This is a genomic window from Spirillospora sp. NPDC052269, assembly GCF_040679435.1.
In the GTDB taxonomy this organism is placed as follows: Bacteria; Actinomycetota; Actinomycetes; order Streptosporangiales; family Streptosporangiaceae; genus Spirillospora.
Window position 1 is genome coordinate 146,371 of the sequence record NZ_JBFAUU010000013.1, and the last position, 55,660, is coordinate 202,030.

The following is a 55,660-nucleotide window of genomic DNA, read 5'->3' on the forward strand; positions in this document are numbered from 1 at the left end:
GGTACCCGCGCTGTGTCCGTGTGGGCTGTGTCCGTCCGCGCCGTCCGCGCCTGCGCTGTGCATTGCGCGCCAGTGCCGTCGGTACCCGCGCTGTGTCCGTGTGGGCTGTGTCCGTCCGCGCCGTCCGCGCCTGCGCTGTGCATTGCGCGCCAGTGCCGTCGGTACCCGCGCTGTGTTCGTGCGGGCTGTGTCCGTCCGCGCCGTGCCTGGCCGTGCCGTCCGTACCTGCGCTGTGCTCGTGCGTGCCCGCGTCGTCCGCGCGCGGGCTGTGTCTGTGCGGGCTGTGCCTGCTTGCGCTGTGTCCGTCCGCGCTGTGCTCGTGCGGGCCATGTTGGTTGGCTGAGGGTTCGGGTCGTGTGGTCGGTCGTGCCTGGGGACAGGCTTCGAAGGGTGGTGAGGGAGGCCGGTGCCACCTGGGCGGGATGTGGAAGGCTTCGCTTGTGTATCGGCATTTCGACTACGTCGGCCCGGCCGAGATTCGTGATCAGGTGCGGCCTGGTGCGCGGGGTGAGGCGATCGAGTCACGTGGCGCTCTGGGGGCCTGGCTTGGCGAGCGGCCGGATGATGAGCGCGAGGAGCCCTTCACGTTCGTCGTCGAACGGGGAGGAACCCTGCTGCTGGCAGCACAGCGCAGTGAGCATGTCGCCTGTGCCGGCGGCGAGCCTGTGCTCAGCGCGGGTGAGATCGCTTTCGCTTGGGACGGGGGCCGCCCGGTGGTCAGCGAGGTGAGCAACCAGTCGACCGGCTATTGCCCTGACGTCACCTCTTGGCCGGCCGTAGAGGCGGCGCTCGTGCGTGCGGGCTTGGACCATCCGGGCGCCTTCACCCATCCGATGGTGTTCCGGCGCTGCACTGAGTGCCACCAGCACAACATCGTCAAAGACGACTACTTCGTCTGCGCGATGTGTGAGGCGCCGCTGCCGAGTGCGTGGAACGTGGACCAGCCGGACGAGCGCACGTGATGTCGGGACCTCCCTTCGAGTGGACGGTCGATGAGGACATCCGCTGGGGAGACAACGCCGGTGCGACAACGATCGCCGAACCCGGTTTCCGGCGGGATGGCGACAAGATCGTCCTGCGTGGCCGACTTCACCTCACCGAGGACGGGGCCGCGCTGCTGGAGATGGGCGACACGCAGATCTTGTTCGATCTCGACGTGCCGCCGCCGAGGAGCATCGATCAGACCTGGGCGGAGATCAGCGTCGCAGCGGACAGCGTCAGCATCTGGCCGTACCAGGTCTGACATCACAAGAGCAGCGACAGAGCCGGACGTCATGGGAGCGGCCTTGGAACTGGTCATACCGGCGGATCCCTGGGTGTGGCGGCCTGTCGTTCCGAGGCATTCGTGAGGGCCGTGCGGACTCCGCCGGGTGGGCTGGTCGATCCCGTGATGGCACCGGCCCGACACGGGCGGGGCGTGATCGGGCAGCACCGCACCGGCACCGGTAGCAGCCGAGGTCGCGCCCCACACCACCGACGCCGTCGTTGATCGCGTCGGCAATCAATGGTCGGCGGTCGGATGTTCGGTTCGCTGCTGAGCACGGTCGGCGGGGTGCAGGGCCCGGGGTGCTGGCTGCTTGTCGTCCGGGGCGAGCGGTGCTTCGGGAACTGAGCGGGGTTCGGGGTGGTGCGGGTCCAGGGCGGCGGTCACGAAGGAGGCGACCAGGGGGCGGTGGTCTTGGTCGTTCCAGGCGAGGACGAGACGGCTGGGCGGAGTGTCGGTCACGGGGACGCAGACCAGCCCGGGCGGGACCGGTTCGACGAGTGACCGGGGCAGTACGCCGATCATCCGGCCGACCGTGACCATGTGGAGCAACTGGATCACGTCGGCGACCTCCGGGCTGGCGCCGTCGCCGCCGGGATCCCCTTCCAGCGCGGCAGCGTCTCGCCCGTCCAGATCCGACATCCGCACCGAGGCGCGCGCGGACAGCCGGTGCCCGGACGGGACGATGACCGCGCGGCCCTCGGTGTGCAGCGTCGCGTGGGGATTGCCAGGGGACGTACACACACCTGCTCCGGCTTTCCAGCGACCTGGGGGAGTGGGAGTTCCCCGAGGGGGGGAGGGCTGCACTTCCTGATTCCCACGTCGGCACTTCGTGAGGGTGATTTCAGTCAGGCCGTGACCGAGCAAGACACCGTGTAGCCGTTGCCGAGCAGCTGGACGTGCCGCGGAGCCGGTGCGTCCTGGCGCGTCATCTTCGGCACGGACCATGCCTGTTCGTGGGGCGGGGGTGGCCTTGAGACGGGGCTGGGTACAGCCGGGTTGGCGGTGGTCACGCGCGAAACGGGTGTTGGACGGTCGGGAGCGGGAGGGCATGGGATGGCTGAAGGGGACAGTGAGTGGGGCGGGAGGATCTGGGCGGCTGCCGATCTGCTCACTCCGATGGCCATTCGTGTGGCGGCGACTCTGCGGCTGGCCGATCACATCGCCGGTGGGCGGCGGACGGCCGAAGCCCTGGCCGAGGCGGTGGACGCCGATCCGGACGCCCTCATGCGGGTGATGGAGCACCTGGTCGCCGCGGGCGTGCTGTCCCGGTCGGAGGACGGCGCCTACGCGCTGACCGACCTGGGAGAGGAGCTGCGGGACGACCATCCGAGAGGAGTCCGGGCCTGGCTGGACATGGACGGCGCCATCGGACACGCCTCGCGGTGCTTCGTCGACCTGCTGCACACCGTCCGCACCGGCGAGCCCGCGTTCCAGCACTTCTTCGGACGGTCGTTCTGGGAGGACCTGTCGGACCATCCCGCACGGGGAGCCTCGTTCGACGCGTTGATGGGCTTCCGGCTGGTCGCGGACGCCCCGGTCGTGGCGACCGCCTACCCCTGGGGGACGCTCGGCCACGTGGTCGACGTGGGGGGCGGTGACGCGAGCATGCTGATCGCGCTCCTGCGCCGCCACGAGGACCTGCGGGGGACGGTGATCGATCTGGCGGGGCCGGTGGCCCGTGCCCGGCAGGCCCTTGAGGCGGCGGGGCTGAGTGATCGCGGGGACGCGCGGGTCGGCAGTTTCTTCGACGAGCTCCCTGCGGGGGCGGGTGGGTACGTGCTGTCGGGCGTCCTCCACGACTGGGACGATCCGGACGCCCTCCGCATCCTGCAGCGCTGCTCCGATGCCGCTTCCGCCGCAGGCAAGGTGCTCGTCGTGGACCACTTCGGCGATGACGTCGCCGGGGTCTCCGACACCGAGGGCGACCTCAACATGCTCTGCTACGTCGGCGGCCGGGAGCGGAGCTTCGAGCGGCTGGGCGAGCTGGCCGCGAAGGCCGGTCTCCGGGTCGGTTCCGTCGTCCAGGCGGGCACGCGCTCGGTCACCGAACTGCTCCCCTCCGGCTGAGCCGCCCCCAGACGGAGACTCCGGTCATCGCCGGAGGAACCGGACGTGGGAGCTTAGTCGGATGCGACAGGTCACTGTGCTCGGCAGTTGCGGGGCGTTTCCAGAGCCGGGGCGGGCGTGCAGCGGGTTCGCCGTGGACTGGGAGGGGTTTCGGGTCGTCCTGGATCTCGGGTACGGCACGCTGCCCCGCCTGCTCGAGCTCTGGCCGGACGGTGTGGTGGATGCGGTCGTCATCACGCACGAGCATCCGGATCACTGTGTCGACCTGCACGGACTGTTCCGGACGTGGTTGTACGGCCCCACAAGGCGTCCCAAGGTCCCGCTGTTCTGCCCGCCGGGCGTGCTCGAACGGCTCCGAGGGCTCGAGCCGGACGTCGAGCTGGAGTCCGTCTTCGACGTCCACTCCCTGCCGGGTGTGCACCGGGTCGGGCCGTTCACTCTGACCGGCCTTGAGCTGCCGCACTACGTCCCCAATGCCGGGGTGCGACTGCAGGACGAGGTGGCGACGCTCGCGTACACAGGCGACACCGGGCCGGACCCGGTTCTCGCCGATCTGGGCCGTGACGCCGACCTGTTCATCGTCGAGGCGACCGACCGAGACGGCGAGACGGAACGCCCGTGCCGCAACCTGATGACTTCCACCGAAGCCGGATATTGGGCGCGGCGGGCGGGCGCTCGCAGGCTGATGCTGACCCACTTCTGGCCCGGCAACGACCGAGCGGCATCCGTGGCGGCGGCGCGTGAGGAGTTCGAGAACGACGTGCTGGCCGCCGAAGAGGGCCTGGTCGTCACGCTGGACGCGCCCCGCCCCGGCCTCGTCGGGTGACCAAGCCGCACGTCGCCACCGCTCGAGCGCGGCCGATGCCGGCGAGGTCGCGGTGCGGGCGTGGTCAGGGGGTGTGGGAGCGGCGGCGGGCGCGGAAGGCGGCGACGTTGGTGCGGTTGGCGCAGGTCTCGGAGCAGAAGCGGCGGCGGCCCGCGCGGGACGTGTCGGCGTAGACGCGGCGGCAGTCGGGCGCGGCGCAGACTCCGGTCCGTCCGACGCCGTAGGAGCAGACGAGTTCGGAGAGGTGCATCAGCGTCGTCGAGCGGAAGCGGAGCGGGAGCTGCGCGGACGGCGGGGCGTGGTGCATGTGCAGGCCGAGGCCGTCGTGGTCGGACAGGTGCGGGTGCGTCGGGGTCCGCTCGAGCAGGGCGTTGAGGACGGTCACCGCCGACGGCAGGTCGGGAGCCTCGAAGAACGGGCGCAGTTCGCGTCCCCAGGCGCGGTACTCGTCGGCGGTCGCCGGGTCGAAGTCCTGCCAGACGAACCCGTTGACGCGCAGGATGCGGCGCAGCGCGTCCGGGCCATCGTCGTCCTCCGGGACGGTGACGGCGTTCACCAGCGCGACCGCGGCGGCGACGCCGTGGCTGCGGTATCCGGTGATCTTCATGGAACGGGAGACCTGCCTGTCGCGGATGTCGGCTGTGGGCTGGCACCGAGATTATCCCGTCGCCCCGGACGTCCCGTCCCATCCCGGATACCCGCGCCCATTCCGGCGCCGGAAACGATCAACTTCGGCCGGGCAGGCGGCCGGTGTCCGGTCCGGTCCGGTCCGTTCTACACGGAGGGTCTCACTGGTCGGCGAGCGAGAAGAAGGTCGGGAGATGTCGCGCTCAGTGGCGCCATCGGGTGGATGCGGTGATCTGCTCCGGCGACGCCTGCGCGAACAGCGCGATCTCGCCGCGCCGGACGGCCGCGACCGTGTCGATCACCTCGGGCCCGAGCGCCTCGGCGAGCACCTCGTCCCGCTCGAACGCCGCGACCGCCTCCTCGAGCGACTCCGGCAGCTGCTCGATGCCGAGCCGGATGCGCTCGGTGTCCGACAGCGAGGCCGGGTCGACCGCGACCGGCTCGGGCAGCGACGCCTTCGCGGCGAGCCCGGCACGGCCCGCGGCGAGCAGCGAGGCGAACAGCAGGTATGGGTTCGCGGCCTCGTCGAAGCACTTGATCTCGAGGTTGGCGGCCCGTCCGCGGTCGCCGATCGCGCCGGTGACCAGGCGCAGCGCGGCCTCCCGGTTCTCCAGGCCCCAGCAGCCGTACACGCCCGCCCAATGGGACGGGATCAGGCGCAGGTAGCTCGAGACGGTCGGCGCGCCGATCGCGAGCAGCGCGGACAGGCGGCCCAGGATCCCCGCGGCGAACGCCTCGCCCTCGGCCGTCAGCCCGAACGGCCCGTGCCCGCCGGTCATCATGTTGACCGAGTCGTTCGCCGATCCGTCCGCCGAGCCGTTCCGCCACAGGCTGAGGTGGACGTGCCCGCCGTTGCCGACCGAGTCCGCGAGCACCTTGGGCGAGAACGAGGCGACCATGCCGTGGTCGAGTGACACGGCGCGGATCGTCTCCCGGATGAGGAGGGCGGTGTCGGCGGCGCCCAGCGGGTCCTCGGCGGCGAAGGACAGTTCGTACTGGCCGGGCGCGTACTCGGGATGCAGCTGGTCGATCCTGATGCCGGTCTCGGCGAGCGCGTCGAGCAGGTCGCGCAGGTACTGGGACCGCTCGGTGAGGCGCGTCATGCTGTAGGCGGGACCTTTGCAGGCCGGGATGAAGTCGTCGCTCCCGTCGTCGTCCGACAGCGACCACTCGATCTCGAACGCGCCGCGCACCGACCAGCCGAGCTCAGCGAGCCGCTCGACCTCGCGGGCGAGCAGCGCGCGGGAGTCCATCGGGTGGACGGTCCCCTCCTGCGTGTACCGGGTCACGGGCGCCCAGGCCCAGCCGGGCACCGCCGCCAGCCGGACGAGCCGGTCGAGATCGGGGTGAAGCCGCAGGTCACCGACCGGGCCGCCGATGTACTCCCCGGCCACGATCGAGTCGTCCAGCAGGAACACGTCGAAACACGGCGCCATGCCCACGCCCCACGCGGCCGCGTGCTCGAGCCGCGGCACCGGGACGGTCTTGACGCGGGTGATGCCACTGGTGTCCACCCAGCCCAGCACGACCCCGGCGAGATCCTCCAGCTCGGGCGCGAGCCGCGCCGCGTGGGCCGCCATCCGGTCCCGCTCGTCCGCGTCGAGGGGCTGGAACGCCCGCCGCGCCGCCCCGCTGTCGTTCCGTCCCACGCCCTGCTCCCATCGCTCGTCCACGCCTGGCCGGCCCGTCCCGCCGTGCCGCGCGCCGCCGGTGGGCGCGCCGTTCGTGTGGTGCGGGGACGGGGCGTTCGTGCGGTGACCCGCGTGGTGCGGATGCCGGGGCGCACGGCCGCAATTACGCATCGTATGGTCGTCCTGACGCTATGACGAGGGAGGCGCGGTGCTTGACGACGACATTCCTCCGCTGGTCGACCACCATTGCCATGGAGTGGTGCGCCGCGACCTGGACCGGGCGGGGTTCGAGGCCCTGATGACCGAGGCGGACGCGCCCGGGCCGCTCGGGGGGACTCTGTTCGACTCACGTGTCGGCCTGGCCGTCCGGCGCTGGTGCGCGCCCGTTCTCGACCTCGCGCCGCACGCTTCGCCGGACGACTACCTGGCGCGCCGCGCCGAACTCGGATACGCCGAGGTCAACCGGCGTTTCCTGGCGTCCGCGGGATTGGACGCGCTGTGCGTCGACACCGGTTTCAATCCGGACGGGCTGCTCACCCCGGACGAACTGGGCGACCTCGCGGGTGCGAAGGCGCACGAGATCGTCCGTTTGGAGACGCTCGCCGAAACCGTCGCCGCGCGGGACGACAACGCGCACGACTTCGCTGACGCGTTCCGGGCGGCCCTCGCCGAGCGGACGCGGAACGCGGTCGGGGTCAAGTCGATCGCCGCCTATCGAGCCGGGCTCGACCTCGCGGGTGAACGCCCGACCGACCACGAGGTGGTCAAGGCCACCGAACGGCTCTTGCGCGCCCCTTCCGAAGGAAGGCCTCTGCGCGTGGCCGATCCCGTGTTGCACCGGTTCCTGATCTGGTGTGCGTCCGACCTGCGGCTGCCCGTCCAGTTCCATGTCGGGTACGGGGACGCCGAGGCCGACCTCAGCCGCGGGGACCCGCTGCTGCTCACGGGCCTGCTGCGCGAGCTGGCGGACGCGGGAACGACCGTCCTCCTCCTGCACAACTACCCGTTCCAGCGCAGCGCCGGATATCTCACGCAGGTCTTCCCGAACGTGTTCGCGGACGTCGGGCTGGCGCTGCACGGCGTCGGCGACCGGGCGTCGGTCCTGCTGGGGGAGCTGCTCGAGCTGGCCCCGTTCGGCAAGGTGCTCTACTCGTCCGACGCCTACGGCCTGGCCGAGTACTACCACCTCGCGGCCCTGCTGTTCCGGCGGGCTCTCGGCATGGTCCTGGACGGCGGCGTCGCCCAGGGATCATGGACGGGCGCCGACGCGTCCCGGCTCGCCGGGATGATCGCGGCCGGCAACGCGCGCCGCGTCTACGGCCTCGACGGGTAGCCGGGCGTCAGCCGAACTGCACCGATCGCTTCGCCATGCCGAGCCAGTACCCGTCGATGGGCTGGCTGGTGTCGTCCCCGTCCTGCGCGGACGACGCGCCCAGCGTGACGAAGAGCGGGGCGAAGTGCTCGGTGCGCGGGTGGGCGAGGCCGGGGGCCGGGGCCTTGTGCTCGAAGTCGAGCAGCGCGTCCACGTCGTGCGCGTCGAGGGCGCGGCGGCCCCACTCGTCGAACTCGGCGGTCGCGGTGGCGACGCCGCCGGACGGGTCGAGCATGCGCAGGTTGTGGGTGAAGAAGCCGCTGCCGACGATCAGCACGCCCTCGTCGCGGAGCGGCGCGAGGCGGCGGCCCAGGTCGTACAGCTCGGACGGGTCGAGCGACGGCATCGACATCTGCAGCACCGGGACGTCCGCGTCCGGGTACATCTCCTTCAGCGGGACGTACGCGCCGTGGTCGAGGCCGCGGTCGGGAGCCTCGTGCACCGACGGCCCGAGCAGCCCGCGCACCTTCGCGGCCAGCTCCGGAGCGCCGGGCGCGGGGTAGGTGACCTGGTAGTACTTCTCCGGGAATCCCCAGAAGTCGTACACGAGCGGGACGGGCGAGGTCGCGCCGACCGTGACCGGCGCGTCCTCCCAGTGCGCCGACACCATGAGGACGGCCTCGGGGCGCGGCAGGTCGGCGGACCAGGCCGCCAGCTCTCCAGGCCAGACCGGGTCGTCGGCGAGCGGCGGCGCGCCATGGCTGAGGTAGATCGCGGGCATCCTGACCATGACCCCATACTAGTTCAAATTTAAACAAGATGGATAATCGCCCTGTGGACGACGTGGGCGTGGCGGAGTTCGAGCGTCAGCGCGGGCGGCTGTTCGGCCTCGCCTTCCGGCTGCTAGGCGTGGCTCACCAAGGTCCTGACGAACCTGTGCCTGAACCGGCTCACGCTCGCCCGCGCGACGCGGCGGCGCTGGAGACGGGTGCGACACGGCCGTCCTGACCGGACGCGCCGCCGCGGCCGTGAAGGAGTCGATCGTGCGCTGGACGGTCCACGCGCTGTCTCACCCGGGCGGCACCGAACTGGCCAACTCGGAAGGATTTCGTCGCTGATGCGTCACACCGCGAGCAGCCATGCGGCGAGTTCGTTGACGACGTCCGGGTCGACGTGGTGTGGAAGCAGGTAGTCGGCAGGGCCGGACGGCCCGGATCCGGGGAAGAACATGTGGTCGTCGGCCTCGTAGACCCGGAACGTGACGTCCGGCCGGTCGTCGAACGCGGCGCGCCAGCGGGAGAGGTCGGTCGTGACCGTGACCTGGTAGTCGCGGCCGCCCTGCGCGATGAACATCGGTAGGTCGACTGCCCTGGCCGCCGCGACCGGGTCGTATTCGAGCAGGTCGGCCCAGTAGGACGCGGGCAGTCCGAACGGGAGGTCGGCGGACGGCGTGTCCGGGGTCAGCCCGTCCAGCGCCGCCACCTGCCGCTCGATCAGCGACGCGAACTCCGCGTACGCGGGGTCGAGCGACGCCAGGTGCCGCGACACCCGCAACGCCGCGTGGTGCATCGGCTCGGCGTCCGCGGCGAGCAGTGCCAGGCCGTCCACGGGGGCGGCCTCCGCGACGCGTGGCGCGACCTTGCCGCCCATGCTGTGCCCGACGACGAACACGCGTTCCACCAGGTCACGAAGCTGCCGGACGGCCTCTGCCGCGAACGGCACGTACTCATCCGCCATCGTCGCGGCCTGCCCGGACGGCTTGTCGAACCGCACCGAGGCGATGCCCCGCCCGGCGAGGCCCCACGCGAGGTCCTTCAGCGGCTTGTTCGGCCCGGCCGTCCCGTCCCGGTCGAACGGCCCGCCGCCGCTCAGCAGCACGACCCCGCCGCGAGCCTCCGCTCGCGGCGACGTCATCGTCCCGCCCACCGCGCCGACCGCGACGTCTTGCTCGCGGAAGGTGCCGGGGTCGGCGTCGGCCGGGGGAGTCCACTCATCTATTCTCATATTTGCGAACGGTAGCATGTGTGAGAACATTTGTACCGTGCGCACTCTGGACCTCTTCGCCCACCCCGTCCGGCTGCGGATCGTGCACGCGCTGCGCGGCGGCCGCGTCCTGCCGACCTCGCGCCTCGCCGAGCTGATCCCCGACGTCTCCAAGGCCACCGTCTACCGCCACGTGGACGCGCTCGCCGCCGGGGGAGTCCTGGAGGTCGCGGACGAACGGCGCGTCCGCGGCGCGGTCGAACGCCGCTACCGGCTCAGCCACGAACGCGCCTCCGTCGACCCGGCCGATGCCGCCGCGCTCTCCCCGGACGAGCACCGCGCCGCGTTCACCGCCGCGATCGCGGCCCTGGCCGCCGAGTTCGACGCCTATCTCGACCGCGAAGGCTCCGACCCGTCGTCCGACCCGGTCGGCTACCGGCAGCACGCCCTCTGGCTGAACCCGGACGAACTGGCCGCACTTCTCGCCGACCTGCGCGCCGCGATCGTCCCCCACCTGGCCAACGCGTCCGAACCCGGCCGCTCCCGGTACCTGCTCAGCCCGATCCTGTTCCCCAGCGAGTCTGGCCCGGACGACGGCATCGCCCCAGAATGATCCGGTGCCCCCTGACGATCTGACCGACGCCGAACAACTCCTCTGGGACGCGTTCCCGACCGGTTCGTGGGCCGACCTCAGGGATGCCGCCGACAAGACCGTCCGCGCCGAGGTCATCCGCCGCCTGCTGCTCGGCGGGCAGGACGTCGAACCGGGCCGGCTCGCCGCCCTCCGGCTCCGCGGGGCCACCGTCACCGGGAAGCTCGACCTGATGGGCGCGACCATCGACGTCGCGCTGGTCTGCGAGAACTGCGTCTTCGACGCGACGCTCCGCCTGGCCGAGGCCGTCACCCGCACCGTCCGGCTCCTCGGCAGCCGCCTGAACCGGCTCGACGCGCCCCGCGTCCGGATCGAGGGCGTGCTCGACCTGCGCGACACCGAGACCGAGCGCGGGATCCGCGTCGACCAGGGCGAGATCACCGGCGGACTCCGCCTGCACGGCGCGACCGTCGGCCGCTCGGAGCGCGACGTCGCGCTCGACGGCGAGGGCGTCTCGGTCCGCGGCGACCTGGCCTGTCCCGACCTGGTCGCGAACGGCCCCGTCGTGCTGCGCGGCGCGACGATCACCGGCTTCTTCGACCTCCCTCGCGCGCGCCTCGGCAGCCCCGGGGCCGTGGCGCTCGACATCGACAACGCGAGCATCGGCGAGGGACTCGACGGCACCGGCATGACGGTGGAGGGCGAGATCCGGATGCGCAGCTCCGCGATCAGCGGTCCGCTGCTCCTGGCCAACGCACACCTGAGCAACCCCGGCGGCTTCGCGGTGAGCGCCGCGCGCGCCCACCTGACCGGCGCGTTCTGGTGCGAGGGCGGCCTGACCGTCGAAGGCGAACTCCGGCTGACCGGCGTCCGCTTCGACGCGGGCCTGCATCTCGCCGACGCCCGCCTCGACGGAACCGGACACGCTGCCCTCAACCTCGACCGCGCGTCCATCGGGCACATCGACGCGCCGCGCCTCACCGTCACCGACGGCGACATCACGTTGGTCGCCACCGCCGTCGCCGGTCAGATCCAGCTCTCCGAGGCGTCGCTCGGCCCCGGCCGGGCCGGTTGCTGCCTCCAGGCGAAGAACGCCAGTGTGGGCGGCATCCTGCATGGTCAGCGACTCAATGCGGACGGCGAGATCAGTATCAGGAACAGCAGTGTCGACGCGATCGTGCTCATGGACGCCCGCCTGACCAGCTCGAGCGGAGTGACCCTGCGCCTCAAACGCAACAGTGTCGGCCGGGACCTGAACTGTGCGCGCATGACCTCGGACGGGAGCGTCCTGCTGACCGCCGGCCGGATCAGCGGAACCGTGGACTTCGGGGGAGCGCGACTCCGCCGTCCCGGCGGAGTCGCGCTCGAGGCGACCGCACTCCACGCGCACACCCTGATCCTGTGTCCGGACGAGCCGATCGAGGGCTCGGTGGCGCTCGACCACGCGAGCCTGAGCCTCCTCCACGACGACCCGGAACGCTGGCCGGACGACCTGAGCATGGACGGCCTGACCTACGAGAACCTCCGGCCCGACCTTCCCGCTCGTGACCGCCTGCCCTGGACGGACCGGGCCCCGGCCAACCAGCGTCCCCAGGCCTGTGAGCAGCTCGCCGCGAACTACCAGCGCCAGGGCCGCGGAGTGGAGGCCCAGCGCGTCCTGTACGAGCGGGAGCGGGGACTGCGCCGGTCCAAGCCGCCGATCGCCCGTGCCTGGAGTCTCCTCCAGGACGTCACGGTCGGGTACGGCTACCGCCCCTGGCTCGCGGCGGCCTGGCTGGTGTTCTTCCTGGTGATCGGGACGGCCGTGTTCGCCGCCGATCACCCGCATCCCCTCAAGAAGGGCGAGGCGCCGCACTTCAACCCGCTCGTCTACACCCTCGACCTCATGCTGCCGCTGGTCACGCTCGGGCAGAAGAGCGCCTACGACCCGTCCGGCGCGTCCCAGTGGTTCTCGTACGTGCTGGTCGCGGTCGGCTGGATCCTCGTGTCGACGATCGCCGCGGGAGTCGCCCGCACTCTCACCCGCCGCTGACGGCGGCCGTCAGGGGCTCAGGACGCGCGAGAGCCAGGCGACGGCGGGTGGCTGCCGGTACTCGACCGCCATGTGACCGCCGTCGAACAGGTCGAAGTAGACGCGGTCGTCCGGCACGCCCGCGTCCGCGACGGCCCTTCGGAAGGCCGTCGCGCCGAGGTCGAGGAACCATTCGTCGTGCGTTCCGGCGTCGATCCAGATGCCGCGCATCGAACGCAGCGCGTCCGCATGCGATGGAGCCATCCGCACCGGATCCCAGTCGAGCCAGCGCTGCCACTCGTCCGGACGTAGCGCGCCCGTCGCCGGGTCGAAGGGGAGCAGGGGAGTGCCGTCCGCGGCGGGCGAGAAACAGGCCGAAACACCGAGGATCTCCAGCAGCCGCAGGTCCTCCTGCTTGGTGAACGCGACGCGCGACCGGAAGTCCTCCCACCAGGCGAAGATGTCGGTGTCGTAGGCGCGCAGGTCACGGACGGCCTTGTAGAAGTGCGGCGTGTACTGGGCCTCCGACAGCGAGTCGCCCGAGTGCGTCGCGAACGCTCCGAACAGGTCGGGGCGCGTCATCGACGTGATGGACGCGCCGAGACCGCCGCTCGACTTGCCCGCGATCCCGCGGTGGTCGCGGAAGGCGAGGGTCCGGTAGTGCGCGTCCACCCACGGGACGACCTCGTCGCACAGGTAGGAGTGGTAGCGGCCGGTGCCGCGCGAGTCGACGTACTGGCTGCCGCCGTACGTCGTGAACGCGTCCACGAACACCAGGATCGCGGGCGGCGCCTCGCCGCTGGCGAACAGCCGGTCGGTGGCGACCGGCACAGGCTCGCGATAGGAGGAGGTCGCCCGGCTCCACGCGTCCAGCTTCCCGGTGTAGCCGAGCAGCATGTAGACGGTCGGGTAGCGGCGGTCGGGGTCGTCGTCGTAGCCGGGCGGCGTGTACACCCAGAGCGGGCGTTCGTGCGGGTCGCCGAGCGGGTTGTCGCGGAGCAGCACGCTGTCGACGGTGTGCTCGTGGACCTGTCCGGCCAGGTCCTCAGGCCAAAGCGGCATGGCGGTCCTCCTCGTCGTCGGGGGGTGACGCCGAGCGACGTTACTACGAAATGGAAATATCCGAAATGGTAATATTGCCGCCATGGCTGAGGACTCCATCGACCGGCACATCGCGTACTGGTCCCGCGAACTGCCCGACCTCGACCCGGACGTGGAGGGGGCGGTGACCCGCATGCAGGCGGTCGTGCGGCGGCTGCGCCGCGAGCGCGAAGAGGCCCTCGCGGGTCACGGCCTGCACGATTGGCAGTACGACGTCATCTGGTGGCTGCGTTCCACGGGCGCCCCGTTCCAGGCCGGTCCCACCTGGCTCGCCGAGGTCCTGGACGTCCGCCCGGCCACCCTGACCAACCGCCTGGAACGCCTGGAGCGCGACGGCTACGTCGACCGCATCCCGGATTCGGACGACCGCCGCCGCCTGCTCGTCCGGCTGACGGCCAAGGCGTGCGAGGCGTGGGAGTCGGTCTTCGAGGACCGGTCGTCCGGCGAGCACGTCCTGCTGGCGGTTCTGACCCCGGCGCAGCGGCGCCAGCTCTCCGACCTGCTCCGCATCGTCACCCTGGCCGCCGAGTCGGACGGCCCGGACCTGCTCCCCTTGGCGGACTGAATATCTATTGGGGCTTGACCACAATTGAAACTCAGTGCCAAAATCAACCCGTACCCGCCACGGATTGAGGAGCACGCCATGTCCGCCACCGCGCTGACCCCGAAGATCATCGGCCAGGTCGAGAAGCACCACACCGCAGTCCTGGCCCGCGCCCTCAGCGGCACCACCCTGGACGAGAAGCAGTGGATCACCCTCGGCCAGCTCACCGCCCCGACCGCCCCCGAGGCCCACACCGCCCACATCGCCGCCCTGACCCAGTGGTCCGAGCCCGCGGTCGTTGCGGCCCTGGGCAACCTGCTGACCAGCGGATTCGTCCACACTCTGCCGAACGGGGCCATCGAGGTCACCGATGCCGGCCGCGCCCTGGTCAAGACCGTCCGCGGCGCGAGCGCCGAGACCATCGCACGTGCCTACAGCGCGGCCACGCCCGAAGAGCTCGCCACCACCGCACGAGTCCTCGAGGCCATCACCGCCCGCCTCGCGGACGACCTGGCCCACGCCTGATGCCCGGCCTCTCGGCTCCGCACAACGCACTCGCCCGGTGGCGACGCGGAGCCGAGGGCACGCACGAGCACGGCGGCGGCCGGCGCTGTCGCCGTGCTCGTGAATCACACCGCTATCCGGTCACAGGGATGTGCGCATAGGCGGTCGCACTGACCAGCCTGGAGCACACGGGAACCCGGGATCCAGCCGGTGTGCCCTTGGAGAAGGCACGGTTCCGCACGACCTTGGTCATCAGGTCGTGCCTGGTGACGCGGTAGGTCGCCGTGCAGGTCATCGATTCTCCCCGCCGCAGCGTCCGCTTGGGACAGCTGATCGCCGACAGGCCGCGCAGCCCGTCGTGGATGTGGACGCGATGGAGAGTGACAGTGCCGGTGTTGGTCACCCGGTAGCTGTACTGAAGCACCTGCCCCACACGCGAGTACGTCTTCGGACGGACCCGCTTGCGCAATCCGATCGCCGGGTGCTCGACGTGCCGAACGGCGTGGGCGATGTGCGGCAGGACGGGCACGATGTGCGGAACGATGTGGGCGATGTGCGGAATGCCGTGGATGTTGACCTCGCACGGCTCCGAGAAGGCGGGCGAGTGATCCTCCGGCGTGACGCCGCGCGCGGTCGCCACGTTGTGGATCCAGCCCGCCGCCACGTCCCTCGGCGTCGTGTGGTACCAGGCCGTGCAGTTCGTGCTCTCGTCCACGTCCAGTGCTCTCGTCCGGCATGTCGCGTGCGACAGTCCGGGCAGGTGATCGATGATGCCCACGTCGACCAGGGGAACGTCCCCGATGTTGGTGACGTGGTAGGTGAACCTGATGGGTTGCCCGGGACCGCTGAAGGCCATCGGGGTGGCCGCCTCCCTCAGCGAGAGGTCGGGCTCGTAGTTCGCGGATCCGGCAGGCCGATGACCAGACCGGTGCGGGTGGCCGGAGCCGGCGATGGCGGTTTCCGCCCGTGCCTGGCCGGTCATCGTGGCTGTGATGGTCGCCGACGCCATCGCGCAGGCGAGCGCGCCGATTGCGAGTGCTCGTGTTCTTCTCAGATGGCGGAACCCTCCGCCGGGGCGTGGAACGCCCATGTCTCCCCCTGACTTGAACTGCTGGTGGCCGCCTCGGTGTCGGCGGCCGCGAGCACGGCGGCGGTGTTGGCCGCCACCGTGCTCACGCTGATTCCTTCGTGTGTCATCCGGTGACCGGGACGATTCCGCACGCGGTCGCCCTGGCCGGCCTCGATGTGACCGGACTCTTGGATTCGGGTGGTGTGCCCTGGGCGACGGCGACGTTCCGTATGCACTTGGGCTTCAGGTCGTGCCTGGTGATGCGGCGGGTGGCCGTGCAGGTCATCGACTCACCCCGCCCCAGCGTCCCCTTGGGGCAGCGGATCGCCGACAGACCGCGCAGGCGGTCGACCACGACGACGTTGTGAAGAGTGACGTCGCCGGTGTTGGTCACCCGGTAGCTGTAGCGAAGGAGCTGGCCAACACGCGAGAACGTCTTCGGATGGACGCGCTTGTGCAGGCTGATCCCCGGGTGGCGGACGGGTGGGGGTGGGGGCGGGGTCTCGACGGGGACGATGACCTCGCTCGGCGGCGACTCGACGGGCGGCAGGCCGTTCGGCGTGACGCCGTGCGCGATCGCCGCGTTGTGGACCGAGCCTCTCGCGACGTCCTCCGCCGTCGTCTCGTACGTGGCGGTGCAGTCCGTGAACTCACCCACGTCCAGGTACGTCACCGGGCATGTCACGGGCGACAACCCCGGCAGGACGTCGACGACGTACACGTTGATCAGCGGCGTGTTCCCGGTGTTGGTGACGCGGTAGTTGTACGTGATCAGCTCCCCGGGACCGGCGAAGGTCGTTCGGTCGGCCGTCTTGTACAGCGAGATGTCGGGAGTCCAGTCCGCGAGCGGGACCGGCGGAGTCGGCCAGTGCGCGCGGCCGGAGCCGGTGATGTTCGTGGCGGTTTCCGCCCGTGCCTGGCCCGTCACCGTCGTTGTGATCGTCGCCGACGCCATCGCGCAGGCGAGCGCACCGACCGCGAGTGCTCGTGTTCTTCTCAGATGGCGGAACCCTCCGCCGGGGCGTGGAACGCCCATGTTTCCCCCTGACTTGACTTGCTGGTGGCCGCCTTGGTCCCGGCGGCCGTGAGCACGGCGACGATGACCGCCGCCGTGCTCACGCTGTTTCCCGCGTCGTGCGTCATCCAGTGACCGGGATGTGTGCGCAGGCGATCGCCTTGGCGGGCCTCGATGTGACCGGACTCCTGGATCCGGGTGGCGTGCCCTGGGCGACGGCGACGTTCCACACGCACTTGGCCTTCAGATCGTGCCGGGTGATGCGGCGGGTGGCCGTGCAGGTCATCGACTCACCCCGTCCCAGCGTCCCCTTGGGACAGTGGATCGCCGACAGACCGCGCAGCTTGTCGACGACGCGGACGTCGTGGAGAGCGACGGTGCCGGTGTTCGTCACCCGGTAGGAGTAGTGAAGGACCTTCCCCACACGGGAGTACGTCTTGGGACGAACCGACTTGCGGATGCTGATCCGCGGGTGCTCGACGGGCTTGGGTCGGACGGTGACCGGCGGCGGCACCACGGGCTGGACCGTGACCGGCGGCGGCGGAACCGGCTGAACGGCGACCGGCGGCGGCGGTGGCGGGACGGGCCGGACGACGACCGGCGGCGGGACGGGCTGGACGATGACCGGCGGCGGCGCAGGGACGGGCTGGATGATCGGGGCCGGCGGCGGAACGGGCTGGATCAGGACCGGCGGCGGCGCCGGGACGGGCTGGATGATCGGGGCCGGCGGCACGATGGGCGTGGCCGGGATGGTGACCTCGCACGGAGCCGACTCGGTGGGAACGCCCCCGGGCGAGGTGCCGTACGCGGCCGCCACGTTGTGGAGGTATCCGCGTTCGACGTCCTCCCGCGTCGTCACATAGGTGGCCGCGCAGTCCGTGCTCACCCCCGGGTTCAGGACCCGGTCGGCGCACTGGACGTCCGACAGGCCGTCCATGTCGTCGTTGACGCCGATCCCGAGCAGGGGCACGTCGCCGGTGTTGGTGACGTGGTACCTGTACGTGATCGTCTCGCCGGCGGTCGAGTACGTCATCGGCTCGGCCGACTTCCGGAGGCTGATCCCCGGCCTCAGGACGGGGACGGTGACCTCGTCCGGCTGCGACTCGATGCCTTCCGGCGCGCAGTACGAGACGCCGAATGCCGTGGCCACGTTGTGGACGAAGCCGTTGTCGACGTCCGCCTGCGTCGTCGTGTAGTCGCCGGCGCACTCCGTCGACTCACCCGGCGCCAGGCTCGCCCGCTCGCACTTCACCGGGGACAACCCGTCCAGGTCGTCCTTGACGCCGACGTTGGACAGGTCCGTGTTCCCCGTGTTGGTGATGCGTTCGTGGAACGTGATCGTTTCGCCCGGTGCGTCGACGAAGTCTGGATCGGCCGCCTTCTCGATGTGGATCGACGGCATGGGCACGGCCGGCACGATGGCCTCCGCCGGTTCGGGCGATTGGATGCCGCCCAGACCGTCCGGCGCGGTGCCGCAGGCGACCGCCTCGTTGTAGACGGAGCCCAGGCGCAGGTCCTCGACCGTCGTCGTGTAGACGGCCGTGCAGTCCGTGCTCTCCTGCGGCGCCAGGGCCGTCTTGTAGCACGTGATGGGCGACATGCCCGGTAGAGAGTCCTTCACCCCGACGTCGGTCAGCGGGGTGTCCCCGGTGTTGGTGACGCGGTAGGTGTAGGTGATCGCCTGACCGGCGGCCCAGAAGTTCTCCGGGTCGGCCGACTCGGTGATCCAGAGCCCCGGGATCGGAATGCCCTTTGGCATGAACTCCGGGCTCCCTCGTGGGGTCAGGTGGTCGGGCGCGGTGTCCCGCGCCGGAGCTCCCGGATGGGCCGCCGGGACGGCGGGTCTTGCGAGAGCGGCGTCCTTGCCGACCTGGCCGGCCACCGCGGGCACGGCCATGGCCGACACCACCGCGCAGCACAGCACGGCGGCGAAGAGTGCTCTCGTCCTGCTCAGGTAGCGGACCGATCCGCTGCGGCCTGGACCGCTCATGCTTCCCCCCGACCAACGTGATCAACGTGTGGTGCTCGTTGCCTGTCGTCATGAATCTCGGTGGCCGCGACCTGTGTCGCGGCCACCGGCACGGCGGCGATGGCCGCCGCCGTGCCGGGTGCGTCGCCCCGCGTGTGTTTCGTGTGCGGGGCGACGCGCGCTCCTCGCTATCCGGTCACCGGGACGTGTCCGTAGGACGTCACCCTGGCCGGCCTGGAGACCAACGGGATCCGTGATCCCGGCGGCGTCCCCTCGGCGACCGCGCGGTTCCGCACGGCCCTGTTCCTGAGGTCCCTGGCGGTGACGTGGTATGTCGCGGTGCAGGTCATCGACTCCCTCGGCGCCAGCGTCCGGCTCGGGCAGCGCACCGGCGACAGACCGGGCAGGCGGTCATCGACCCGGACGTTGTGGAGAACGACCGTGCCGGTGTTGGTCACCCGGTAGCTGAAGTGGAGCGTCTGGCCCACCCTGGAGAAGGTCTTCGGCCGGACCGTCTTGCGCACCGTGATCCCACGCCTGGCCGTGCTGTGCTCGGTGTGGTCGTCCGGCGGCGACTCGATCACCTCTCCATCGGGCGTTCTGCCGTGGGCCGTCGCGACGTTGTGGATCGTGCCGCGGCTCACGTCCTCCTGCGTCGTCACGTAGGTGGCGGTGCAGGTGACGCTCTCGCCCGGCGCCAGCGTCGTCCGCGGGCAGGTGATCGGCGACAGGCCTCGCAGCCGGTCGGTGACGCCGATGTCGCTGAGCGGCACGGTGCCGGTGTTCGTCACCCGGTAGGAGTAGTGGATCTCCTCGCCGGCCCGGGAGAACGTCTCCGGATCGGCGCTCTTGCGGACGGTGAGCCCCGTGCGCTCGTGCGGCTTGAACGGGACGTCGACCTCGTCCGGCGGCGACTCGATCGGCTCGCCGCCACCGGGCGGTGTGCCGTGCACGGTCGCCGAGTTGTGGACCGAACCGTTGTCGACGTCCGCCTGGGTCGTGACGTAGGTGGCGTGGCAGTCCGTGCTCTCGCCCGGGTCCAGCGTCGTCGCGTCGCAGGTGATGTCCGACAGGCCGCTCAGGCTGTCGGTGATGCCCACGTCGGTCAGCGGCACGTTCCCGGTGTTGGTGACGTGGTAGCGGTAGGTGATCGTCTCACCGGCGGCCGTGAAGGACGTCGGGTCGGCCGTCTTCCTCACGGTCATGCCCGGGTTGCGCTCGGCGGGCACGACGACCTCGTCCGGCGGCGAGTCGATCGGCTCGCCACCCGGCGGTGTGCCGTGCGCCGTCGCCGAGTTGCGGACCTGGCCGTTGTTCAGGTCGGCCTGGGTCACGGTGTAGGACGCGGTGCAGTCCATGCTCTCGCCCGGATGCAGCGTCGTCCGGTCGCAGGTGATGGACGACAGGCCCGGCAGATCGTCGGTGACGCCGACGTCGTCCAGCGTCACGTTCCCCGTGTTGCTGACGTGGTAGGTGTACTGGATCGTCTCGCCGACCGTCGAGAAGGATGTCGGCTGCGCGGACTTCTGCACGGTGAGACCCGGGTTGGAGGTCGCCGGGACGGTGACCTCGTCCGGCGGCGACTCGATCGGCTCGGTCGCGCCGGGCGGTGTGCCGTGGGCGGTGGCCGAGTTGCGGACGTAGCCGCGGTTCAGATCGGCCTGCGTGACCTGGTAGGTGGCGTGGCAGTCCGTGCTCTGGCCCGGCGCCAGGGTCGTCGTGTCGCAGGTGATGGCCGACAGGCCGGACAGGTCGTCGGTGATGCCGACGCTGTACAGGGTCACGTTGCCCGTGTTGGTGACGTGGTACGTGTAGTTGATCGTGTCGCCCACTGCGGAGAAGGTCATCGGGTCGGCCGACTTGTTCACCGTCATCGCCGGGTTGGCGGTGGACTCGACGGTGACGTCGTCCGGCGGCGACTCGACCGGCCCGCCACTGGGCGGTGTGCCGTGCGCGGTCGCGGTGTTGTGGACCGAGCCGTTGTCGACGTCCTGCTGCGTTGTCGTGTAGGTGCCGTTGCAGGTCGTGCTCTCGCCGGGATTCAGTGTCGTCGAGGCGCAGGTGATGTAGGGGATCACGCTGTCCGTGACGCCCACGCTGGTCAGCGGCACGTTGCCGGTGTTGGTGACGCGGTACGAGTAGTAGATCGTCTGACCGGCGCCGTCGAAGGAGGTCGGGTAGGCCGACTTCTCCACGGTCAGGCCGGGATTGGCGTTGGCGGTGATGGTGACGTCGTCCGGCGGCGACTCGATGGGCGTGGTCGCGCTGGGCGGCGTGCCGAACGCGGTCGCGCTGTTGTGGACGGAACCGTTGTTCAGGTCCTCCTGCGTGATGTGGTAGGTCGCGCTGCAGTCGGTGCTCTGCCCTGGCGCCAGGGTCGAGTCGTTGCAGGTGATCGAGGACAGACCCGGCAGGTTGTCGTTGATGCCGACGTTGTACAGGGTCACGTCCCCGGTGTTGGTGACGTGGTAGCTGTACGTGATCGTCTCGCCCACGGTCGAGTAGGTCGTCGGGTCCGCCGACTTCGCCACGGTGATCGCCGGGTTGGCGGTGGAGATGACGGTGACCTCTGACGGCGGCGACTCGACGGGCGTCCCGTCCGGCTCCGTGGCGCTCGCGGTCGCCGTGTTGTGGACGGAACCCGCGTCCAGGTCCGCCTGGGTGATCTGGTAGGTGGCGTGGCAGGTCGTGCTCGCGCCCGGCGCCAGGCTCGTCGTGTCGCAGGTGATGGCCGACAGACCGGGCAGGTCGTCGGTGATCGCCACGTTGTTCAGGCTCTCGTTCCCGGTGTTGGTGACCTGGTACGTGTAGGTGATCGTCTCGCCCACGGTCGAGTAGGTCATCGGGTCGGCCGACTTCGCCACGGTGATCCCCGCGTTGGGCTCGGCGGTGATGGTCACGTCCGACGGCGGCGAGTCGATGGGCCCGGTGCCGCCGGGCGGTGTGCCGTGCGCGGTCGCGCTGTTGTGGACGGAACCGTTGTCGACGTCCGTCTGCGTGATCGTGTAGGTGGCGTGGCACGTCGTGCTCTGGCCGGGTGCCAGTGTCGTCGTGTCGCAGAGGGCGGCCGAGACACCGGGCAGATCATCGGTGATCCCGATGTTGTCGAGCGTCACGTTCCCCGTGTTGGTGACCTCGTAGGTGTACGCGATCTGCTGGCCCGCGGCGGAGTAGGTCACCGGGTCGGCCGTCTTCTGGACCGTGATCCCCGGGTTGGGTTCGGCGGTGACGGTGACGTCGTCCGGTGGCGAGTCGACGGGCGGCTGACCCGGCGGTGTGCCGTGGGCGGTCGCCGAGTTGTGGATGGAGCCGAAGTCCACGTCCGCCTGCGTAGTGGTGTAGGTGGCGGTGCAGTCCACGTTCTGTCCGGGTTCCAGGGTGGTCACCGGGCAGCTGACGAGCAGCCCTTGGTCGTCGGTGACGCCGACGTTGTCCAGGGTGACGTTGCCGGTGTTGGTGACCAGGTAGTGGTAGGTGATGGTCTGGTTCGGGCCGGAGAACGTGGTCGGGTCCGCCGACTTGTCCACGGTCAGGCTCGGATTGGCGGTCGCGGTGATGGTGACGTCCGACGGTGGCGACTCGATGGGCCCGGTGCCGCCGGGCGGTGTGCCGAGGGCGGTCGCCGAGTTGTGGACGGAGCCGTTGTTCACATCCTGCTGCGTGATCGTGTAGGTGGCGTGGCAGTCCGTGCTCTCACCCGGCGCGAGCGTCGAGGCGTCGCAGGTGACGGCCGACAGGTTGTTCAGATCGTCGTTGATGCCGATGTTGTAGAGCGTGACGTTGCCGGTGTTGGTGACGTGGTAGCTGTAGTTGATCGTCTCGCCGACGGTCGAGTAGGTCGTCGGGTCGGCCGACTTGTCGACCGTGATCGCCGGGTTGGACTCGGCCAGGATCGTGATGTCGGACGGCGGCGACTCGACGGGCGACTCACCCGGCGGTGTGCCGTGCGCGGTCGCCGAGTTGTTGATGGAACCGTTGTCCAGGTCGGCCTGGGTCACCTGGTAGGTGGCGTGGCAGGTCGTGCTCGCGCCCGGCGCCAGCGTCGTCGCGTCACAGGTGATCGCCGACAGTCCCGGCAGGTTGTCGGTGATGCCGATGCTGTCCAGTTGCGTGTCGCCCGTGTTGGTGACCTGGTACGTGTAGTTGATCGTCTGGCCGACCGTGTTGTAGGTGTCCGGGTCGGCGGACTTCGCCACGGTGATCCCCGGGTTCGTCACGGCGGTGACGGTGACGTCCGAGGGCGGCGAGTCGATGGGCGTGCCCGAACTCGGCGGTGTGCCGTGCGCGGTGGCCGTGTTGTGGATGGAGCCCAAGGCCACGTCCTCCGTCGTCGTGACGTAGGTGGCGTGGCAGTAGGTGCTCTGACCGGGCTCCAGCGTCGAGGCGTCGCAGCCGAGGAAGTTCAGGCCCACCAGGTCGTCGGTGATCCCGATGTTGTCCAGGGTCACGTTTCCTGTGTTGGTGACCAGGTAGGAGTACGAGATGGTCTGGCCCGGGGCCGAGTAGGTCATCGGGTCGGCCGTCTTCTCCAGCGTGATCGCCGGGAAGGCGTTGGCCGGAATGGTGAGGTCCGACGGCGGCGAGTCGATGGGCTCGGTCGAGCCGGGCGGAGTGCCGTGGGCGGTCGCCGAGTTGCTGACGGAGCCCAGGTCCACGTCCTGCTGGGTCGTGTAGTACTGGGCCCAGCAGGTCATGCTCTGTCCCGGCTCCAGGGAGTCCGTCGGGCAGTAGACCGATATCCCTCGGTCGTCCACGACGTTCACGTCGCGCAGGGTCACGTTGCCGCTGTTGGTGACCTCGTAGTAGTACGTGATGAGCTGGTTCGCGCCGTCGAACGAATCCCGGTCGGCCGACTTCTCCACGGTGATCGCGGGGTTGGACGAACCGGGGATGGCGACCTCGTCCGGCGGTGATGTCACGGGCTCGGTCGCGCCAGGCGGAGTGCCGTGCGCGGTCGCGACGTTGCGGATCTCGTTGTTGTCCGCGTCCTGCTGGGTCGTGACGTAGGTGGCGTGGCAGTAGGTGTCCTCGCCCGGCGCCAGCGTCGTCGCGTCGCAGGTGATCGTCGACAGGCCCGCCATGTCGTCGGTGATCCCGACGTTCTCCAGGGTCACGTTGCCCGTGTTGGTGACGTGGTAGGTGTAGTTGATGGTCTCGCCCGCGCCGGTGAACTGGCTGACGTCCGCGGACTTCTCCAGCGTGATCGCCGGGTTGGCCTCGCCCGTGATGGTGACCTCGGACGGCGGCGACTCGACGGTCGTCCCGTCCGGTCCGGTGCCGCTCGCGGTCGCCGTGTTGTGGATGGATCCGGCGTCCACGTCCGCCTGGGTCGTCACGTAGGTGGCGTGGCAGGTGGTGGTACCGCCGGGCGCCAGTGTCGTGGCGTCGCAGGTGATGGCCGACAGGCCCGCCAGGTCGTCGCTGATGCTGATGTTGTTCAGCTGCGTGTCGCCCGTGTTGGTGACCAGGTAGCTGTAGTTGATCGTCTCACCGGGGCCGGTGAAGGTGGCCGTGTCGGCCGACTTCACGACCTCGATCGAGGTGATGATGTTGGCGGTGATGACCGCCTCGGCGTCCGGAGACTCGATCGGTGGTCCGACCCCGGTGGGCGGGGTGCCGTGGGCTCTCGCCGTGTTGCGGACGGAGCCGGCGTCCAGGTCCGCCTGGGTGATCTGGTAGGTGGCGTGACACTCGGTGCTCTCGCCCGGTGCCAGCGTCGTCTCGTCGCAGGTGATGGCGGACAGGCCCGGCATGTTGTCGGTGACCCCGACGTCGGTCAGGGTCACGTTGCCCGTGTTGGTGACGGTGTACGTGTAGTTGATCGTCTGGCCCACCGTGTTGTAGGTCAGCGGGTCCGGCGTCTTCTCGAGCGTCATCGCGGGGGTGGCGGTGGCCGGGATGATGACCTCGGCAGGATCCGAGATGATCGGTTCGGTCCCGCCCTCCGGGTAGCCGATGGCTCTCGCCACGTTGTGGATGGACCCGATGTCCAGATCCGCCTGGGTGACGGTGTAGTAGGCGGTGCAGTAGAAGCTCTCGCCGGGATTCAGCGAGGTCGCGTCACACGTCACCGGCGAGATGTCCGTCAGGGCATCGGTGACATGGACGTTGGTGATGTACACGTTCCCGGTGTTGGTGACGCGGTAGTGGTACGTGATCACCTGGCCGACGGAGCTGAAGGAGGTCTGGTCGGCCCACTTCTCGATGACCAGCGTGGGAGCCACCGGGGCCGGGATGTCGAGGGTCGCCGGAGGCGACTCGACGGGCCCGGTCCCGCCGGGCGGAGTGCCGTGCGCCGTCGCCGTGTTGCTGACGACGAGGTTGTCCCAGTCCTGCACGGTCGTGTAGTAGAGGGCGTTGCAGTACGTGCTCTCGCCCGGCGCCAGCGTCGTCGTGTTGCACACGATCGCCGACAGACCCGGCAGGTCGTCGGTGACTCCGACGTCGGTGAGGACCACGTTGCCCGTGTTGGTGACGTAGTACGTGTAGTGGATGGGCTGGTCCGGTCCCGTGAACTGGCTGACGTTCGCGAACTTCTGAATGGTGATCGCCGGGTTGGCGGTGGCGGTCACGGTGGCGTCCGCCGGGTTGGAGACTGTGGGGCCTGGGGCGCCGGGTGCGGTGCCTTCCGCGGTCGCGACGTTGTAGATCGATCCGGTGTCCAGGTCGGCCTGCGTCGTGATGTAGGTGGCGGAGCAGTCCATGCTTTCGCCCGGATTCAGGTCCGTCTGGGTGCAGGTGATGGTTGACAGTCCGGGCAGGTTGTCGGTGATGCCGACGTTGTTCAGGGTCACGTTGCCGGTGTTGGTGACGCGGTACGTGTAGGTGATCGTCTGCCCTGTGGCGGAGTAGGTCGTGGGAGTCGCGAACTTCTCGAGCGACAGCGCGGGAGCCGCGACGGCCGGGATGAGGACAGAGTCCGGAGGCGACTCGACAGGTCCGGGCCCGCCGGGCGGAGTGCCCTGCGCCGTCGCCGTGTTGCTGACGGAGCCGGAGTTCACGTCCGCCTGGGTCGTGACGTAGGTGGCATGGCAGTCGGTGCTCTGACCGGGAAGCAGCGTTGTCACGTCACAGATGATCGGCGACAGACCGGGCAGGTCGTCGGTGACGCCGACGTTGTCCAGGCTCACGTTGCCGGTGTTGGTGACGTGGTAGGTGTAGTTGATGGTCTGGCCCGATCCGCTGAACTGGCTGACGTCCGCGGTCTTCTGAATGGTGATCGCCGGGTTGGCGGTGGCGGTCACGGTGGCGTCCGCCGGGTTCGAGTCCGTGGGCTCTGTCGCGCCGATCGCGGTGCCCTGCGCGGTGGCCACGTTGTAGATCGATCCGATGTCCAGGTCGGCCTGCGTCGTCTGGTAGGTGGCGGAGCATTCCATGCTCTCGCCCGGTTCCAGGTTCAGCTGCGGGCACGTGATCGTCGACAGGCCCGGCAGGTTGTCGATGACACTGACGTTCTGCATGGTCACGCCGCCGCTGTTGGTGACGCGGTAGTGGTACGTGATCGTCTGGCCCACGTCGGAGTAGGTCGTGGGAGTCGCCCACTTCTCGAGCGTCAGCGCGGGAGCCTGGATGTAGGGCACGGTGGCGTCCCCCGGAGGCGATTCCACCGGCTCGGTCTCACCCGACGGAGTACCGTGCGCGGTCGCAGTGTTGTAGACGAATCCGAGGCTCACATCGGCGACCGTCGTGACGTAGGTGGCCGAGCACGTCATGTTCTCGCCCGGTGCGAGCGTCGACGCGGGACACGTGATCGTCGACAGGCCCGGCAGGTCGTCCGTGACGCCGACGTTGTCCAGGGTCACGCCACCGTTGTTGGTGACCCGGTAGTTGTACGTGAGGGTCTGGCCGGGGCCGGTGAAGCTCGGCGGAGCGGCGAACTTCACGATCGCGATCGACGGGACGGGCACGTCCAGGATGGTGAAGTCCGCCGGGGGCGAATCGGTGGGTGAGGGGAAGCCGGACCCTTGTCCGTGCGCGATCGCCACGTTGTAGACGGAACCGAAGTCGACGTCGGCCTGGGTGATCGTGTACGTCGCGGTGCAGTCCATGCTGGCCAGGACGGCCAGTGTCGTGTCCGGGCATGTGATCGTGGAAAGTCCGGGCAGGTTGTCCGTGACGTTCACGTTGAGCAGGGTGACCGACCCGGTGTTGGTGACGTGGTAGCGGTACGTGATCGTCTCGCCCGCGACGGTGTAGGTCGTCGGGGTGGCCGACTTCGTCACGATGACCGCCTGGATGGCGGCGGCCAGGAACTCGATGTCCGTGTAGCCCGTCGGGCTCAGGCCGTGGGAGCCGGTGATGTTGGAGGCGCCGTTGCGGTAGGTCCCGGCTTTGCCGGACGTGACGTCGACGGTCACCTTGCAGGACCCTTGACCGGCCTTCAGGGACGCGCCGGTCAGGGTGATCGTGTTGCCACCTCGACGTGCCTTGACGTGACCGCGGGAACAATCCGTGCCGGCATGCGCGACGCGCGCCACCTTGAGACCCGGCGCGAGTTTGTCGGTGAACGACAGGCCATGCCTCGCGGGCCTGCCGGAAGTGTTCGTGATGGTGAACGTCAAAGTCGCGCTTTGACCGATCGCGGGTTTACCCGAGCTGAACGAACTGCTCAGCGTTGGATTTCCGCGCGCGGCGGCCGCCGGCACGACGGGCTTTCTGAGGGCGTCGGCATGGGCCTGCCCGGCTGACGCGGGCGATGCCGCGGTGGTCACGAGCGCGCAGCAGAGCACTGCTGCGATGAATGCTCTCGTCTTACTCAGCCGGCGCAACATTCCGCCGTGGCGTGGACCGCCCATGCTTTTCCCCCAGGCCCAACATGATCAATACGCGGCGTGATCTACCCGCTACCGATCGCGAAGAACCCCAAGATCAGCACCATTTGAAACGGCACTGTTTCCGGGCCGGGAGAAAAGGTTCGTCGCACCCCAAACTGCCCAGGAAAATGGGAATGTCAAAACAGTTTCAGGGTGTTATGTGGCCACAGTAAAGCCGCATGGACAAACGGTTCGATTTCAGTGATCATCGGACGACGGGAAAAGGCGGATGCCGGGGAGCGTTCCGAGCGTCCACCCAGCTCGTCCGGGGTCCTCCGTGCGGGGGAATCCGGGCCCCGGACGAGGGGGCCGCCTCCCGCTGTGGTCCCCTCGAATCCCTCCTGAAGGGGATCACCGGCGCTCCTCGGATGACGAGGATCGACCCATGCGAATCAAAGCTTCATCCCTCTCCGGCGGTCGGCGGCACCGCGCGTCCCGTTCCGGGCTGGGCCGTCCGTTGCGCCCGGCTTGTTCCCCTGCTCGTCCTCCCGTCGTGCGTGTGGCGTCTGCCGTTTGCGTTCGGGTACGAGATGGGCCAGGTTTACCAGGTGCACAAGCCCTGGCACTGGTGGGTGATTCTGTATGTTTTCGGGCTCAGTGTTCTCTCGGAGGGACTGGCCTATCTCACCTTCGGCCTGCTGGCCAGATGGGGCGAAATCGCACCGTCATGGATGCCGTTCATCGGAGGAAGGCGCATTCCGCCGCTCGCCGCGATCGTGCCCGGCGCACTCGGCGGCCTGGGGCTGATCGCGCTGTGGGATCCCCTGTGGCTCGCCCTGTTCCACATTGGAGGGGTGCCCCTCGTCGAGTACTCCAACGGCTGGTGGAAGACCCTCGCGATGGGCGCCACCCTTCCGCTGACCCTGTGGGGCCCGCTGCTCCTGGCGGTGACGTACGCGTACTACAAGCGCCGCCGCGAAGAGCCGCTCGCCTCACCGAACGGATTGATCACCGGCCCCGCTGCTTGATGAGCAGCGGTCGCGGGCCGCGGGCAGGGCTTCATGGGCGCGGCGGGAAGCCGCCCCCGGGGGCCGCGGCAGCTCACCGGCTACGGTCGCTCGGCGCCACGCCGCCCGGCGCGGGGATCAGCGCGCTCCCGCTCGTGCTGATCCCGACAGCCGCCGTGCCGCTTCTGTTCGCGCTGCACATCACATCGATGCTCGCGCTGGTCAGAGCCCCCGCGACTGTCGCTGTCGGACGTCCGGATGTCATCGGTTCAGCGCGTACGGCGTAGCGCGATGTACTGAAGGGCTCCGAAGCCGGCGACCACGATGGCCTGGAGCACTGCCCACACGGCCCCGACGGTGCTCAGTGAGAACCAGCCCTCGATCACGGTGAGGACGCTCAGAACCGTCCACAGTGCGTTCGCCTCGACCACGGCCGTCACGGCGATTCGCTTGGGCCGCATGGAGATGGCCCACACGGCAACGGCGTACAGCAGGAGGAACGCGCCGATCTCTCGTCCAGGGCCGACGTCGAGTCCGAGCAGGTCCTGGAGCGGAGAGGCCAGAGCGAGGTAAAGCAGGCCGTTGGCGCCGGTCACGATCGCGTCCAGGCGCAGCGCCAGCCGCAGGAACCGGTTGGCGTCGGCGAACAGGCCGGTGGAGTTGCGAGTCGTGGTCGTCGTGGTCATCGGAGTCCTCTTTCCGGAGTTCGTCACCTCGATGACCACGACGCTAGGGAACGTCCGGTAGACAGGGCGATTACCTGCGACGTAGCCGTACACACCCCGACGATGCGGACGGGGACGAACCTGGTGCCCTGGTCCCGATCGGCGTCACATCGCCCGGCGTTCCCTCAGCTCGGCGAGCCAAGCCCGCACCTGTTCGTCATCGTGCAGGTAGCCACCGCCCGCGCCCGCGGGCAGATCGATCCCGTAGAGAAGGTTCAGCGCCCACCAGGAGACGTCGTCCCAGTCGATCCCGTCGTCCGAAACCCACCTCGCCGCCCACCGGTCGGCGTTGTCCCGGGACAGCCGACCAGCGACAAGTTCCACGAAGCGTTCCTCGATCTGATCGAGCGTCGGTCGGTCGCCGTCATCCATTCCCCGAACGTACCGGCAGGGCGAAGGTCGCCTGATGTGGGCACCTTGCACGCGACGGTTCGGCGATCTCGAGGCCGCGCCACTGTCAGGGGACGAGGCGGGCCCAGATCCATTTGCCGCCGGACGGGTCGGGGGTGCAACCGCAGCAGTTCGAGAGGGCCTGGACGATCGGGAGGCCCCAGCCACCGTTCACATCGAAGGACTCTTCGGAAATGTCGAGTTCGTCCAGAGTCATTTCGGTGACCGGTCTGGCGACCGGGAGAGCGGGGCTGGAATCCCAGACGGCGATCACGATTCCGTGAGCGTCCTTGCTGAGCTGGAACCGGATTTTCGCGCACGGCGTCGCCTCGGCCGCGTTCGCCACGAGTTCAGCGACGATAAGAGCGGCATCGTCGTGAATATGGAAAAAGTCCCATTTGTGAAGTCGCTGCGCCGTCATCGTCCGTGCGAGCCCCGCCGCCGCAGGTGAGCCCAGCATGGACATGATCAGGTCGTCTGTCTTCGGCGTCACCGCTGTGCCGTCCTCGAACCGGATGTCTGAATTCACGCCCCAAGCGTCGCTCTCCGTGCCTAGGCTTGCCGTGTTATTCAAACAGCACCAAACAGGAGTTCACATGCCCCTCGTCCGCGACCCCCTGGACCCCAAGATCTCGATGTGGCACTTTCTGGCCTTCTACCTGCGCTTTCTGAGGGAGAAGCAGGGGCTGTCGCTGACCCAGTGCGGAAAGATCATCGGCGTTGCCCGCTCCTCTGTTTCGAACATGGAGGCCGGACGGCAGCGTCCTCAGGAAGACCAATTGAGGAAGCTAGACGGCAAATATGACACTGGCGTACTTCTGCAGGTGATGTTGTGGTTTGCGTGCATGGAGCACAAACCGGAGTGGGGCAAGCAGCTTGCGAGGTATGAGGAGCAGGCCAGTCTGATCAAGCTGTGGCATGGGCAGGTGATCCCGATCGCGTTGCAGACGGACGACTACACCTGGGCATACGTGCGTGCGGGGGTCGCGAAGGACTACGAGGCGTCGATGGTGCGCCGGGTGACTCGCAAGAAGATGTTCCTTGAACGTGTCGAGAGTGGTGACCTGGAGGTCTGGGCGCTGCTCGATGAGGGTGTTCTTGCGAGGGAGGTCGGTGGCAGGGAGGTGATGAAGGCGCAGATTGAGTACCTGCTCAAGTTGGCTGACCTCCCGGGGGTCAGCATCCGCGTGGTTCCGTTCTCGGCGGGTGCCCACGTCGGGGGTGACGGTTCGGTCCAGATGCTCAGTCTGGGAAGCCGAGATGTCGCGTACGCCGGTGCCACCAACGGCGGGCGCATGATCGAGACGCCTGGCGAAGTCCGCGAACTGTCCATTATTTTTGATCGCACGGGCGCTAAGGCGGCCTCTGAAGACGCTTCGCGGTCGGTGTTGCTCAAGTACTTGGAGAGGTACTCATGAACGTGACATGGCGCAAGAGTTCGTACAGCGGCGGCGCGACCGACGAGCAGTGTGTTGAGTTGGGGCGCTTTGTGCAGCGTGTGGGCATCCGAGACTCGAAGAGCCCTGGCAACGGACACCTGAGCTTGACTGAGGTTGAGTTTGGGGGTCTCGTGGAGTGCATCAAGGAGATGCCTTCGGAGGGCTGAGTGATGCACTGGCGCAAGAGCTCCCACAGCGGTGGTGTCAACGACGAGCAGTGCGTTGAGCTGGGGAGCCTTGCGCAAGGTGTGGGCATTCGGGACTCCAAGAGTCCGCGCTCCGGCGTCCTGAGCTTGACCGCAGCCGAGTTCAGGGCGCTCGCGGAAGCCATCGAGTGGCTGGGGCAGGAGCGCTAATGCGCTGGCGCAAGAGTTCCTACAGCGGCACGGCAAACGACGAAGTGTGCGTGGAGCTGGGACGACTTGCGCATGGTGTGGGCATCAGAGACTCGAGAGGCCCGAATGTCGGGTGCCTGAGCCTGAGTGAGGCCGAGTTCGGTGACCTGATCGAGCGCTTGAAGCGGACGAAGCCGGAGGGGTGACCGATGCGCTGGCGCAAGAGTTCGTACAGCGGTACCGCCGACGATGACGTGTGCATTGAGGTGGGAGAGCTCACGCCAGGGGTTGGGCTGCGGGACTCGAAGGACGTGGCGGGCGGGCATCTTTGCATGTCCTCGCGGGAGTTCGCCGGGTTGGTGAGTGCCCTTAGGGAGAGGGCGTTCGGGTAGCGCTCGGTGTCGGGTGGCTAGGAAACGGGCTGGGTGTCCTTGACGCTTTCGCCGATTTGGGTCGGGGCGTCCGGGATGGTACGGCCTGTGCGTAGGGCCAGCAGGGCGAGGGTGCTGCAGGCCAGGCCGAGGACGACCAGGGCGTTCCATCCCTGCGCCGAGTAGAGCGAGGACGCGAGGGCGCTGCCGACGGCTCCGGACAGAACCGTCGTCGACATGTAGGCCGTCGTCACGCGGGCCGTTTCCGTGGGGCGGGCGGCGATCAGGGTGGACTGGTTGGTGACGTGCTGGGCCTGCATGCCCGCGTCCAGCAGCGCGACCGCCACGGCGACCCCGGCGACTCCGGTGAGTCCTCCGTCGCTGGCGAGGAACGCGGCGGCCCAGGCGGCGGCGATGGCCGTCCAGCCGAAGCGGGACACGACGGGGCCGTGGCCGCGGTCGAACCAGGAGCCGGCGTTCTTGGCGATCAGCGCGCCGAGCAGGCCGATGATGCCGAACAGCCCGATCGTCTGGTCGCTGAACCCGTACGGACGATCCGACAGCAGCAGCGTCAGGCCCGTCCACCAGACGTTGAACGAGACGAACCCGAGCGCGCCGATCAGCATGCGGCGCTGGACGAACCGGTCACGGGCGACGATTTCCGCCACCGATGCGAGCAGGCGCGTGTAGCCCGACGGCGGCTCGGGGTTCCGGGACGTCGGAAACGCGAACAGCAGGAGCGCGGCGGCCACGGCCAGCGCGGCGCCGCCGAAGTACGTGGCGCGCCAGCTCAGCGCCGTGCTGACGAACCCGCTGATGCTCCGCGAGAACAGGATCCCCAGCAGGACACCGCTCATGATCGTTCCGGTCGTGCGCCCGCGATCCCGAACCGAGGTCAGGGACGCCGCGTACGACAGGAGCGCCATCGCGGCCGAACCGCCCAGCCCGATCACCACGCTGGCGGCGATCGCGACGGGAAGCCGGTGGGAGACGGCCATGGCCAGCATCGCCGCGGCCTGGACGGCCAGCAGCACCTGTGTCAGGCGTCGCCGCTCCACCAGATCGGCCAGCGGCACCAGCAGCAGCTGGGCCAGGCCGTTCCCGACGAGTGTGGCCGCGATGACCATCGCCGCGCTGCTCGGAGAGGTGTTCAGCGAGGGCGCGAGCGAGGCCAGGACGGGCTGGGCGTAGTAGAGGTTGGCCACGGTACTGCCTGCGACCAGCGCGAGCAGTGCCGACCTGACGTGTGTGGGGACGGAGATCGCCATGCGTCCCACCTTCGGTGGAACGCCCGAGAGGTGGCAGGGGGAGTCGTACCTGGCCATCGCATGGCCACCCTCGTGCCCACGTCATGCCAGGGTAATGAGCATGACGTTGGACGATCCCCGCGACGAGCTCGCCGCCTTTCTCCGCCACCATCGCGGACGGGTCTCGCCCGAGCAGGTGGGCCTCCCGCGTTCGTCCGGACGACGCGTCCCGGGCCTGCGGCGCGAGGAACTCGCCATCGTCGCCGGGGTCAGCCCCGACCACTACCAGCGCATCGAGCAGGGACGGGTCCGGCCCTCGGCGCAGGTGCTCGACGCCCTCGCCACCGTGCTCGGCCTGGACGACACCGAACGCGCCCACCTGCATGCCCTCGCCGCGAACCTGCGATCATCCGCCGCCGGACGTGCCACGCCCCGTCATCAGCCCCCGGCCTCGGACGTTCGCGGACTCCAGGAACTCGTCGACTCCTTCGCCGGGCCCGCCTTCACGCTGAACCCCTGCCGCGACGTCCTGACCTGGAACCGGCTCGGCGCGGCCCTGATCACCGACTTCGGGAAGCTTCCGCCGCACGACCGGAACATGGCGTGGCTCGCCATGACCGACCCGCGGCTGCGTGACCTCTACCCCGACTGGAAGGCCGCAGCTCAGGGGCAGCTCGCCATGCTCCGCCGCGCCTCCGGCCAGCACCCCGGCGACCCGCGCATCGAGCAGCTCATCGGCCGCCTCGCCGCCGCGTCCCCCGAGTTCGTCGAGTGGTGGCCGCAGCAGCAGGTCTACGAGAAGACCACCGGCAGCAAGGTCTTCATCCATCCCGAGCTCGGCCCGGTCACGCTCGGCTTCCACGTCCTGCGCCCCGCCGGTGCCCCGGACGTCGAGCTCATCGTCTACTACCCGACCACCCCCGAAGAGCACGCCTGGCTCGCGGCCCTCGGGAAGCTCTGACCTAGTCGGTTCGGAAGAGGGCGGGATTCATCCGGCGGCGGATCCAGGCCGACGCGAGTGCGGCGATGGCGATGAGGAAGCAGATCGCGGCGACGATCGTGCGTGCCAGGTGCTGGTCCTGGGCGAGTAGGTACAGGCCACCGCTCGCGCCCGCCACGCTCGCGGCGACCACCGGAGGCCAACGGTCGGCGATGAACCCCATCATCAGCGTCAGGTAGGTCGGAAGCCCAGAGAAAAGGACGGCGAACGGAACCACGAGCAAGAGCGCCGAGACGCCGTCACCCTCGCTGCTGATGAACTCGATGATCATGTCGATGGCCCACACCAGGACCAGCAGGACGCCGGTGGTGATCGGGATCCACCACCAGCTGTGCCAGCCGTCCTCGTCGAGCGACCACTTGCCCCACCGACGCTTTGGCTTCACCAGCCTGGCATTCTCCCCGCGGTTCTCCACAGCGTGATCATAAATCCGCCCTAGCTGTCGTTTCGTCGGCTTTGTCGAGCGCTTGGACTGGCCGGAGGCCGCCCGAGGAGGCCGCGGCGGTGGCGCGACTCCACGTCCCACCGGTGGCGAGGGACGCGTGCGGCGGCGCGATCAGGTGAGGCTGACAAGTGCCCCCGCCGCCGCTCCGACCAGCACCGCCGGGAGGAAGGTCAGCCGTGTGCTGGCCACGCCCGCGGCGACCGCCGCCGCCAGCAGGTGAGGCTCGAGATGCCCCTTGGGGACCACCTGTGTTGCCGCGACGGCTGCCAGCAGTGCGACCGGAAGCAACGCCACCATGCCGGTGTCGGAATCGGTTTTCCCTACGCCGCGTGCGGCCAGCACCACGCCGCCAAGCCGGATCAGAAGGGTTGTGGCCGCCAGGCCGCCGATGAAGAGCCACACGGTCATCGCGCCACGCTCCTTCGCCGGACCAGTGCGGCGGGTACCACCATCAGCGCGCCCAGCAGTACCGGGACGCCGGGAGCCACGTGAGCCACCGCCCCCAGTGCCACGACGAACGCCATCAGCGCCAACGCCAGCTCGCGGCGCCCCTGGATCAGGGGCACCACCAAGGCCGCGAAAACCGCCGCCGCGGCCGAGTCGAGGATGCCGCGCACCTGATCGGGGAGCGTCGCCCCGAAGACGGCGCCGATCAGCGTCCCGGTTGTCCAGCCGGTGAACAGGATCAGGCCGACGACCACGAAGGTCCGCCGTCGTTCCGCGGGTGTGGCGCGGGTCAGCGCGGCCCCGGCGGACTCGTCGGAGACCAGGTGGGCGGCGCCGAACCGTGCTCGCCGCGAGGCGAACACGTCGCCCAACGCGAAGCCGAACACTCCCAGCCGCAGGTTCACCAGGGTTCCCGCGGCGACCGCTGTCAGCGGTGCGGCGCCCGCGCCGAGCGCTGCCAGCCCGACGAGCTGGGCGCCTCCGGCATGGATGAAAACGCTGGCCGCCATCGCCTGCGCCACCGACCAGCCGTTCTGGACGGCGAGTGCTCCGAACACCGCCGAGTACAGGGCCGCGCCGGTGCTGGCGCCTATGGCCAAGCGCAGGTCGGAACCATTGAGTTTGATCACTCCGCCAGTCTCGGCACGTCGTCGCGGACAGTCGAATAGTCCGACCGCATACCTATAGCCTTAGGTTATGACCGACTCCTCGCGCGTCACCGTCTCGGCTCTGCGCGCGTTCGCGGCGGTCGCGCGGACGGGGTCCTTCACCGCCGCCGCCGAAGCGCTGGGTGTCAGTCAGCCCAGCGTCAGCGCCGCCGTCGCCCGTCTGGAGTCCCGCGGAGGTGAACCCCTGCTGCGACGAGAGCAGGCGGGCACCACCCTGACCCCGCACGGTCGGCGCGTCCTGGAAAGGGCGTTGCCGGCGTTGGCCGCGCTGGACGAGGTGGAGGCGGCGCTCTCCGGGGCCGACTCGTCGGAGCTGACCCTGGGGTTCATGGGCGAGGCCGCCGGGACGCGCACCAGCAAAGTGATCAACATGTTGCGCGAACGGCTCGGCATCCGTCTGGCACTGCGCCGATTCGACTTCGACGACCCGACCTGCGGCCTGCTCACCGGAGACAGCGATCTGGCCGTCATCTGGCCGCCGGTCTCCACCGACGCACTGGAGACCCTTCCGCTGGCCACCGACCGCCGGGCCATCGCCCTGCCGGTGGGTCATCCTTTGGCCGCACGGCTCGACCTGCACCCCGACGAACTGCACGGACTGGCCTGGGTCACCCCGAGATCACCCGATTCGGAATGGGCCCGCTTCCGCGCCCCAGCCGCGATCGGCGCCACCGGTGGGCAGCGGGCGGCCGAGTCCGCCGCTCTGGAGGAGACCCTGGAGTTGGTCGCCGCCGGGGTCGGGATCGCGCTGGTGTCGATGAGCACCGACCAGCACTACGCGCGGTCCGGCGTGGTCATCGTTCCCCTGCGCGGCGACCACCACTGCACGACGGTCCTGGCCTGGCGGCGCGAGGACGCCCGGCCCTCGATCACCGCGGCGGTCGAACACCTCCGCGCCTCACTCTGATCACGACCGCGCGGGTATCGCCAAGCTGCTAGTCGGCCTTGCGGCGCTGGTAGTGGCGGGCCACGCGGACGCGGTTGCCGCAGCGGGCGGGGGAGCACCAGCGCCGGCGCGGGTGGGCGGGGAGGAACAGCATCACGCAGTCGTCCGCCTCGCATTCGCGGACCTTGGTGATCGCCGGGTCGGTGAGCAGCTCGGCGGCGGCCTCGGCCAGGTGGGCGGCCAGGTGGGTTTCGGACGGTCCGCTTCGACGGCGTTCGGTGATGAGCGTCGAGCCATCCCACACCAGCTCACTGATCGCCGGTGCCGCGCGCTGCGCGTCGTTGAGCGCCTTCAGGTCTTCGTCGTCAGGACGTTCGCCGTGCCGGAGGCGTTCGAGTGCCCGGGCCGTGTGTTCGCGGACGACCTGGACGGCGGCGAGCGCGGCCGCGTCGGCCACCACCTCGTCCGGTAGGCGGCCAGCCTGAAGAGCGCACCATTTTCGCAGGTCATCGGGGGAGGCGAGCAGGTCGCCCACGGCCGTGCGGGTGTTGACAAGGTCCAGGGCCAGGGGCTCCCCGGTCAGCGGGACGACGTCGCTCATGCCACTAATGCTACATCTGCGTCTTGACCCGTTAGGTCGATTCTGCCTATAACTAACGCATCTTCCGCACTGAAAGGCGTTAGTGATGACGTTGCCCCAGATCGCCCGTTCCGTCCATCGGCACCTGGACGTCGACGGCGTGCGCGTCTTCTACCGGGAGTCGCTGCCCGAACGTGACGACGCGCCCGTCCTGCTCCTCCTCCACGGGGTCCCGTCCGGATCGCACCAGTTCCGGAGGCTGATCGACGTCCTGGGGACGCGGTACCGCCTCATCGCGCCCGACTACCCGGGTTTCGGACGCACCGAAGCGCCGGACGACTTCACCTACTCGTTCGACCGTCTCGCCGACATCACCGAGGGGTTCGTCCAGCGGCTCGGACTGCGGCGGTTCGTCATGTACATGTTCGACTTCGGGGCTCCGGTCGGGTTCCGGCTCGCCGAACGCCACCCCGAGTGGATCGCCGGCCTGGTGGTCCAGAACGGCAACGCGTACGAGGCCGGCCTCTCGGACGGCGCCCGCGACTTCATCGCCCTGCGCCCCGACCAGCCGGACGCCGAACAGACCGTCCGCGGCCTGCTCACCCTCGAAGGCACACGCGGTCAGTACGAGACCGGCGTCGCCGACCCCGACATGATCGCCCCCGAGTCGTGGACGCTCGACCAGCACTTCCTCCACCTCCCCGGCCGGAAGGAAGCCCAGGTCGCGCTGGCCTTCGACTACCACTCCAACGTCGAGCGCTACCCCGCCTGGCAGTCCTGGCTGCGCGAGCACACCCCGCCCACGCTCATCACCTGGGGCGCGAACGACCCGTTCTTCCCCGCCCCGGGAGCCCACGCCTACCTCGCCGACGTCCCAGCCGCCGAACTCCACCTCTTCGACACCGGCCACTTCGCCCTCGAAACCCACCTGCCCGAGATCGCCCCACTCATCGCCGACTTCCTCAACCGCGTCCAGCAGTGAGGACGCCGATCGAGGGGCGCCTTCTAGGCTGACCACATGCCTCGACGTCCTGCGGCCCAGCGGCTGTTCCTGGGATCGGCCGACTTGGACGCGCTGCCCGGCTGGCTGGAGTCGCTGCCGGAAATGCCCCGTCGTGCCGTGCTGATCCCCACAGCCGCCAACCCCCTGCCGGACGCGCCGTTTGCCAAGGTCGCCGACGAGCTGCTTCAGCGGGCCGGACTGGAGGTCGAGTTGCTGGGGTTGGAGAACTCGTCGCAGCTGGACGTCGACCGTGCGCTCGACCAGGCCCAGCTCGTATTCGTCTGCGGCGGATATGCGATGCACCTGCTCGAACACGTTCAGCGCAGCGGGTTCGACGAAACAGTGAAACAAGCCGTGCGCGAAGGGTGTCTCGCCTACGCCGGGATCTCGGCCGGGGCCGTACTGGCCGGGCCTGACCTGCGGACCTTCGCCGACCCGGACGACCCCGGCCGACCGGCCACGACTTCAGGGCTCGGGCTCGTCCCCTTCACCGTCCTGCCGCACCGGAACCGGGGACGCGCCGAACGTCACGACCGTCTCGCCACAGGCCAGGGCCGTTTCGTCTCGATCAACGACGACCAGGCCGTCACCGTCACCGGCGGGCACTGGACCGTCGAACCGTACGCGCGGCGACGGTGAAGCGAAGGAAGGCAGCTGTGGGCGGAGGCCACGGTCACTGGGTCGCCTCGTCGAAGTAGTGGCCCATGTTCAGGTCGGCTAGGAGGCCGGGGCGGGTCGGCTGCCATTCCAGCAGTTGGCGGGTGAGCATGCTTGAGGCGGGTTGGTCGACTGAGAGGAGCGGGCCGAGGAAGCCGAAGGCGTCAGCGGGGACGGACGCCGTTGGCATGCCAAGGTGGCGGCCGATGGCGTCGGCGATGTCGTGGATCGGCACGCCCTCGTCGCCGACCGCGTGCAGGACCGATCCCGCCGGCGCCTCCTCCAGCGCGAGGCGGAACAGGAGCGCCGCGTCCTCGACGTGGACCGCGGGCCAGCGGCTCGCCCCGTCGTCGACCTTGCCGGACACGCCCTTCTCGCGGGCGATGTCGATCATGCGGGCGACGAAGCCGTGCAGGTCGTCCACGCCGTGCACCGACCGGGGCAGCCGCACGACCGACGACCGGACGTCGTGGCCCGCGGCCTCGAGGGCCAGGCGGGTGTTCGCGTCCCTGGCCGCGGCCGGGGTGTTCGGCAGGGAGTCGTCGTACTCGGTCGCGGGGCGTCCCGGCACGATGGGCGTCCCGGACGTGACGACCAGCGGCTTCCCGGATCCCGCGAGCGCTCCGCACAGCGCCTCGATGACCCGCGCGTCTTCGCGCACCGACTGCTCGTACTGGGTGAAATCGTGATTGAACGCCAGGTGGACGACACCGTCGGCGTCCTCCGCCGCGGCGCGCAGCGTGTCCAGATCGTCCAGGTCGCCGCGCAGCGCCTCGGCTCCCGCCCCGGCGATCGCGCCGGCGGCGCAGTCCGACCTGGCGAGGCCGACGACCTGATGGCCCGCCTGGATGAGTTCCGGCATGAGGGCCGACCCGATCCATCCGGACGCGCCCGTGACGAACACCCGCATCACTACCCCCGATCCGCCGCCCGCGTCCGTTTGCGGTCCGCTTTCAGCTGGAGATACCCGGACGTGCCCGGAGGAAGGTCAAGTGACGGCGAACTGACCGTCATGTTCGGGCGGGTCCGAGGCCCTACGTCGCGGGGAGCGGGCCGAATCGGGTCTCGGCCCAGATCCGGCGGGACGCCTCCTCCGGATAGCGGACCTCCGAGATCTGCTCGTCGAAGACCCGCGTCAGGCGCCGGTCCTGGTCGAACGGCAGCCAGCCCGGATCACCGCCGCGCGCGAAGTCGCCCCAGACCTGGCGCATCTCGATGCCCAGCTCCCGGGCCTCGGCGGACGGCTCGCCCTCGTACAACTCGGCCCCGAGACCCTCATCGAACACGTCGAAGACGAGCGGAATGTCCGCGCCGTGCGGGGAGCCGAGCGCCCCGCCCTCCGCCGGAACCGGGAGCCTCAGCTCGTACAGGTACGTCGACCCCTCGTGGAGTTCGGCGAGCCGGTACGTCCCCATGCGGAACACGGCGTCGCTGACGACCAGGTCGTACAACTCCTCGGGCGAGGCGTCGGGATAGGCCGTCCGGTAGGCGTCGGGGCTGCCCGGCGCGAGCGTCTTCAGCGCGTGTTCGGACTGGTCGGAGGTCACGCGGCCGAGCAGTCCGGCGCGGGCGACGAACAGGCGGTACTCGTCGCTGGTGTGGCCGATCATGATCGGGACGTCGCCGAGGGCGCCCTCGCCGAACGCGGTCCACGGGTCGGTGGGCAGCACCTCGCCGTCCACGACCGGGCCCGGGCTGTTCTGCGCCAGTCCTTCGGCGACCGCCTTGACCAGGTCGTCCGGAGGGATGCGCGTGAAGTCCGCGACGGTCGGACGCACCCCGGCGCGGCCCGCGACGTCCGCCGCGACCTGCCGGGCGCGTTCGGGGGACTGGTACGCGTTCGGCAGGCTGGCCAGGATCAGCCGCCGGAAATAGCCGTATACACCTGGCATCGTGGCCAGTGCGGCGACGCATCCGGCTCCGGCCGACTGCCCGTACAGCGTCACGTTCCCAGGGTCGCCGCCGAACGCGGCGACGTTGTCGTGCACCCAGCGCAGCGCCGCGGCCTGGTCGAGCAGCGCGCGGTTCGCCGGAGCGCCGTCCACCAGCGCGAACCCGTCCACGCCGAGGCGGTGGTTCATCGACACGAGCACGACGTTCGCGTCCCGCGCCAGGCCCGTCCCCTCGAAGGACGGGTCGGCGGACGTGCCCGTCACGAATCCGCCCCCGTGCACCCACACGATCACGGGCAGGCCCGACGCGTCGGGGTCGGGCGTCCAGACGTTGACGCGCAGGTAGTCGTCCGGATCCGAGCCCGGCGGGCCGGACGGGGTGGGGGACTGCGGCGGGGACGGCCCGAACTCCGTCGCGTCGAGGACCCCTTCCCAGCCCACGTCCGTGTCAGGCGCGGCGAACCGCGCCTCGCCCCTGAGCGGACGCCCGTACGGGATGCCGAGGAACCGCGCCACCCCGCCCCGCCAGGCCCCGAGCACCGGCCCCGCCTGGACGTCCCTTTCCGAACTGCTCATGCAGGGAGCGTTCCCCAAGGTCGGGCAGAGGGGAGCCCACGACAGTCCCAAGCTTCCGCTCGGGTTACAGCTCTACTACCTCCCCGGCGGCGGGACGCCGGATCTCGCGGCCCGCGCGATCGGCCTCCATCGCCAGCACCCCGTCGACCAGCCGCAGGCCGATCTCGTTCGCCAGCCCGTCGTGGACCGCGAACGCCCGCTCCGGACGGACGGCCCGCAGGTACGCGGTCAACATCGGGACGGTCAGCCACGGCGCCTGCCCCGCGAACAGCAGCGTCGGGACGTCCACCCTGGTCATCGCGTCGCCGGGATGGAAGACCTCGTCGTCCAGAAGAAAACCGACGTTGTCGCAGGGCGGGAAGTCGAGGTGGCTGAGGTGGTGCTTCTCGCCCGCCACGCGGACCCGGAACCCCGCCGCCTCGAACGTGTCGCCGTCCCGGACGACGTGGACGCGGTCGCGGGCCAGTTCGCGAAAGTCGTCCGATTCGTCCAGCACTCGGGCGACGCCCGCGCTGGTGTAGATCGCCGGGGCGGTCCAGAGCAGGTCGAGGTTGAAGTGGTCGAAGTGCTCGTGCGTGATGAGCACCGCCTCCACGCCCTCGACCGCCGCGACCTGGGAGGTCAGCTCACCAGGGTCGATCACCAGCGCCCGGCCGTCCTTCTCGAGGCGAACGCACGCGTGCCCGTACTTCGTCATCCTCATGATCATCAACCTACTCACCCCCGTCCCCGGCGCGGCGCCCGGTCGCGGGCGCGGACGTCACGCGGGCGCAGACGTCGCGCGGGCACGGAAGTAGATCAACGCGCTCCCCGGGACGGGCTACCGTCGTCCGGATGATCGACTCCCTCCGCCTTCTGGACGCCGACGCCGCCGAACACCGCGCGACCACGGGCGTCGTGCGCAAGTTCCCGCTGCGGCCCGAGTGGGGCGTCGACCTGTACCTGCTGGACGAGTCCACCCACCCGACCGGCAGCCTCAAACACCGCCTGGCGCGCGCCCTGTTCCGGGACGCCCTGCGACGCGGCGCGCTCGAGCCGGGGGAGACGGTCGTCGAGGCGACCGGCGGGAACGCGGCCGTCGCGCAGGCGTACGTCGCCCGCCTGCTGGGACATCCGTTCGTCGCCGTCATGCCGCGCCGTTCCAGCGCGGAGAAGATCGCGCGGATCGAGAGCCACGGAGGGACGGTCCATCTCGTCCATCCGCCGCTCGCCATCTACCACGGGGCCGAACAGCTCGCCGGGCAACGGGGCGGCCACTACATGAACTACCTGGCCGCGTCCGCCGACGCCATCGCCGCGAGCGCGGGCGGCGAGGACGACATCGGACATGTCCTGTTCGACCGGCTCCCGGTCGTCCCCGACTGGATCGTGGTCGGCGCGGGAAGCGGCGGCACCGCCACCGCGATCGGCCGCCGCATCGCGGATGAGGCCGGCGAGACGCGTCCCCGGCTCGCGGTCGTGGACCCGGAGAACTCGGCGTACTTCCCCGCCTGGGCCTACGGCGTCGACGACTACATGACCGGGATGCCGTCCCGGATCGAGGGCATCGGGCGTCCGCGCGTGGAACCGAGTTTCGACGCGTCCGTGGTGGACGTGGTCATGCCCGTTCCGGACGCCGCGAGCCTGGCCGCCATGCGGTTCCTGTACGGGACGACCGGTCAGCGGGGCGGCGCGTCCACCGGGACGAACCTGTGGGGCGCGCTGCAACTGGTGTCGCAGCTCGTCCGGGACGGACGCGAGGGCACCGTCGCCACGCTGATCTGCGACGACGGCGAGCTGTACCCGACCACGTACTGGAGCGACGCGTGGCTCGACGAGAAGGGGCTCGAGCTGGAGCCGTGGACGAAGGCGCTGACGGGCTTCCAGCGGACCGGGGTGCTCGAGCCGCCCTCCCAGTGAACCCACAGGTGGCGGCGGGGAGCCTTGACGGGTCCCGCGCACGCGGGTGATCTTGGCGTGATGCGGGGAAAAGTGTCACTTTGGCGAAACCGGAACTTCGTCCTGCTCTGGACGGGGCAGACCTTCTCCGAGGTCGGCACCCGGATGACCTCGGTGGCGTTCCCGCTGCTGGTCCTGGCGCTCACCGGCTCCCCGGCCAAGGCCGGGATCTCCGGCTTCGCCGGAACCCTTCCGTATGTCCTCTTCTACCTGCCCGCCGGCGCCCTCGTGGACCGCTGGGACCGCCGCCACGTCATGCTCTACTGCGAGATCGGGCAGTTCGCCGCGCTCGGCAGCCTCGTCGCCGCGTTCGCCCTGGACACGGTGACCTTCCCGCACATCCTCGCCACCGGATTCGTGTCCGGCTCGTGCTTCGTCTTCTTCAGCGTCGCGCAGCGCGCCCTGCTTCCGGCGCTCGTCCCGTCCGAACGCCTCACCGAGGCGCTCGCCCGCCAGGAGGCCAAGAGCCGCAGCGCCGCCCTCACCGGATCGCCGCTCGGCGGCCTGCTCTTCGGCTTCGGCCACGCCCTGCCCTTCGCCGCTGACGCCGCGTCCTACCTGGTCTCCCTGGCGACCATCGTCGGCATCCGCACCGAACGCCGCCCGGCGCCGGCTCCGGAGCCGGACGCGACCGGACGGTCGTGGGCGAGCGGCCTGTACGACGAGATCCGCACCGGCCTGCGCTGGCTGTGGAACGAGCCGTTCGTCCGGATGAGCGTGGTGCTGACGTCCGCCGTCAACCTGATGTTCCAGGCGCTCATCCTCACCCTGATCGTCCTGTCCAAGGACCTCGGCGCGGGCAGTGCCGGGACGGGCCTGATCCTCGGCTGCTTCGGCGTCGGCGGACTCGTCGGCGCCCTCATCGCCCCGCGCGTCCCGGACCTGCTGTCCTCCCGGGCCGTCGCCATCGGCACCGCCTGGGTCTGGGCCGCGACCGCGCCACTGCTGGCCCTCGCGACCAGCCCGTACGAGGTGGCCGCGATCATCGCCTGCATGGCCGTCGTCAGCCCCATCTGGAACGTCGTGGTCGTCGGCTACCAGTACAAGGTGATCCCCGACCGCCTCCTCGGCCGGGTGAAGAGCGTCGCCCTGCTCGCCAGCTGGGGATCCATGCCCCTCGGTCAGCTCCTCGGCGGTTCCCTCCTGTCGGCGACCGAGCCGCGCGAGGCCGTCCTGCTGCTGTCCCTGCTGTCGCTCGCCATCGCGCTGACCACGACGTTCAACCGCTCCATGCGCATGCGCGGCCCCAAGCTCGGCCGCCCAGGCCTGCAACCCCAGTGATCTACTTGGATCATGAACGACTTCGACGGGGGCTGGGACAGCACGGCGACGCTCGAGGACGGCTGGGTGGTGCGCACCCCACGCCGCCCGGACGTCCACCCGCGCCTGCTGGCCGAGATCCGGCTCCTGCCCTGGCTGGCCCCACGCCTGCCCCTCGCGGTGCCCGTGCCGGAACTCGGGTCGTCCGACCCCTTGATCGTCCGGCACCGCCTGGTCCCGGGCATCCCGCTGGAGTCACCGACCGCCGAGCACGGCCATGCCCTTGGCCGCTTCCTCCGCACCCTCCACGACACCGACGTCCATGACGCCACCGCCCATGGCCTGCGCGACGCCCGCGACGAGTTCGCCGAGGACCTCGCACTGTTCCGCGAACACGTCATCCCCCGGCTACCCGAGCACGCTCGCGCAGCCGGGGCGTCCCTCCTGAACGCCCTCGACACCGGCATCCGCGACACCGTCGTCCACGGCGACCTCGGCCCCGAACACATCCTCGTCGCGGACGGCAACCTCTCCGGCATCATCGACTTCGGCGACGCCCACGCGGGCGACCCCGCCATCGACCTCTCGTGGACCCTCCACGGCACCCCACCCGCCTTCGCCGAAGCCCTCGCCACCGCCTACGGCGTGACCCCGGCCCTCCGCGCCCGCGGCCTCCTCTGGCACCAACTCGGCCCCTGGTACGAGGTCACCCGCGGCCTGACCACGAACAACCCGACCATGCGCGATACAGGCCTCACCGCCGCCCTCACCCGCCTCTCCCTCCCCACCTGACCCACCTAGCGATTCGTCCCGGTAGGCCCTCCGGAGAAAGAGCGGAGGACCGACCGGGGCGACGTCGCCGTGCGTTCAGCGCTTCAGCGCCGTGTCACTTCACGGTGATCCAGAACCCACGACTGGCGCCGGGCTGGTAGAGGGGATCCCCGGCCCAGGTGACCCACATCCAGCCGTTGCGGGCCGCGTACCCGGAGACACGGAAGTTGCCCTTGGCGTCGGTGGTGACGCTGTTGATCTTCTGAGGGGTCGCGCCACCGGCGTTCCAGCGGAACATCATCTGAAGCCTGCGCTTGGCGAGACCGCCGTAGGCGCCGTTCGGCAGGCGTCCGGCGAGTCGTCCCGACAGCACGACCGGGCTGCCGCGTTTGACCGTGGTGGGCTTGGCGGTGACGGTGAACGCGGGCAACTGCCGGAGGGAGAAGGACGACCCGGGGCCGTCGAGCCAGGAGCTGCCGGGCGCGGTGGCGTAAGAGGTGTGGACATGCCAGGTACCGGGGGCGGACGCGGCGGGCAACTGGACGCTCGCCTGCCACATTCCGTAGCTCACGTTCCCGTCGACCAGACTGAACCCCTCCGTGAGCGTCTGACCGTTGGGACCGGTGAACGACGCGTACGCACTGTGGGTCTGGGTCGGGGAGAAGAACCGCGCGGTGATGCCCCGGCCCTTGGACGTCATCGTGACGGGACTGACCGGCGTGACGCTGATCGGCGCATGGGCGACCTTGCCGACGGTGAAGGACGCGGCGGCTCCGCGCCATGCCTTCTGTCCCGTGCTGTTGGTCGCCAGGAACCCGACCTTGTAGCTTCCGGCGGGCGCCTGCGGCGGAAGCGACAGCCGGTCCGACCAGTCGCCGTCGATGTGGTGCTGCCCCTTCCACAACTTCAGGTCCAGGCTCTGCTTCCAGCCCCCCGGCCCGGTCACCCACGCCTGGACGCTCTTGGTCCAGGGAGCCTTGGCAGTGGACTTCAGATGCGTCATGAGCAGCACGCTGACCGGCGCGAAGTCGCTGGTCACGGTCGTGTTCTGCGGCCCGAGCCTGGACCAGGCAGGCTGCCACGGCACAGCGGCCGAGCCGGTTCGCGCGGAGCCGGGGAAGCGGGTTTGGGCGGAAACGGGGGAGGTGAACGCGACGGTGACAGCCGCGACCGCCAGAGGGGTGAATACTGCCCGAGGTTTGATCATCGAGGTCCAATCTGGTCGGTTGCCTCTGGTCAGGGCGGGGTCAGCAAGGCCGGTAGGCCACGAGCACACCGTTGTCGTAAACCGGGCACAGCCGCTGCGTGGGCTGCGGCTTGGGCCTGGTGGTGTGCGGCGGGTTGGCATGATGCGAAGGCGGACTCGTCCGGTGCCCCCCGCCGCTCCTCTTGGGCCCAGAAGACGGCCGAGCGCCGCCAGATCCACCACCGGAACCAGTCGAGTCCGCCTTCGACGGATGACCAGTAGGCGAGGGCGAGCCGGTCGTGGGAGAAGTGGACGGAGAAGAAGCACCGGTCGGCGTCGTGACAGGCGCCGCACTGACGAACGTGGCCCGCGGCGTCTCCGTTGGCCCAGGTCTGCGGGCCTCTTCGCCTGAGCCCGCGACCGCCCACGCCAGGACGCCCCCGGCCGCGGCCGCGGCGACGCCGATGACGACCAGTGCCGTCTTGCTCGACCCGCGCGGCCTGCGAGGCGCCCGCATCGCCGCCGAGGGAAACGACGGCAGATCCATCGTGCTCGGGCTGGCCGTCCCGGGCGGAGGGCGCACCCCATCGCCGAAACCTGGACGCGTCGACCCCAACGGCTCCTCGGACGACGCGAAACGGTCGGGATCGCCGGGAAGGGACACTTCCGGTTCAAGGAGATGCGACATGCCGAAGGGCGGAGGCGAGCTCGGGTCGAACGCCCCGAAGTCGGGGTCCGCAGGGTCCGAGGGGGTGAAGGCCATGGAATACCGCCGTCGAGATCAGGGCGCCGGACGAGCTGCGCGCCAACATCGCAAGTGGGGTTCGGTTGCGGGATATGGGTGCGAATCCGTACAGGGACCAAAGCCGCCGGTAAGGGCGCGCCTGGTGCTGTGGCCAGGGTGTTGAGCGGAAGATTATCGGCGACGGGTCGTGCAATGCGATCGTCCAGCGCCACGATCTCGCCCTGCCGCTGGCCAATATTGGACGACCCGGGCGAACTGGGAACTCGACGTGACAACTACTGCTAGCAGGATGCCACCTCCATCGCGACCACAGGACGAACTGAGGAAAGAGCAGCCCGGGTGTGTCGTCGCCGCCACGACAACACCTCACCGAAACTGACGAGAACGGCGAAACCGACCAAATCACTGGCGAAAGGAGAAGCCACCCACGCCATTAACAGTGCTTCCCGAGCCCCGCCCACAGCAACGAATCCGAAGCGCACCGCATGCCCCCCCCAATTTCCCCGCCCCAGCCATACCCCCGCTCATCGTGGGCTCGCGCACAGGACGCGGAGGCGCGCTTCGGGCGCGCCGCTCATGGAGGTGCGCCGGTCATCGACGTGCGTTGCTCATGGATGCTCCCCGCTGATGGGGCGCGTTTTGGTCGTGGGCGTGGCCTCGCTCATACGGGTGGCTTGCAAGAGAGGGCACGGCTCGTCCGGGCCTCTGGCAGGTCCGGACGAGTCGTGCCCAGCCACCCTCAGTCCCGCATGACGACCGGCAGAGGAGCGACGCTCGCACTCCGGGTTGGGTTCGGAGTGGTCGGCTTCGGGTGTGACCTCACTCGGGACGTGGGGGCTTCTCGAGTGGCGGGTTGGCGTGCATGGAGCGCTGGTCGTCGTTACGGCATCGGGGGTGGACGGGGGCTTTGCTGTGGTCTTTGGGTGGTGGGCGTCGCGCCAGGCCTCTCCTGTGAGGTGAGGGCGCGGGTGTTCGGATGGGGGTCATGTGCCGGTGACCTCGCTTCGGCGTTCGAGGAGGACGACGTCCCGCCAGCGGCCGTGGTGCCGGCCCATGCGGTGACGGGTGCCGACGGTGCGGAAGCCCGCTTTCGCGTGCAGGCGGAGGCTGGCGGTGTTCTCGGGGAAGATGCCGGACTGGATCGTCCAGATGCCGTCAGACTCCGTGGAGCCGATCAGGGCGCGGAGGAGCGCGACGGCCACGCCTCGGCCGTGGTGCGCCGGATGGACGTAGACGCTGTGCTCCACGACTCCGGCGTAGACCGGACGGCTCGAGACCGGTGAGACGGCGATCCAGCCCAGGATCTCCCCGGAGGACGTGTCGACGGCGATGAACCGGTGACGTGGATGTCTGGCCTTATCGAACACCTCCCAGGTGGGGACGGTGGTCTCGAAGCCGGCGTCGCCCGTGTCCAGGCCCGCCTGGTAGATCGCCAGGACCTCGGGCGCGTCGCCTGCGGTCATCGGGCGGACGCGGACGGGCTTGGTGGCGGATGTTCCGGGGTGTGGGGTGGGTTCGGGCATGGGGCCTCCTTGAGTGGCGTCCCTTGCGATGATGCGCGCGGTGGTCAGCGGCCCTTGTGGTAGGTGCTGAGGGTTTTGGCCAGGCCCAGTGGCACCAGGACGAGCTCCACGATCATCGCCTTCCACGCGTAGTACGTGTTGACGACGCGGATCGGATAGAGGCACGGGAGGTTGGCCAGGACGCGGTGCAGGGGGAGATCGCGTTTTCGGGCGGCGTAGAACAGCGTCGCGACGAGCAGCGGTAACTCGCTGGCCAGCCACCAGAGGGCGGCGTACGCGAGCGGAAGGTGCCAGGCCGTGGTCAGCAGGACGGGCGTCAGCCACCACATCGGGGCGAGCAGGATCTCCAGGACGGCGAGCGTGACCCAGAGCGCCAGCATGGGCTTGTGGCGCACCATTGGGACCAGGTGCAGCCGGACGTTCTGGAAGAAGCCCGACATCCAGCGCCAGACCTGGCGGCGCAGGTAGACCAGGGACTCGGGATCGGCGGCCCAGGCCACGGCCTCGGGCACGTAGACGGCGCGGCGGCCCTCGATCTGCCAGGTCCAGGTGGCGTCCATGTCCTCGACGATGGTCCGTTCGGGGAACCCGCCGGACGTGGCCAGGACGTCCCGGCGGAACGTCGAGCAGCAGCCGGAGCAGACCATCGGGCTCGCCGCGCCCTGCTGGATGGGGCGCTGGAAGTGGAACCCGAAGAGGTACTCCACGGAGCGTCCGCGTTCCCAGAGGGTGCGGGTGAAGCGGGTCTGGACGTTGCCCGCCGCGATCACGACGCCGGGGTCGGCGAAGACCGGGCGGAGGCGTTCGATGTAGTCGGGGGCGAGGACGGTGTCGGCGTCGACGGCCAGGACCAGGTCGCCCTCGCAGTGGGGGAGGGCGTGGTTCTGCGCGCGGGCCTTGCTGCCCAGCTGGTGGTCGGGCCGCAGGACGGTCGCGCCGTGGATGCGGGCGACCTCGCCGGTGCGGTCGGTGGACCCGTCGTCCACCACGATGATCTGGTCGGGAGGGACGGTCTGCCGGCGCAGCGACTGGAGGGTGGCGGGCAGCCCCGCCTCCTCGTTGTGCGCCGGGACGATGACGGTGAGCGTCAGGTCGCCGGAGGTGGACGTCGCGACCTCGGTGGTGAGGGTCGGGGTGGTCATCGGACACCCCGCATCCGGGCCAGGCCGCGGGCGGTGGCCGTCGCGATCCAGACCGTGCCGTAGACCAGGGTGCTGATACCGATTCCCGGGAATCCGCCGTGCATCTGTCGTTCCTTTCTCGAGTGCCGGTTCGGGCTCACGACCCATCCTGGGCGGCGCGGCACATCGAACGACAGTCGACGGCGGAACTGTGGATAACCTCAACAACTCGCAGGTCAGCGCCTATATGTCCAGTGCCCGCAAGCTCAGAGGACCCACACTCGAACTCGGAGTGAGCACTCACTCCGGTGTTGACGGAGTGAGTGCTCACTCCGTATTGTGGGCGGCATGGACACCCCACCCACCCGCCGCAGGGCGCCGGGCATGAGCCCCGAGCAGCGCCGGGAGATGATCGTCCGGACGGCGTTGCCCCTGGTCGCCGAGCATGGCACGGCCGTGACCACGGGGCAGATCGCCCGCGCCGCCGGCATCGGCGAGGCGACGATCTTCCGCGTCTTCGCCGACAAGGACGCACTGCTCGACGCGTGCACCGCCGAGGTGCTGCGCAACGACCACGTCCTGGCCGAGATCGCCGAGATCTCCCTCGACCGCCCGCTCGCCGAACGACTCACCGAGGCGGTGGCGGCGATCGACGCCTACCTGGCCCGCATGGGCATGGTCCTCGGAGCCCTGTTCGCCACCGGACGCAAGGGGCGCGACGCCCGAGGGGGCGCCGAGCAGGCCGGACCTCTGCCCGACCGCGGCGCGTCCATGGAGCGCACGCGCGAGGCGCTGGTCGAACTCTTCGAACCCGAGCGCGACAGGCTGCGTCTTCCTCCCGAGCAGATCGCCGCGATGTTCATGGGCCTGGCGCTCGGCCGCAGCCGTCCGGTCGGCGAGACCGTCATCCCGATCGAGGACGCCATCGACGTCTTCCTCAATGGCGCCGTAACCCCTGCCTGACCACCCGCCCAGCTGTCGAGTCCCACCAGCCTGAAGAGCGGCTTCAAAGCACCTTCGCGTGCGGACGGTCAGTCCTCCGCGGGCCGGGGGAGGGCGGCCTCGATGCAGTCGAGGACGCGCTCCAGTCCGTGCTGGAACTGCTCGTCCCGGTCCAGACGTGGCTGGCGGGCGTCCAGAGCGATTCTGGTGAAGATCGGGTACTTGCCGCTGTCCAGGAGTTGCCGCAGGTAGGGGTAGTTCCGCCCGGTCCACTCCTCCTCGGTGAGCCCGCTGCGGCGGACCTCCTCCGCCGTGGTGACCTGCTCGCGCGCCGCGCCTTCGACATAACCGTTCAGGATCGCCATGAGCGCGAGGTTCTCGTCGATGGGGACGAGCGGGTCCAGCACCCCCATGACCTGCTCGATCAGCTGCAACTGATTGGGGCCGTACCCGGGGAGCGAGCGGTTCGCCGTGGCGATCCATGGGTGCCGCAGCCACGTCGCACGCATCTGGCCGGCGTAGCGCCGCAGGTCGGAGCGCCAGTCGCCAGTTGGGACGTCCTTCAGGTCGATCTCGCCCATGAGGTGGTCGGCCATCAGCTCGATCAGGTCGTCCCGGCTCGGGACGTACCGGTACAGCGACATCGCGCCCGCGCCGATCTCGGCGGCGATCCGCCGCATGGTCGCGGCCTCCAGGCCCTCGGTGTCGGCGATCCGGACGGCCGCCTCGGTGATCTGAGCGCGGCTGTAGGCGGGTTTCGGGCCCCGGGCCGGGCGCTCGGGCCGCATCCAGATGTTGGTGTACTCGGCGTCGGACACCCTTCCCCCTCCATATGCGTACGGAGTACCCGATAATTCGGCGGAACCTCTTGCGTACGCGGTACGCGATTACTAGCCTCAACTTCTGCGTACAGCATACCCAGTGGAGGGATCATGACCGATCCGATCGTCCTCGCCGAAGGGCTGCACAAGTCCTTCGGTGACACCCATGCGCTGCGTGGCCTGGACCTCAGCGTTCCCAGAGGGACCGTCTGCGGCGTGCTCGGCCCGAACGGCGCAGGCAAGACGACCGCGGTGCGCATCCTCGCGACGTTGTCCGACCCCGACTCCGGACGCGCCAGCATCGCCGGATACGACGTCGTCCGCCAAGCCGGCCGGGTGCGCGAGCGAATCGGACTCGCGGGCCAGTCCGCCGCCGTGGACGAGAAGCTCACCGGACGCGCCAACCTGCGCATGTTCGGCCGCCTCTGCCACCTGTCCCGGCGCGAGGCGCACGGGCGGGCCGACGAGCTGCTCGAACGCTTCGGGCTCGCGGCCGCCGCCGACCGCCGCGTCGCCGGCTACTCCGGCGGGATGCGCCGCCGCCTCGACCTGATCACCTGCCTGATCCAGCGTCCCGAGGTGCTCTTCCTGGACGAGCCGACCACCGGCCTCGACCCGCGGAGCCGCACCGAGATCTGGGACGCCGTCCGCGCGCTGGTCGCGGACGGCACGACGGTCCTGCTCACCACGCAGCACCTGGACGAGGCCGACCGCCTGGCCGACGACATCGCCGTCGTCGACCACGGACGGGTGATCGCCACCGGCGCCCCCGACGAGCTGAAGGCCGCTGTCGGCGACGGCCTCGACGTCGTTCTCGAGAGCCCCGCGGAGCTGCGCCCGGCCGCGACCGTCCTGCACGCCCTGGCCGGGACCGACCCCACGATGACCGGCGCCGACCGGCTCACCGTGCCCCTGCCCGGCGGCGCGTTCCGGCTCGTCGACATCGTGCGCGAACTCGACCGCGCCGGGGTCGCCGCCGCCGATGTCCGGCTGCGCCGTCCCACCCTCGACGAGGTGTTCCTCCGCCTCACCGACGCCAAGGAGAGCGCCCGATGACCACGGCCATCCCCGCCCCCACCACGGTCACCCCCATCGCGGGACGCCTGCGCTGGACGATCCGCGACGGGCTGACCCTCGTCGCCCGGGAACTCGCGCGGCTGAAGGCCGAACCCGGTCAGATCGTCGCCGCGCTGATCTTCCCCGTCGTCATGGTCGTGCTGTTCGGCTACGTCTTCGGCAGCGCCATCCAGGTGCCTGCCGGTGGTGACTACCGCGAGTACCTGATGCCCGGACTGTTCGCGATGGTGTGCTTCACCGCCGTCCAAGGGGTCATGACGCGGATGGCCGCCGACGCGTCCCAAGGGGTGATGGACCGGTTCCGGTCCATGCCGACCGCGCGGCTCGCCGTTCCGTTCGGGCAGACGGGGGCCGACTCCCTCGTCGGCCTGCCGCTGCTCGCGATCATGGTGGCGACGGGCCTGCTGGTCGGCTGGCAGCCGCATCGCGGCGCGGCGGCGACGTCCGAGGCGTTCCTGCTGATCGTCCTGCTGCGGTACGCGCTGGGCTGGCTCGGCGTCCACCTGGGCCTCCTGGTGAAGGATGACCAGATGGCCGCTCAGCTGGTGCCGCTCTTCCTGCCGGTCACGATGCTGTCCAACGCCTTCGTCCCGACGGGCGGAATGCCGGCCTGGCTGCGGTTCGTCACCGACTGGAACCCGGTGAGCGCGCTCACCGCCGCCCTGCGCGACCTGTTCGGGAACCCGGGCGCGAGACCGGCGCACCCGGCCTGGCCGATGGCGCACCCGGTGACCGCGGTCCTGCTCTGGTCGGCGGCGCTCCTGGTCGTGTTCGTGCCACTGTCGATGCGCGCCTACGCCCGCTCAGGACGCTGAGGAACAGCCACGCGGACAGGGACGCACAACCCTGGAGCCCCCAAGCCGAGGACCGTGGTCCCACAGCCCACCCGCTCAGGCCGACTCGGGTCGGCGATGAGCGCCAGGCAGGCTCACCAGCGCAGATAGGAGGCGAAGGATCCGAGAGTGAGATGCGTACGCGCCGGCACCGCCTCCAGCGGTGACCTGCTGGTGATGAGCACCGCACAGTTCGGGGTCATCGGCAGTAGCGGTTCGATCTGCCACGCGCCTGCCGCGTTGTCCAGAATGACAAGGATGCGTCGGTCGGACAGGGCCTCTCGGTAGGCGTCGGTGAGTTCTTCAGGGTCGGCCGGTATGTCGGATCGGAACGCTCCGTGTCCGGCTGACCGCAGCGCCTGCAACACTCCGGCCATCGCCTCCCGAGGGCTCAACGGGCGATCGCCGGAACCGTTGAGTTCCACATGGACCTGGCCGTCGGGGAAGCACGAGCGGAGGCGGTGGGCGACATGCAGGCTCACGATGGTCTTGCCCGCCCCCGGCTCACCGGAGATCACCGCGACCCGCGGCGTCCCCGAGTACGCCGACAGCGCCGAGATGACGGCGGCGGTGGCCGTGCTCCGGCAGGCGATCTGTGACGGAGATCCGTGGGGCGGGGGGATGTAGCGGGGGAAGGCGGGGTTGCCGGTGAGGACGGCCAGGTGCAGCCGGCGCAGATCCGGCCCCGGTTCCAGGCCCAGTTCCTCGGACATCAGCTGCTGCCCGGCCCGGAAGCAGGCGAGTGCGTCCGCCGTACGGCCGGAACTCCACAGCGCGGTCATCAGATGGGCGCGCAGGACCTCCCGAAACGGGTGGGCCGCCACCAGGGCGGTGAGTTCGGAGACCAGGTCGGCGTGCCGTCCCAGCTGAAGGTCGATGCCGATGCGCTCCTCGAGGGCGGTGAGCCGGCGTTCCTCGAGGGCCGGCCTCTCCGAAGCCGCGAGGTTGTCGGCGACGTCGAGCAGGGCCGAACCCCGCCAGAGCGCGAGGGCATCGTGTAGATGCTCTCCGGCCAGATCGGCCCGGCCGTGCCGGAGTTCGTCGCGGGCGGCGGCCCAGCGCTGCTCGAACTCGTCCAGATCCAGCTGATGCGGCTGGATCTGCAGGATGTAGCCCGGATCCCGCGTCGCGATCAGACGGTTGGCCTCCGCCCGGCCGACGTGGTCGGCCAGGAGTTTGCGCAGCCCGCTGACCAGCCCGTGCACCTTCGTGGCGGCGGTGCGAGGCGGCCTGCCGGCCCAGATCGCCTCGATGATCTCGGTCAGGGCCACCGGACGGTTGGCGTGCAGACCGAGTTTGGCCAGGACGGTGCGCTGATTTCTTCCCATGGGCCGGATGTACATCCGGGCGTGGCACATCTCCACCGAGCCCAGGATGAGGATCTGCATCGTGTTCTCCCGATCCGCGAAGCCGACGACTGCCTCCGCACGCAGCCAGGGTCCGGGCGAACATCCGGCCGTGCACCGGAGATCTCCGGACGTTCTTCATGGATGATGCATCAGGACCACTTTTGTATCGATGTGTACTGATTGCCGGTATTGGCCGATGAGGTGATGCATGAACACGTTGCTGATGATCCTCGTGTCCGTTGGGTGTCTTGTGCTGGTTGTGGCGGCGAGTGCCGTCCTGGTGCGACGCAGGCTGGTGGTGGTGACCGTCGGCGGGCCGAGCATGGAGCCGACCTTCACCACCGGGGATCGCGTCCTCGTGTTGCGCCGCCGTACCGTGCGTCGCGGTGACGTGGTCGTCCTGGCGAGTCCGAAATCCGCCGACGGGCGGCGCGCGGGCGGGGATCCCGGCTGGTATGTGAAGCGGGTGGCCGCACTGCCCGGAGACGAGGTCCCCGAGGACGTGCGGCCGGTCGTTCCCGATTCGCTCGTTCCAGACGGTCGGATCGTGGTGCTCGGCGACGGTGCGCGCAGCGCCGACTCGCGGCTGTGGGGCTACTGCCCCCTCGACGGGGTACTGGGCGTGGTGGTCCGTCGGCTCTCCCGGACGAGCGGCGAAGCGTCGGCCCCGGGTCCGTCCGTTTGAAGAAGGACGCCGCGTCCGCCCGCCTGCGAGGCGCCGTAGCTCTCCGCCTGAAGGTGGAAGAGCCGGGCGTACTCTCCCTCCGCCGCGATCAGGGCGTCGTGCTCTCCCTTCTCGACGACTTGGCCGCCTGACAGGACCACGATCTCGTCGGCGTCCCTGACCGCGCCGAGCCGGTGTGAGATGAGCAGGCTGGTTCGGCCCGCGCGGTGAGCGCGCAGGCGCTGGTGGATCCGGTGCTCGGCCTCCGCGTCGAGCCCCGAGCTGGGCTCATCGAGGATGAGCAGGTCACGGCGGTCCCGCATGAGGGCACGGGCCAGGGCGACCCGCTGTAGCTGTCCACCGGACAGCGTGGTGCCGACGCCGCCGTCGGCCTCTCCGAAGTATCCGCGGCTGAGCAGCGTTCCGTACCCGTTGGGCAGTCCTGACAGCTCGCGGTCGATGTCGGCCCGGCCGGCGGCCGCCTTGATCAG

General features: G+C 69.8%; 54 protein-coding genes (1 of these 54 cut by a window edge). 26 read left to right on the plus strand and 28 right to left on the minus strand.

What is annotated here, in order from left to right; genetic code table 11:
- The first annotated feature begins 422 nt into the window (after positions 1–422).
- Positions 423–962, plus strand: coding sequence for a hypothetical protein (locus AB0L06_RS27340; RefSeq protein WP_500233963.1), 540 nt, complete (start codon positions 423–425; stop codon positions 960–962).
- Positions 962–1,243 carry a hypothetical protein gene (locus AB0L06_RS27345; protein ID WP_500233964.1) on the plus strand — a complete coding sequence of 94 codons (282 nt, stop codon included), beginning with the start codon at positions 962–964 and terminating at the stop codon, positions 1,241–1,243. Before AB0L06_RS27340 ends, AB0L06_RS27345 begins: the two co-directional genes overlap by 1 nt.
- Before the next feature lie 258 nt (positions 1,244–1,501).
- Here AB0L06_RS27345 and AB0L06_RS27350 read toward each other — a convergent pair whose 3' ends face one another.
- Positions 1,502–2,008 (minus strand): LysR substrate-binding domain-containing protein, encoded by a 507-nt coding sequence (locus AB0L06_RS27350; RefSeq protein WP_500233965.1) that lies wholly within the window; start codon positions 2,006–2,008, stop codon positions 1,502–1,504.
- A 375-nt stretch (positions 2,009–2,383) separates the two neighbouring features.
- On the opposite strand from AB0L06_RS27350, the gene AB0L06_RS27355 reads away from it, so the two are divergent.
- The gene (locus tag AB0L06_RS27355) at positions 2,384–3,334 is read left to right on the plus strand and encodes a methyltransferase (RefSeq protein ID WP_500233966.1); all 951 of its coding nucleotides are present in this window, start codon (positions 2,384–2,386) and stop codon (positions 3,332–3,334) included.
- A gap of 61 nt (positions 3,335–3,395) precedes the next feature.
- Positions 3,396–4,160: an MBL fold metallo-hydrolase gene (locus tag AB0L06_RS27360; protein ID WP_500233967.1), complete on the plus strand. Its 765-nt coding sequence runs from the start codon at positions 3,396–3,398 to the stop codon at positions 4,158–4,160.
- 64 nt (positions 4,161–4,224) lie between these two features.
- On the opposite strand, the gene AB0L06_RS27365 is transcribed toward AB0L06_RS27360, so the two are convergent.
- On the minus strand, positions 4,225–4,767 hold the full coding sequence (locus tag AB0L06_RS27365; RefSeq protein ID WP_500233968.1) for a CGNR zinc finger domain-containing protein: 543 nt from the start codon (positions 4,765–4,767) through the stop codon (positions 4,225–4,227).
- A gap of 223 nt (positions 4,768–4,990) precedes the next feature.
- Positions 4,991–6,436, minus strand: a complete 1,446-nt coding sequence (locus AB0L06_RS27370) for a type I glutamate--ammonia ligase (RefSeq protein WP_500233969.1) — start codon at positions 6,434–6,436, stop codon at positions 4,991–4,993.
- A 190-nt stretch (positions 6,437–6,626) separates the two neighbouring features.
- Here AB0L06_RS27370 and AB0L06_RS27375 point away from each other — a divergent pair, with 190 nt between their 5' ends.
- Entirely contained in the window at positions 6,627–7,751 is a 1,125-nt protein-coding gene (locus AB0L06_RS27375) for an amidohydrolase family protein (RefSeq protein ID WP_500233970.1), read from the plus strand.
- Positions 7,752–7,758: 7 nt separating this feature from the next.
- Here the strand turns inward: AB0L06_RS27375 and AB0L06_RS27380 are convergent, their stop codons facing one another.
- On the minus strand, positions 7,759–8,520 hold the full coding sequence (locus AB0L06_RS27380; RefSeq protein ID WP_500233971.1) for a dioxygenase family protein: 762 nt from the start codon (positions 8,518–8,520) through the stop codon (positions 7,759–7,761).
- 332 nt (positions 8,521–8,852) lie between these two features.
- Positions 8,853–9,734 (minus strand): alpha/beta hydrolase, encoded by an 882-nt coding sequence (locus tag AB0L06_RS27385; RefSeq protein WP_500233972.1) that lies wholly within the window; start codon positions 9,732–9,734, stop codon positions 8,853–8,855.
- Positions 9,735–9,771: 37 nt separating this feature from the next.
- Here AB0L06_RS27385 and AB0L06_RS27390 point away from each other — a divergent pair, with 37 nt between their 5' ends.
- Together AB0L06_RS27390 and AB0L06_RS27395 are read left to right on the plus strand one after the other, a co-directional pair.
- Positions 9,772–10,326, plus strand: a complete 555-nt coding sequence (locus tag AB0L06_RS27390; protein WP_500233973.1) for a helix-turn-helix domain-containing protein — start codon at positions 9,772–9,774, stop codon at positions 10,324–10,326.
- Positions 10,327–10,330: 4 nt separating this feature from the next.
- Positions 10,331–12,337 carry an AsmA family protein gene (locus tag AB0L06_RS27395; RefSeq protein WP_500233974.1) on the plus strand — a complete coding sequence of 669 codons (2,007 nt, stop codon included), beginning with the start codon at positions 10,331–10,333 and terminating at the stop codon, positions 12,335–12,337.
- Between the two features lie 9 nt (positions 12,338–12,346).
- Here AB0L06_RS27395 and AB0L06_RS27400 read toward each other — a convergent pair whose 3' ends face one another.
- Positions 12,347–13,378, minus strand: coding sequence for an alpha/beta hydrolase (locus AB0L06_RS27400; RefSeq protein WP_500233975.1), 1,032 nt, complete (start codon positions 13,376–13,378; stop codon positions 12,347–12,349).
- 82 nt (positions 13,379–13,460) lie between these two features.
- Between AB0L06_RS27400 and AB0L06_RS27405 the strand changes: the two genes are divergently transcribed.
- The gene (locus AB0L06_RS27405; protein WP_500233976.1) at positions 13,461–13,982 is read left to right on the plus strand and encodes a MarR family winged helix-turn-helix transcriptional regulator; all 522 of its coding nucleotides are present in this window, start codon (positions 13,461–13,463) and stop codon (positions 13,980–13,982) included.
- Positions 13,983–14,060: 78 nt separating this feature from the next.
- On the plus strand, positions 14,061–14,486 hold the full coding sequence (locus AB0L06_RS27410; protein ID WP_500233977.1) for a MarR family winged helix-turn-helix transcriptional regulator: 426 nt from the start codon (positions 14,061–14,063) through the stop codon (positions 14,484–14,486).
- Positions 14,487–14,598: 112 nt separating this feature from the next.
- Here AB0L06_RS27410 and AB0L06_RS27415 read toward each other — a convergent pair whose 3' ends face one another.
- The 5 genes from AB0L06_RS27415 to AB0L06_RS27435 all read right to left on the minus strand — a co-directional run bounded on the left by AB0L06_RS27415 (position 14,599) and on the right by AB0L06_RS27435 (position 27,313).
- Positions 14,599–15,447, minus strand: coding sequence for a CLIPPER-2 domain-containing protein (locus AB0L06_RS27415; protein ID WP_500233978.1), 849 nt, complete (start codon positions 15,445–15,447; stop codon positions 14,599–14,601).
- A gap of 68 nt (positions 15,448–15,515) precedes the next feature.
- Positions 15,516–15,641, minus strand: coding sequence for a hypothetical protein (locus AB0L06_RS27420; RefSeq protein WP_500233979.1), 126 nt, complete (start codon positions 15,639–15,641; stop codon positions 15,516–15,518).
- 17 nt (positions 15,642–15,658) lie between these two features.
- On the minus strand, positions 15,659–16,570 hold the full coding sequence (locus AB0L06_RS27425) for a DUF11 domain-containing protein (protein WP_500233980.1): 912 nt from the start codon (positions 16,568–16,570) through the stop codon (positions 15,659–15,661).
- Positions 16,571–16,673: 103 nt separating this feature from the next.
- Entirely contained in the window at positions 16,674–18,539 is a 1,866-nt protein-coding gene (locus tag AB0L06_RS27430; protein WP_500233981.1) for a CLIPPER-2 domain-containing protein, read from the minus strand.
- A 167-nt stretch (positions 18,540–18,706) separates the two neighbouring features.
- Positions 18,707–27,313 (minus strand): CLIPPER-2 domain-containing protein, encoded by an 8,607-nt coding sequence (locus tag AB0L06_RS27435; RefSeq protein ID WP_500233982.1) that lies wholly within the window; start codon positions 27,311–27,313, stop codon positions 18,707–18,709.
- Between the two features lie 386 nt (positions 27,314–27,699).
- Here AB0L06_RS27435 and AB0L06_RS27440 point away from each other — a divergent pair, with 386 nt between their 5' ends.
- Complete coding sequence (locus AB0L06_RS27440; RefSeq protein ID WP_500233983.1) at positions 27,700–28,299, plus strand: hypothetical protein; 600 nt, start codon at positions 27,700–27,702, stop codon at positions 28,297–28,299.
- Between the two features lie 248 nt (positions 28,300–28,547).
- On the opposite strand, the gene AB0L06_RS27445 is transcribed toward AB0L06_RS27440, so the two are convergent.
- The 3 genes from AB0L06_RS27445 to AB0L06_RS27455 all read right to left on the minus strand — a co-directional run bounded on the left by AB0L06_RS27445 (position 28,548) and on the right by AB0L06_RS27455 (position 29,922).
- Entirely contained in the window at positions 28,548–28,964 is a 417-nt protein-coding gene (locus AB0L06_RS27445) for a hypothetical protein (RefSeq protein ID WP_500233984.1), read from the minus strand.
- Positions 28,965–29,108: 144 nt separating this feature from the next.
- The gene (locus AB0L06_RS27450; protein WP_500233985.1) at positions 29,109–29,561 is read right to left on the minus strand and encodes a YxzC family protein; all 453 of its coding nucleotides are present in this window, start codon (positions 29,559–29,561) and stop codon (positions 29,109–29,111) included.
- Positions 29,461–29,922, minus strand: a complete 462-nt coding sequence (locus tag AB0L06_RS27455) for an ATP-binding protein (protein WP_500233986.1) — start codon at positions 29,920–29,922, stop codon at positions 29,461–29,463. The genes AB0L06_RS27450 and AB0L06_RS27455 overlap by 101 nt, the downstream gene beginning before the upstream one ends.
- 67 nt (positions 29,923–29,989) lie before the next feature.
- Here AB0L06_RS27455 and AB0L06_RS27460 point away from each other — a divergent pair, with 67 nt between their 5' ends.
- The 5 genes from AB0L06_RS27460 to AB0L06_RS27480 are packed head-to-tail and all read left to right on the plus strand — an operon-like array spanning position 29,990 to position 31,559.
- Entirely contained in the window at positions 29,990–30,811 is an 822-nt protein-coding gene (locus AB0L06_RS27460) for a helix-turn-helix domain-containing protein (RefSeq protein WP_500233987.1), read from the plus strand.
- Positions 30,808–30,999, plus strand: a complete 192-nt coding sequence (locus AB0L06_RS27465; RefSeq protein ID WP_500233988.1) for a DUF397 domain-containing protein — start codon at positions 30,808–30,810, stop codon at positions 30,997–30,999. The genes AB0L06_RS27460 and AB0L06_RS27465 overlap by 4 nt, the downstream gene beginning before the upstream one ends.
- A 3-nt stretch (positions 31,000–31,002) precedes the next feature.
- Positions 31,003–31,188, plus strand: coding sequence for a DUF397 domain-containing protein (locus AB0L06_RS27470; protein ID WP_500233989.1), 186 nt, complete (start codon positions 31,003–31,005; stop codon positions 31,186–31,188).
- The gene (locus AB0L06_RS27475) at positions 31,188–31,373 is read left to right on the plus strand and encodes a DUF397 domain-containing protein (RefSeq protein WP_500233990.1); all 186 of its coding nucleotides are present in this window, start codon (positions 31,188–31,190) and stop codon (positions 31,371–31,373) included. The genes AB0L06_RS27470 and AB0L06_RS27475 overlap by 1 nt, the downstream gene beginning before the upstream one ends.
- A gap of 3 nt (positions 31,374–31,376) precedes the next feature.
- Positions 31,377–31,559, plus strand: coding sequence for a DUF397 domain-containing protein (locus AB0L06_RS27480; RefSeq protein WP_500233991.1), 183 nt, complete (start codon positions 31,377–31,379; stop codon positions 31,557–31,559).
- 17 nt (positions 31,560–31,576) lie between these two features.
- Here AB0L06_RS27480 and AB0L06_RS27485 read toward each other — a convergent pair whose 3' ends face one another.
- Positions 31,577–32,806, minus strand: coding sequence for an MFS transporter (locus AB0L06_RS27485; protein ID WP_500233992.1), 1,230 nt, complete (start codon positions 32,804–32,806; stop codon positions 31,577–31,579).
- 100 nt (positions 32,807–32,906) lie between these two features.
- Between AB0L06_RS27485 and AB0L06_RS27490 the strand changes: the two genes are divergently transcribed.
- A complete protein-coding gene (locus tag AB0L06_RS27490; RefSeq protein WP_500233993.1) occupies positions 32,907–33,746 on the plus strand; it encodes a helix-turn-helix transcriptional regulator in 840 nt (279 codons plus the stop codon).
- 1 nt (position 33,747) lies between these two features.
- On the opposite strand, the gene AB0L06_RS27495 is transcribed toward AB0L06_RS27490, so the two are convergent.
- The 3 genes from AB0L06_RS27495 to AB0L06_RS27505 form a co-directional block, all read right to left on the minus strand.
- Complete coding sequence (locus AB0L06_RS27495; protein ID WP_500233994.1) at positions 33,748–34,170, minus strand: hypothetical protein; 423 nt, start codon at positions 34,168–34,170, stop codon at positions 33,748–33,750.
- 171 nt (positions 34,171–34,341) lie between these two features.
- On the minus strand, positions 34,342–34,638 hold the full coding sequence (locus tag AB0L06_RS27500) for an AzlD domain-containing protein (RefSeq protein WP_500233995.1): 297 nt from the start codon (positions 34,636–34,638) through the stop codon (positions 34,342–34,344).
- Positions 34,635–35,306, minus strand: a complete 672-nt coding sequence (locus AB0L06_RS27505) for an AzlC family ABC transporter permease (RefSeq protein ID WP_500233996.1) — start codon at positions 35,304–35,306, stop codon at positions 34,635–34,637. Before AB0L06_RS27505 ends, AB0L06_RS27500 begins: the two co-directional genes overlap by 4 nt.
- A 67-nt stretch (positions 35,307–35,373) precedes the next feature.
- Between AB0L06_RS27505 and AB0L06_RS27510 the strand changes: the two genes are divergently transcribed.
- A complete protein-coding gene (locus AB0L06_RS27510; RefSeq protein WP_500233997.1) occupies positions 35,374–36,252 on the plus strand; it encodes a LysR family transcriptional regulator in 879 nt (292 codons plus the stop codon).
- Positions 36,253–36,280: 28 nt separating this feature from the next.
- On the opposite strand, the gene AB0L06_RS27515 is transcribed toward AB0L06_RS27510, so the two are convergent.
- Positions 36,281–36,832: a CGNR zinc finger domain-containing protein gene (locus tag AB0L06_RS27515; RefSeq protein ID WP_500233998.1), complete on the minus strand. Its 552-nt coding sequence runs from the start codon at positions 36,830–36,832 to the stop codon at positions 36,281–36,283.
- A gap of 85 nt (positions 36,833–36,917) precedes the next feature.
- On the opposite strand from AB0L06_RS27515, the gene AB0L06_RS27520 reads away from it, so the two are divergent.
- Both AB0L06_RS27520 and AB0L06_RS27525 read left to right on the plus strand, forming a co-directional pair.
- Positions 36,918–37,793, plus strand: coding sequence for an alpha/beta fold hydrolase (locus AB0L06_RS27520; RefSeq protein ID WP_500233999.1), 876 nt, complete (start codon positions 36,918–36,920; stop codon positions 37,791–37,793).
- A 36-nt stretch (positions 37,794–37,829) separates the two neighbouring features.
- Positions 37,830–38,453, plus strand: coding sequence for a Type 1 glutamine amidotransferase-like domain-containing protein (locus AB0L06_RS27525; RefSeq protein WP_500234000.1), 624 nt, complete (start codon positions 37,830–37,832; stop codon positions 38,451–38,453).
- 34 nt (positions 38,454–38,487) lie between these two features.
- Here AB0L06_RS27525 and AB0L06_RS27530 read toward each other — a convergent pair whose 3' ends face one another.
- The 3 genes from AB0L06_RS27530 to AB0L06_RS27540 form a co-directional block, all read right to left on the minus strand.
- Positions 38,488–39,381 carry an SDR family oxidoreductase gene (locus tag AB0L06_RS27530; protein WP_500234001.1) on the minus strand — a complete coding sequence of 298 codons (894 nt, stop codon included), beginning with the start codon at positions 39,379–39,381 and terminating at the stop codon, positions 38,488–38,490.
- 124 nt (positions 39,382–39,505) lie between these two features.
- Positions 39,506–40,939, minus strand: coding sequence for a carboxylesterase/lipase family protein (locus AB0L06_RS27535; RefSeq protein WP_500234002.1), 1,434 nt, complete (start codon positions 40,937–40,939; stop codon positions 39,506–39,508).
- A gap of 64 nt (positions 40,940–41,003) precedes the next feature.
- A complete protein-coding gene (locus AB0L06_RS27540) occupies positions 41,004–41,642 on the minus strand; it encodes an MBL fold metallo-hydrolase (protein WP_500234003.1) in 639 nt (212 codons plus the stop codon).
- 131 nt (positions 41,643–41,773) lie between these two features.
- On the opposite strand from AB0L06_RS27540, the gene AB0L06_RS27545 reads away from it, so the two are divergent.
- The 3 genes from AB0L06_RS27545 to AB0L06_RS27555 all read left to right on the plus strand — a co-directional run bounded on the left by AB0L06_RS27545 (position 41,774) and on the right by AB0L06_RS27555 (position 44,929).
- Positions 41,774–42,838, plus strand: coding sequence for a PLP-dependent cysteine synthase family protein (locus AB0L06_RS27545; RefSeq protein WP_500234004.1), 1,065 nt, complete (start codon positions 41,774–41,776; stop codon positions 42,836–42,838).
- A gap of 72 nt (positions 42,839–42,910) precedes the next feature.
- Entirely contained in the window at positions 42,911–44,158 is a 1,248-nt protein-coding gene (locus AB0L06_RS27550) for an MFS transporter (RefSeq protein WP_500234005.1), read from the plus strand.
- 12 nt (positions 44,159–44,170) lie between these two features.
- Complete coding sequence (locus tag AB0L06_RS27555) at positions 44,171–44,929, plus strand: phosphotransferase (RefSeq protein ID WP_500234006.1); 759 nt, start codon at positions 44,171–44,173, stop codon at positions 44,927–44,929.
- 94 nt (positions 44,930–45,023) lie between these two features.
- On the opposite strand, the gene AB0L06_RS27560 is transcribed toward AB0L06_RS27555, so the two are convergent.
- The 3 genes from AB0L06_RS27560 to AB0L06_RS27570 form a co-directional block, all read right to left on the minus strand.
- Entirely contained in the window at positions 45,024–45,947 is a 924-nt protein-coding gene (locus AB0L06_RS27560; protein WP_500234007.1) for a hypothetical protein, read from the minus strand.
- Between the two features lie 1,875 nt (positions 45,948–47,822).
- Positions 47,823–48,362 carry a GNAT family N-acetyltransferase gene (locus AB0L06_RS27565; protein WP_500234008.1) on the minus strand — a complete coding sequence of 180 codons (540 nt, stop codon included), beginning with the start codon at positions 48,360–48,362 and terminating at the stop codon, positions 47,823–47,825.
- A gap of 44 nt (positions 48,363–48,406) precedes the next feature.
- On the minus strand, positions 48,407–49,504 hold the full coding sequence (locus tag AB0L06_RS27570; protein WP_500234009.1) for a glycosyltransferase family 2 protein: 1,098 nt from the start codon (positions 49,502–49,504) through the stop codon (positions 48,407–48,409).
- A gap of 327 nt (positions 49,505–49,831) precedes the next feature.
- Here AB0L06_RS27570 and AB0L06_RS27575 point away from each other — a divergent pair, with 327 nt between their 5' ends.
- Positions 49,832–50,446, plus strand: coding sequence for a TetR/AcrR family transcriptional regulator (locus AB0L06_RS27575; protein ID WP_500234010.1), 615 nt, complete (start codon positions 49,832–49,834; stop codon positions 50,444–50,446).
- A 68-nt stretch (positions 50,447–50,514) separates the two neighbouring features.
- Here the strand turns inward: AB0L06_RS27575 and AB0L06_RS27580 are convergent, their stop codons facing one another.
- Positions 50,515–51,243 carry a TetR/AcrR family transcriptional regulator gene (locus AB0L06_RS27580; protein WP_500234011.1) on the minus strand — a complete coding sequence of 243 codons (729 nt, stop codon included), beginning with the start codon at positions 51,241–51,243 and terminating at the stop codon, positions 50,515–50,517.
- A gap of 114 nt (positions 51,244–51,357) precedes the next feature.
- On the opposite strand from AB0L06_RS27580, the gene AB0L06_RS27585 reads away from it, so the two are divergent.
- Both AB0L06_RS27585 and AB0L06_RS27590 read left to right on the plus strand, forming a co-directional pair.
- Complete coding sequence (locus AB0L06_RS27585) at positions 51,358–52,302, plus strand: ATP-binding cassette domain-containing protein (protein WP_500234012.1); 945 nt, start codon at positions 51,358–51,360, stop codon at positions 52,300–52,302.
- Positions 52,299–53,138, plus strand: a complete 840-nt coding sequence (locus AB0L06_RS27590; protein WP_500234013.1) for an ABC transporter permease — start codon at positions 52,299–52,301, stop codon at positions 53,136–53,138. The genes AB0L06_RS27585 and AB0L06_RS27590 overlap by 4 nt, the downstream gene beginning before the upstream one ends.
- 113 nt (positions 53,139–53,251) lie before the next feature.
- On the opposite strand, the gene AB0L06_RS27595 is transcribed toward AB0L06_RS27590, so the two are convergent.
- On the minus strand, positions 53,252–54,544 hold the full coding sequence (locus tag AB0L06_RS27595; RefSeq protein WP_500234014.1) for an AfsR/SARP family transcriptional regulator: 1,293 nt from the start codon (positions 54,542–54,544) through the stop codon (positions 53,252–53,254).
- 169 nt (positions 54,545–54,713) lie between these two features.
- Between AB0L06_RS27595 and lepB the strand changes: the two genes are divergently transcribed.
- Positions 54,714–55,190, plus strand: a complete 477-nt coding sequence (gene lepB, locus AB0L06_RS27600) for a signal peptidase I (protein ID WP_500234015.1) — start codon at positions 54,714–54,716, stop codon at positions 55,188–55,190.
- On the opposite strand, the gene AB0L06_RS27605 is transcribed toward lepB, so the two are convergent.
- A protein-coding gene (locus AB0L06_RS27605; RefSeq protein WP_500234016.1) for an ABC transporter ATP-binding protein crosses the window boundary here: on the minus strand, positions 55,100–55,660 show its 3' end. Its footprint extends 1,341 nt past the window's final position; the window shows 561 of its 1,902 coding nt (coding positions 1,342–1,902); its start codon lies off the right edge, out of view; its stop codon occupies positions 55,100–55,102. The two genes, lepB and AB0L06_RS27605, sit on opposite strands and share 91 nt — an antisense overlap.

Coding starts and splice junctions, on each gene's coding strand:
- AB0L06_RS27340 (WP_500233963.1), top strand. CDS start 423: ATGTGGAAGGCTTCGCTTGTGTATCGGCATTTCGACTACGTCGGCCCG.
- AB0L06_RS27345 (WP_500233964.1), top strand. CDS start 962: ATGTCGGGACCTCCCTTCGAGTGGACGGTCGATGAGGACATCCGCTGG.
- AB0L06_RS27355 (WP_500233966.1), top strand. CDS start 2,384: ATGGCCATTCGTGTGGCGGCGACTCTGCGGCTGGCCGATCACATCGCC.
- AB0L06_RS27360 (WP_500233967.1), top strand. CDS start 3,396: ATGCGACAGGTCACTGTGCTCGGCAGTTGCGGGGCGTTTCCAGAGCCG.
- AB0L06_RS27365 (WP_500233968.1), bottom strand. CDS start 4,767: ATGAAGATCACCGGATACCGCAGCCACGGCGTCGCCGCCGCGGTCGCG.
- AB0L06_RS27380 (WP_500233971.1), bottom strand. CDS start 8,520: ATGGTCAGGATGCCCGCGATCTACCTCAGCCATGGCGCGCCGCCGCTC.
- AB0L06_RS27385 (WP_500233972.1), bottom strand. CDS start 9,734: ATGAGAATAGATGAGTGGACTCCCCCGGCCGACGCCGACCCCGGCACC.
- AB0L06_RS27400 (WP_500233975.1), bottom strand. CDS start 13,378: ATGCCGCTTTGGCCTGAGGACCTGGCCGGACAGGTCCACGAGCACACC.
- AB0L06_RS27405 (WP_500233976.1), top strand. CDS start 13,461: ATGGCTGAGGACTCCATCGACCGGCACATCGCGTACTGGTCCCGCGAA.
- AB0L06_RS27410 (WP_500233977.1), top strand. CDS start 14,061: ATGTCCGCCACCGCGCTGACCCCGAAGATCATCGGCCAGGTCGAGAAG.
- AB0L06_RS27415 (WP_500233978.1), bottom strand. CDS start 15,447: ATGACCGGCCAGGCACGGGCGGAAACCGCCATCGCCGGCTCCGGCCAC.
- AB0L06_RS27425 (WP_500233980.1), bottom strand. CDS start 16,570: ATGGGCGTTCCACGCCCCGGCGGAGGGTTCCGCCATCTGAGAAGAACA.
- AB0L06_RS27430 (WP_500233981.1), bottom strand. CDS start 18,539: ATGAGCGGTCCAGGCCGCAGCGGATCGGTCCGCTACCTGAGCAGGACG.
- AB0L06_RS27435 (WP_500233982.1), bottom strand. CDS start 27,313: ATGGGCGGTCCACGCCACGGCGGAATGTTGCGCCGGCTGAGTAAGACG.
- AB0L06_RS27440 (WP_500233983.1), top strand. CDS start 27,700: ATGACGAGGATCGACCCATGCGAATCAAAGCTTCATCCCTCTCCGGCG.
- AB0L06_RS27445 (WP_500233984.1), bottom strand. CDS start 28,964: ATGACCACGACGACCACGACTCGCAACTCCACCGGCCTGTTCGCCGAC.
- AB0L06_RS27460 (WP_500233987.1), top strand. CDS start 29,990: ATGCCCCTCGTCCGCGACCCCCTGGACCCCAAGATCTCGATGTGGCAC.
- AB0L06_RS27465 (WP_500233988.1), top strand. CDS start 30,808: ATGAACGTGACATGGCGCAAGAGTTCGTACAGCGGCGGCGCGACCGAC.
- AB0L06_RS27470 (WP_500233989.1), top strand. CDS start 31,003: ATGCACTGGCGCAAGAGCTCCCACAGCGGTGGTGTCAACGACGAGCAG.
- AB0L06_RS27475 (WP_500233990.1), top strand. CDS start 31,188: ATGCGCTGGCGCAAGAGTTCCTACAGCGGCACGGCAAACGACGAAGTG.
- AB0L06_RS27480 (WP_500233991.1), top strand. CDS start 31,377: ATGCGCTGGCGCAAGAGTTCGTACAGCGGTACCGCCGACGATGACGTG.
- AB0L06_RS27485 (WP_500233992.1), bottom strand. CDS start 32,806: ATGGCGATCTCCGTCCCCACACACGTCAGGTCGGCACTGCTCGCGCTG.
- AB0L06_RS27490 (WP_500233993.1), top strand. CDS start 32,907: ATGACGTTGGACGATCCCCGCGACGAGCTCGCCGCCTTTCTCCGCCAC.
- AB0L06_RS27500 (WP_500233995.1), bottom strand. CDS start 34,638: ATGACCGTGTGGCTCTTCATCGGCGGCCTGGCGGCCACAACCCTTCTG.
- AB0L06_RS27510 (WP_500233997.1), top strand. CDS start 35,374: ATGACCGACTCCTCGCGCGTCACCGTCTCGGCTCTGCGCGCGTTCGCG.
- AB0L06_RS27515 (WP_500233998.1), bottom strand. CDS start 36,832: ATGAGCGACGTCGTCCCGCTGACCGGGGAGCCCCTGGCCCTGGACCTT.
- AB0L06_RS27520 (WP_500233999.1), top strand. CDS start 36,918: ATGACGTTGCCCCAGATCGCCCGTTCCGTCCATCGGCACCTGGACGTC.
- AB0L06_RS27525 (WP_500234000.1), top strand. CDS start 37,830: ATGCCTCGACGTCCTGCGGCCCAGCGGCTGTTCCTGGGATCGGCCGAC.
- AB0L06_RS27530 (WP_500234001.1), bottom strand. CDS start 39,381: ATGCGGGTGTTCGTCACGGGCGCGTCCGGATGGATCGGGTCGGCCCTC.
- AB0L06_RS27535 (WP_500234002.1), bottom strand. CDS start 40,939: ATGAGCAGTTCGGAAAGGGACGTCCAGGCGGGGCCGGTGCTCGGGGCC.
- AB0L06_RS27540 (WP_500234003.1), bottom strand. CDS start 41,642: ATGAGGATGACGAAGTACGGGCACGCGTGCGTTCGCCTCGAGAAGGAC.
- AB0L06_RS27545 (WP_500234004.1), top strand. CDS start 41,774: ATGATCGACTCCCTCCGCCTTCTGGACGCCGACGCCGCCGAACACCGC.
- AB0L06_RS27555 (WP_500234006.1), top strand. CDS start 44,171: ATGAACGACTTCGACGGGGGCTGGGACAGCACGGCGACGCTCGAGGAC.
- AB0L06_RS27565 (WP_500234008.1), bottom strand. CDS start 48,362: ATGCCCGAACCCACCCCACACCCCGGAACATCCGCCACCAAGCCCGTC.
- AB0L06_RS27570 (WP_500234009.1), bottom strand. CDS start 49,504: ATGACCACCCCGACCCTCACCACCGAGGTCGCGACGTCCACCTCCGGC.
- AB0L06_RS27575 (WP_500234010.1), top strand. CDS start 49,832: ATGGACACCCCACCCACCCGCCGCAGGGCGCCGGGCATGAGCCCCGAG.
- AB0L06_RS27585 (WP_500234012.1), top strand. CDS start 51,358: ATGACCGATCCGATCGTCCTCGCCGAAGGGCTGCACAAGTCCTTCGGT.
- AB0L06_RS27590 (WP_500234013.1), top strand. CDS start 52,299: ATGACCACGGCCATCCCCGCCCCCACCACGGTCACCCCCATCGCGGGA.
- AB0L06_RS27595 (WP_500234014.1), bottom strand. CDS start 54,544: ATGCAGATCCTCATCCTGGGCTCGGTGGAGATGTGCCACGCCCGGATG.
- lepB (WP_500234015.1), top strand. CDS start 54,714: ATGAACACGTTGCTGATGATCCTCGTGTCCGTTGGGTGTCTTGTGCTG.